We start from the raw sequence: 47,339 nt of genomic DNA, 5'->3' as shown, positions 1-47,339 counted from the left end.
AAGTCATGATGAACACACCGGCCGCACTGGCCGCATAACCAACCTGTCACCTATCCGTGCAGCAGACCCCGGTTTCGACAAGCTCAACCGACGGGTGAGCTCAACCGACGGTAGAACTCAAACGACGGTAGAGCCGTTCACCCTTTCAGGCCGCTTCCGGTCACGCCTTCCACGATGCGTCGCTGGAAGATCAGGTACAGGATGATCAGCGGCAGGGCCGCGAGAATCGCGCCGGCCTGGATGTCCGCATACCGCTGCCCGAAGCTGCCCTGCACTGTGGCGAGTCCCACCGGGATCGTCATCAGGTTGGGGTTCGAGAGCACGAACAGCGGCAGCAGCAGATTGTTCCACACGCCGACGAACGTGAGGATGGTCACGGCGGCGATCACCGGCCGCGACAGCGGCATGATCACCGACCAGTAGATCTTCCACCGGTTCGCCCCGTCGATGCGCGCGGCCTCTTCGAGTTCGCGCGGGATGCCGTCGAAGAACTGCTTGAAGATGAACACCGCGATCACGGCTGGCACCTGCGGGAAGATCACCGACCAGTACGTGTTCAGCAGGCTGAGTGCGTTCAGCTCCTGGAAGATCGGCACGATGAGCACCTGGCTGGGGATCATGATGCCGAGGATGATCAGCAGCAGCACCAGGTTCGATCCGCGGAACTTGAGGCGCGAGAGCGCGAACGCCGCCATCGAGGCGAAGAAGACGGTGAGCACTGCCGTGATCACCGAGGTGATGGCGCTGGCGATGTACCAGTTCCAGATGTCGCCGGACTGGAAGTACGACGCATACGACGCCAGGGTCGGATTCCACGCGCTCAGGATCGCCGAGGCGCCCAGAGCCGCCGTTCCGTTGTCGGTGAGCGAGGTCTTCAACGCGAACAGGCTGGGGATCAGCCAGATGATCGCGAAGACGATGAGCACGATCAGGGCGACGATGTTGAACGTGCGCCCGCTCACCCGCGACGACGCGGTCTGACGTGCGGGAGCCGCACCCGAAACGGGCGACTTGAGACGTGGGCGAGGGGTCGAGATCGCCATGTCAGGCCTCCTTCTTGGCCGCGGAACGGTCGGTGAGCTGACGGATGATCGCGATCACGATGATCACGATGAACAACAGCACGCTCGCCGCGGATGCCGCTCCGAGCCGGTTGTCGGTGAAGGCGGTACCGGTGATGAGCTGCAGTGACACCTGTGTCGAGATGCCGGGTCCGCCGCCGGTCATCAGGTACACCTGGTCGAAGATCTTCAGGCTGGCGATGATCTGCAGCAGCACGACCAGTGTTGTGGTGCGACCGAGCATCGGGATGGTGATGTAGCGGATCTGCGACCACGCGGACGCCCCGTCGACCGCCGCCGCCTCGTACAGTTCGCGGGGGATCTCCTGGAGACCCGCCAGGTAGAGCACGAAGTTGAACCCGAGCGTCCACCAGACCGTGGCGATCGCCACCCCGATCATCGCCGTGTTCGGGCTCGAGAGCACGCCGGAGCCCGGTGTGATGCCGAACCAGGTCTCCACCAGCGCCCACAGGCCGGTGGTCGGCGTGAAGACGAACACCCAGATCAGGGAGATCGTCGCCGAGGGAAGGATGAACGGCAGGAAGAAGGCCAGCCGGAAGAACCACTGACCGCGGTTGAACCGGTTGGTCAGCACGGCGAAGACGAAGGCGAGGATGACCAGCGGCGGCGTCGTGTAGAGCGTGAACTGCAGCGTGTGCAGCAGCGAACTCCAGAAGTCCGGCCGGGTCAGCATCTCCGCGTAGTTGGCGAAGCCGGCGAACGATCCGAGCCCGGTGCGCACCATCGAGGTGTTGAAGAAGCTCATGACGAGCATGTAGACGGTGGGCCCGAGCAGGAATGCCAGGTAGAAGATGCCGAACGGGGCGAGGAAGAGCCAGGCGCTGCGGCCATCCTTGCGCTGCAGCGGTGAACGATAGGTCAGGCCGGTGTCCCGTGCGGCACGGGGCCGGGGGCGGGCGGCGGTTGCGGTGGTCACGACTGTGGTACCTCCGAGTGAAAGAGCCGAGTGAGAAGGGTGGGTTCTAGAGCGGGCTGGGGGTGTTCAGGTAGACCCGTAGCTGGGACTTGATGGCTTGCAGGGCCTCCTGGGGCGACAGCGTGAGCTGCTGCACGAGACCGAGCTGCGCGCCGACGATTCCCTCGAACGTCGAACCGGAGCCGCCGTACCACGCCGGATCGTCGTACACGGCGTGTTCTGCGGCGGAGGCGTAGTCGTTCTGCGGGCTGAGCGCCTTGTAGGCCGCACTGGTGGCCACCGGCAGGTAGGCGGGAATGTGGCCGCCCTTCGCCCAGGTCATGCTCTGATCGAGCATGGACCTGATGAACAGCATGGCCTGGTGCCGCTGCTCGGGCGTGCGGTTCTTGCGCGGAAGCACGAACGTGTGCGAGTCGGCCTGACTGGCGGCCTTGTCGTACAGCGTGGGTACCGGAACGATGCCGAACTTCAGTCCTTTCACCGACTGGGCGGTCGTGATCTCCCACTCGCCTTCGAGGTAGAGCCCCGCTTTGCCGGTGAACATGTACGACTCCGCCGTCGCATAGTCGAGGCCCTGGTTGACCCAGCCCTTCTTCACCCAGGACTGCAGGCGGCTCGTGACGTCGTTGAAGACATCCTCGTTCACGGTGAGCTTCGACCCGTTGTCGGAGAGGAACGGGGTGGCGGCAGAGTGCTGGTTGTAGAACGTCCAGAACACACGCCATGGGGTCGCGGTCTCCCCGGCCACATTGGCGATCGTCATCGCCGGGCCCTTGGTGATCTTGCTGATCGCCGCAAGCGCCGTCTCGAACTCATTCATGTTGTCGAGCTTCTTCAGCGTGCCGTTCGAGTCCAGCAGACCGGCCTTCCGGCAGACGTCGTCGTTGTAGAACATGACGAGCGGATGCGTGTCCAGCGGCACCGCGATGTTGTGCCCGTCGGTGCGCTGCTCGTTCCATGGCCGCGTGCTGAAGTCAGAGGCGGCGAGGCCCACGGATGCCAGATCATCGTCGGTGATCGGCTCCAGCAGACCTCCGTCCCAGAGCGGCTTGGCGCGCGTGAGATGTGAGATCGCCACGTCCGGCGGTTTGTTGCCGACCGTGGCGAGCGTGACCTTCGTGTAGTACGGGTTGCCCCACGCGAACGTCGTCGCCTGAAGCGAATCCGGTCCGTACCTGTCGCGGTAGCCGGCCTCCATGGTCTGCATGCGAGTGCCGTCGCCGCCGCCGAAGAGGTTCCAGTACACGAGCGTCGAGGTCGGGAGCCTGGTTCCGAACAGGCCGGCGGCGACGGTCGTGCCGATGTTGCTGGAGCATCCTGCAAGGAGCGGTACCGTGGCGGCGCCGAGCCCGGCCGCGAGAAATGCCCGACGACTCAGGCCTGTGCTGCTTCGTGCCATCTCGTTGACGACCTCCTTGTCGTGCGCCGCGTCGGCGGCGGTTGCGGGTGAACCAGAGCGCGAGCACTCATTTCAACGTGGTAACGGTAGCATCCGAATCCCGCAGCGCAAGCCCCGGATTCTGGCGCGTTCATCACGGCTGAGCGAGCTCCGGTGCGAATTCGGCCCTCAGACCCCCGAATCCACCCCTCATCACCTCGGTTCCACCCCTCGCAACGTCGGTTCCACCCCTCATGACGTCGAGCCCACCCCTCGTATGCGGTACACCGTCACACCATTCACGGCACTGTCGTCCGGACGGGCTTCGTCACATCAGTTCAACGATGTAATGTGGGCGCTGGTCTGCGAGCCGCTGACCCGCCCGCTCACGCTGACAACGCGCAAGCGACAGACGACGCGCACCCGGATGCACGCACAACGACAAAGGAGTTCCATGTCCCGCGCCACCATCACCGTCGACCGCGACTTCACAGTCGGGCCCGTTCCGAGGCGGATCTTCGGCAACTTCGTCGAGCACATGGGCCGATGCGTCTTCACCGGCATCTACGAGCCGGGGCACCCCGAGGCGGACGAGAACGGCTACCGCCTCGACGTGCTCGAGCTGGTCAAGGAGCTCGGCGTCACCGTCGTGCGTTACCCTGGCGGCAACTTCGTCTCGGGCTACAACTGGGAAGACGGCGTCGGCCCCGCTGACCGCCGCCCACGTCGTCTGGACGGCGCGTGGCACACGGTGGAGACCAACGCATTCGGCCTCCACGAGTTCGCCGACTGGGCGAAGAGGGCGAACGTGGAGATCATGGAGGCCGTCAACCTCGGCACCCGCGGTGTGGATGCGGCCCGTGAGCTGGTCGAGTATGCAAACCACCCTGGTGGCACCTATCTGAGCGACCTGCGCAGGGAGAACGGGGCATCCGAGCCGTTCGGAATCAAGCTGTGGTGTCTGGGCAACGAGATGGACGGCCCGTGGCAGATCGGCCACAAGACGGCCGACGAATACGGGCGGCTCGCCCAGGAGGCCGGCAAGGCCATGCGGCTGGTCGACCCGTCGATCGAACTCGTCGCCAGCGGCAGCTCCAACCGGGGCATGCCCACGTTCGGCTCCTGGGAGCAGACCGTTCTCGGCCACACCTATGACGTTGTCGACTACATCTCACTGCACGCCTACTACGAGGAGAAGGAGGGCGATGCGGCCAGTTTCCTGGCCTCCGGCGTCGACATGGACCTCTTCATCGAAGGCGTCATCGCCACCGCCGACGCGGTCAAGGCCAAGGGCAAGCACTCGAAGAAGATCAACCTGTCGTTCGACGAATGGAACGTCTGGTACCTCACCGCTCGCGAGGGCGACGACCAGCCGGCGACCATCGAGGCGCGCGGTGGATGGCACGAGCATCCGCGCATCATCGAAGACGAGTACAACGTGACGGATGCGGTCGTGGTGGGCACCCTGCTGAACTCGCTGCTTCGTCACGGCGACCGGGTGTCGATCGCCAATCAGGCACAGCTGGTGAACGTGATCGCGCCGATCCGCAGCGAGGAGAACGGCCCGGCCTGGCGTCAGTCGATCTTCTGGCCGTTCGCCAGGATGTCGGAGCTGGCGAAGGGCGAGATCCTGCGGTTGTCCACCACGAGCGATCGTTTCGAGACGGCGAAGTACGGCGACGCCGCCGTCGTGGACGCGAGCGCGACGTGGGACGAGGAGAACGGCAGGGCCGCGTTCTTCCTGGCCAACCGCGGACTCGACGAGGCGGCGGAGGTCACCGTGGCGCTGCGCGGGTTCGAGGCAGGCCGCATCACCCGCGCCGAGGTGCTGACGGTGCCGGAGGGCGCCGACCGTTTCACGACGAACAACGAGCACGACCAGGACCGGGTCGGCCTCAAGCCGCTGACCCACGTAACCGCCGAAGGCGGAACCCTACGCGCCACGCTCCCCGCACTCTCGTGGGCCGTCGTCGAGGTGGAGGTCGCGAAGGCGTAGCGCTCCAGAACCCGCCCGCCCGATGGTGGGGCCGCCGATCGCGAGACTAGGCGTATGGGCCGAGACCTGGTGCTGTGCACCTAGTCTCGGCCCATACGCCTAGTCTCATCCGGGGGTAGGTGGGGGTGTGGGGTGGCCGGCATGGGCCCGGCAGAACCACCTCAGCGGCTGGGCGCTCGGGGCATCCCGGCCAGCACCGCGTAGGCGAGGGGAACGACCGAGACGCACATCAGCACGACGCCGAGCGGCACGAGGAACTGCAGCAAGAGGATTCCGCCCACCAGGAACGCGGCGAACACCACGGCGCCGATAGCCCTGCGGATGAGACGCTCGATGCGGCTCAGGCGACGGTCGATCGCGGGAGTCGCCACCGAGACAGTTCCGGCGTCGATGCGGGTGATCAACTGATCGATGCGCTGCGGAAGCCGCAGCACTATCCCGGCGGCGGCGAGCGCCTCCCGTCCGACCGAGCGCACGAGGTTGCCGCTCTCCTCGCGCATCAGCCTGGTCGCGAACGGCTCGATGGCGTTCCAGATGTTGAATTCGGGATCCAACGAACTGCAGACGCCCGAGGTGAGCGACATTGCGCGGATGACGAGCAGGAAGTTCCCCGGCAGCTGGAACGGAAGAGAGCGCACCACCGCGCCGAACTCCTGGCCGAAATCACGGAACTCGCGTTGATCCACCTTGCGCAACTGCGCGAACCCCATGCCGCCGAACCGGTCGAACAGCCGGGCCATCGCCCGCTCCAGCTCCGCGGTGTCGGCTGTCGGCAACAGGATGCCGACCTCCTGGATGCTCGCGATCAGACCTCGGCCATCGCGCGAAGCGACCGCGATGAGCAGCCGCCTCAGACCATCGCGCAGCTCGTCGGTGACCTCGCCCATCATGCCGAAATCGACGAACGTGAGCCGCCAGTCAGGCCCGGTGCCGGCGTGCGCCACGGGCGTTACGAAGACGTTGCCCGGATGCGGATCAGCGTGGAAGTAGCCGTGACCGAAGAGCTGCTCGAACATGACCTCGGCGAATACCGCAGCCACCTCCGATGGGTCGATGCCTGCCGCACGCAGACCGTCGACGTCGTTGATCTTGATGGCCGAGACATCCGAGAGCGTGAGCACGCGGCGCGTCGTTCGTTCCCACACCACGTCGGGCACGTTCACCCGCGGGTCGTCGGCGAACATCGCGGCGAACCGTTCGGCGCCGACCGCCTCGTGCAGATAGTCGATCTCCTCGAGGCTCGTCTTCGCGAATTCTGCGACCAGTGCACGAGGGTCGACGTGCTCGGAAACGATGCGCAAGCGGCCGAGCCATCCAGCGACCCGGCGAAGCGCGGCGAGGTCCACATCGACAATGGTCTGGATGCCTGGTCGCTGCACCTTCACGACCACGCGATCGATGCCCGTCTCGACGGCGTCCCACTCCACGAGGCGAGCGGGATGCGCCTGCCCGAGCGAGGCCGCCGCCACCGCCTCGGCACCGAACCACGAGTATGCCGCCTCGAGCGGAACTCCCAGCTCGACCTCCGCCAGCCCACGGATCGCGTCGAAGGATGCCGGCGGCACCTCGTCTTGAAGCCCGGCCAGTTCCGCGGTGATCTCCGGTGGAAGCACGTCGAGCCGCGACGAAAGGAACTGGCCCACCTTGATCATAAGCCCGCCCAACTCGACGGCGAGCAGGTGGAACCGTCGGGCGACTTCGGTCATCCGGGCCGACCTACGCCGTTCGGCGACCCCCTCGAGCCCGATGCGCACGAGGAACACCTCGTACCACCAGGTCTGCACGAGGTAGCGCAGCGCGAACCGCAGAATGCGACGGTAGCGGGAGCGAGCGGCACCGTTCTCGGTGGACGGAGCCGCTCGCGATCCGGATGCCGGCGGCATCCGTCTCAGCCCTGGGCGAGGATCGAGTAGAGCTTGCGCCGTGCCTCGTCGAGCGCGGCGACCGCTTCTTCCACCTGCTCGGACGTTCCCGTGCGCCGCACCTGTGCGGCCGCATGCGCCAGATCCACGACGGCCTTCGGCAGCGGGCCGACGCCGAGCAGATCGTGCGTACCGAACGTGTCCCAGGGCGCTGCCTTTCCCGCGGAGGACTCCGTCTCCGCCCGCCCGGTCTCGGTCAAGGCGTACGTCTTGCGACCGTCGACTACCTCCTGGGCGAGGAGCCCCTCGTCGACCAGGAGCTGCAGGGTCGGGTACACCGAGCCGGCGCTCGGCTTCCACGCGCCGCCGCTGCGCTTCTCGATCTCGGCGATGATCTGATAGCCGTGCATCGGCTTCTCGGCGAGAAGTGCGAGCACGGCGAGACGCACGTCCCCCCGAGCTGCTCGCGGACCTCCTCGCTGTCCTACGACAAGCGAGCGCAACTGGTCGATCGCGTCAAAGAGATGTTGCCCTGACCCGGGTCCGCCCATTCCGCCCGCACCGAAAACACCGTTCGTAGCCGAACCGCCCATCATGACCTCCCGAGGTGCAACCCACTTCACGACATATATCGCGATATATCGCCCAGGGTATCCCCACATTCCGAGCGCGTCTGCGCAACACCTAAAGAACCTTCGACAGAAAGGCCTTGGTGCGCTCGTGCTGGGGGTTCGCGAGCACCTGCCGGGGATCGCCGGACTCGACGATGACACCGCCGTCCATGAAGACGAGCGAGTCGCCCACTTCGCGCGCGAAACCCATCTCGTGCGTCACGACGACCATCGTCATGCCGCTCTCCGCGAGTCCCCGCATGACATCGAGCACCTCGCCCACGAGCTCAGGGTCGAGGGCACTGGTGGGCTCGTCGAAGAGCATCAGCTTCGGTTCCATGGCCAGGGCCCGGGCGATCGCGACCCGCTGCTGCTGGCCGCCGGAGAGTTGCGCCGGGTAGTGGCCGGCATGGTCGGCGAGGCCCACCCGGGTGAGCAGTTCGCGGCCCCGGGCAACGGCATCCTGCTTGCGGACGCCCTTCACCCGCATCGGCGCCTCCGTCACGTTCTCCAGCGCCGTCATGTGCGGGAACAGGTTGAAGTGCTGGAAGACCATGCCGATGTCGCGTCGCTGCAGCGCCGCCTCGCCGGGCTTGAGCTCGTAGAGCTTGTCGCCCTTCTGCCGGTATCCGACGAGTCCACCGTCGACGTAGAGGCGGCCGGCATCGATGCGCTCCAGGTGGTTGATGCAGCGCAGGAACGTTGACTTGCCCGAGCCGCTCGGCCCGATGACGCACATCACCTCGCCGCGCCGCACGTTCAGCGTGATCGACTTCAGCACCTCGTTGCTGCCGAAGCTCTTGGAGACCGCTATCGCGTCCACCATCGGAACGGATGCCTGTGCCTGCGCGCTGGAGGCCTCCGCGTCGGCGCGTGTGGTCGCCTCGCTCGCCGCGTCGCTCATCCCTTTCCTCCGATGTCGATGCCGACGCCTGCGACTGCTCCGGATGCGTTCGCTCCGGCATCCGCGATGCCGATCGTCGGTCTGCCGCGACCGGTGCCACGAGCGAAGCGCTTCTCGAGGAAGTACTGCCCGATCATCAGGATCGAGGTGAAGAACAGGTACCAGAGCGACGCCACGATGAGCAGCGGGATCGGCGTGAACGTCTCGGCCGAGATGTCGCGCGATCGCCCGAACAGGTCGAGCGTGAACGGCACGGCGGCGACCAGGGTGGTGGTCTTCAGCATCGAGATCACCTCGTTGCCGGTCGGCGGGATGATGACGCGCATCGACTGCGGGATGACGACGCGCCGCATGGTCATCCCCCACGACATGCCGAGCGCCTTCGCCGCCTCCTCCTGGCCGGGGTCGACGGACAGCAGACCGGCACGCACGATCTCGGCCATGTAGGCCGCCTCGTTGAGCGAAAGCCCTACAACCGAGATGAAGAACAGCGGCGGCACCCACGTGATCGGGATGGTCGCCCAGGTGTGCACGAACGGGATGCCGACCACGAACGTGTTGTAGATGAGCGTGATGAGGCCCCAGAACACCAGCTGCACGTAGACCGGGGTGCCGCGGAAGATCCACAGGTAGAGCCACGCGACGGCCTTCAGCACCGGATTCGGCGAGAGCCGCATGACGGCGAGGACGAGCCCGAGGATGATGCCGATGATCATCGAGTAGACGGTGAGCTCGAGGGTGATGAGTGCCGCCTGGCTGATGCGGACGTCGAACAGGTACTTGCCGACTTCCGCCCACCCGAACGCCTTGCGCTGCGCGGCATCGAGTATGAACAGCACGAGCAGCACGACGAGGATGACGGCGATCGCGATGCGCCACGGATGCCGCAGCTTGACCGCCCTGATCGCCTCCGGCTGCCCTGCGGGCTCGGCGATGCCCGCCGTCATCGGAGTGCGCGGCGAGGCGGACGGGGTTCCGTCCGCCTCGCCACCGCGATGCGAATCGCTCATCGGCCTACGACGACGCCTTCGACGCCGCGTTGACCTCGATCGTCTTCACAGCGCCGTCGTCGACGCCCCACTTGTTCAGGATCTTGTCGTAGGTGCCGTCGTCGACCAGCGATTGCAGCGTCTTCTGGATCACCTTCGTGAGCGGCGCGCCCTTGTCGACGGCGATGCCGTACGGTGCGATGTCGAACGTCTTGCCGGCCTTCTCGATCTTGCCCGACTGCTTGCTGATCGCGTACTCCGTGATCGGGGAGTCGGCGCTCATGGCGTCCACCTGTCCGAGGACCAAGGCGTTGGTCGCCTGATCCTGTCCGTCATACTTGAGCACCTGGATGGCAGGCTTGCCGGCATCCGTGCACGCCTTCGACTTGGCAGGGACCTCGTCGGTGTCCTCGTAGGTGCCGGCCTCGACGGCGACTTTGAGCCCGCACGCGTTGTCGGGGTCGACGGTCTTGCCCTTCAGCGACGCCCACAGGATGCCCGCGTTGTAGTAGTTGACGAAGTCCACCTGCTTCTCGCGCTCGGTGGTGTCGGTGAAGGAGGAGACGCCGATGTCGTAGCGGCCGCCGGTGATGCTCGGGATGATGTTGTCGAACTTGGCGATCGTGTAGTTCATCTTGACGCCGAGCTTGGCGCCGATCGCGTTCGCAAGGTCGATGTCCCAACCGATCGGCTTGCCGTTCGCGTCCTTGTACTCGTTCGGCGCGTACGTCGCGTCGACGCCGACCGTGATCTGGCCGGCCTTCGCGATCGTGGACGGCAGCGTCTTGGCGAGCGCGTCGTCCTTCTTCACGCCGTACGGGTTGGATGCAGCCGATCCGGTGGACCCCGAGCCGGAGCCGCCGGAACCGGTGTTGTTCACGCATCCGGTGAGCAGGAGCGCCGTGGCCACGGCGACCACCGGGAGCGCATATCGAATTCGCATGTGGATGTACCTTTCCTCGTCCTTGAGGCGCGACGTGTGCTGTGTGAACGTCGACGGGACCGCCCGAGGAGACGACTGACTGACGAGAGTCTACGTAAGTTCGGTCGCCTGATCGGAAGTCGATCAGGTCGTGACGCCTCGCAAACAATACTGTGCCGCCTGTCGGCGGACGTTTTCACCTGTCCGGTGGACCGGACGGGTCGGCATGACGCATCGCTGACCTCGCGCCGGCGTGCGCGATGGCGGTCAGGTGAAGAGGCGAACGGGGCGCTGCGGCCCATTCGGCACGACGCTCGCGTCGACCCGCTCCCCCGTCTCGAGCGACTGCCGGATGCGGCGCTTCTCGTGCACGCTCGAGGTGATGAGCGGCAGTCCGCGCCGGATGGAGGTCTTGATGCGCTCCACCAGAAGCGGCGAGTCGATGCGATAACCGTCGAAGTCGGACTCGTGCGCATACACGCCGACCGGCAAGGTCAGCGCCTGGAAGAACCCGAACAGCGGACGCAGCTGGTGCTCGACGATGAGCGAGTGCCGCTCGCTCCCGCCGGTCGCCGCCAGCAGCACCGGTGTGTCGACGAGGGCGTACTGGTCGACGAAGTCGAAGAAGTGCTTGAAAAGGCCGGTGAACGATGCCCGGTACACCGGGGAGGCGACCACCAGCAGATCAGCGGACTCGACCCGACGCAGCTCGTCCTCGACCGAACGCGGCAGTTGCACGCGCTCGAGCACGCCCGCGAACTGCGGGCCGACGTTCGTGATGCGAATGACGTGCGCCGTCACGGGCAGTTCTTCGCCGAGCTGTCGGAGGACCTCGTCGATGAGCACGTCGGTCTTCGACGGGTTGTGCAGGCTGCCGGAGACGGCGACGACTCGAAGCTGCTCGGTCATGCGCTCTCTCCTCTCGTCGGGAAGACGTCCATGCCCCGGCCGGGCATCCACGGCGTCCGGGCTCTCGGCACTGGATGTCCTATCGACGATAGGCGGCTGCGGCGCGACCCGCAGAAGGCCGCGTCACACGACGACACGCACGAGATGATCGCTACGGCCCCGCGACGAGCTCCTGCAGCTGCTCCCGTCGCTTCGCCTGTTGCACAGGGTCGGGAACCGGCAAGGATGCGAGCAGCCGCTTCGTGTAGGCATCCTGCGGCGCCGACAGCACCTGTTCGCCCGTTCCCTCTTCCACCAGACGACCGTGATGCATCACCGCGATGCGGTCGGCGACGATGTCGACCACTGCGAGGTCGTGGCTGATGAACAGGCACGCGAAGCCGAACTCCCTCTGCAGATCGGCGAACACCTCGAGCACCTTCTGCTGCACCGACACGTCGAGCGCACTGGTCGGCTCGTCCGCTATCAGGGACCGGCCGCACGATCGTTATTCGATGGAAACGCACGGAGCAGGAAAGGCGCACGGCAGTGCGTGTTTGTGCAACGATCCAGCGCGAGGTTCGGGATTCCCGCGTCATCTGCGAACATTGGCCACGATGAATCAGCAGACTTCTTCAGCCTCGCTCTCCTCCACTCTTTCGGTGCGCGAACTCGTGATGCCGTCCGGCGACCTCGGTGTCGTGAACCCGTTGCCGCCCATCGCGGATTCCGGAGACCTTCACAAGGTCGTCGGCGCCGATGACGTCGACGACGAGCTGAGGTTCGGCCTCGGCTACGGCAAGGTCGAGACGGTGCTGCCGTACCTGATGCAGGACGGCTACTCACGAGAGCTGCGCGAGGCGGCGCATCCTGTGGCGGTGCTGGAGAACTCGATGATGCGGGCCGAGTTCCTGCTCGACCTCGGCGGCCGCCTCTGGTCGCTCGTGGACAAGCGGACCGGACGCGAGCTGCTGCACCGCAACCCGGTTTTCCGGCCGGCGAACCTGGCGCTTCGCAACGCGTGGTTCGCCGGCGGTGTGGAATGGAATCTCGGCACGACCGGGCATTGGCCCTTGACCTGCGCTGCGGTACACGCGGTGCGCGTGCGCCGCGGCGATGGCACCGAGGCGCTGCGCATGTACGAGTACGAGCGGATGCGCGGGCTCGTGGTCAGCATCGACGCGTCGCTGGCGGAGGATGCTCCCCTGCTCGTCGTGTCGGTGAGCATCCGCAATCCGCGCGACACCGAGGTGCCGGTGTATTGGTGGTCGAACATCGCGGTGCCCGAGGGCGAGGACGTGCGCGTGCTAGCGCCGGCCGGCTCCGCCTATCGGTTCGGCTACGAGGGAACCCTCTCGACCGTGCCGTTCCCGGACGCCTACGCGGACGGCGTCGACCGCAGCTACACGGCGCGCTCGCGCGACGCCGCCGACTACTTCTTCGAGCTGGACCGAGCGCCGATGCCATGGATCGCCGCGCTCGACGCAGACGGCAAGGGGCTCTTTCAGGCGTCGACCGCGCGCCTTCGCGGCCGCAAGCTCTTCCTGTGGGGCACGGCGCAGGGCAGCAGGCACTGGCAGCGCTGGCTCACCGAGGGCGATCATCCGTATCTGGAGATCCAGGCAGGGCTCGCTCGCACCCAGCTCGAGCATCTGCCCATGCCCGCGGGTGAGACGTGGCGCTGGAGCGAGGTGTACGGGCTCGCGGAGGCGGACGGCGCAGCCGCACACGGCCCGTGGCAGGAGGCGGTCGCCGCGGCCGGTGAGGCCATCACACGTTGCGGGGCGGCAGAGGTGCTGGCGCGCGAAGAGGGCCGTGACGCGCGCGACGACGAGCTGGTTGAAGTGCTGCAGCGGGCATCCGGTTGGGGTGCACTGGAGGATGCCAGGCGCGAGCACGCGGGCGAGCCGGCGTTGTCGACCGCCGATACGCCGTTCCCGGCCGGCGATCTCGGCCCCGAGCAGTCCTGGTGGGTCGACGCGCTCGAGCATTACGCCGTCGCTGAGGCCGCTGAGCCCACTGAGCCGACCGACAATGCTGAGGCCACCGGGGCCGAGCATTCGCCGGACGCGAATCCCGTGGCGGAGGCGCCCTCTGCTGCGGAGGCCGACCTCGCCGTCGGGCCGCTCTCGTACCATGCCGACCCCGCGTGGGAGCCGATCGTGGCGACCGGGTCGGGCTGGACGGCGCTGCTGCACGAAGGCGTGCTGGCTGCCGCGCAGGGGCGGTGGGGCGCTGCGGTCGAGGCGTGGCGGGCATCCGTGGCGCTGACCGACAACGGCTGGGCGTGGCGCAGTCTCGCTGTCGCGGCGACGAGGGACGGTGACGTGGCCGCTGCGACGGTTGCGTACACGAAGGCACGCGCACTGCTCCCCCGCCTGCTCCCGCTGAGCATCGAAGCGCTGCGCCAGCTGCTCGACAACGGTCACGCCCCCGAAGCTCTGGCGCTCATCGAGTCACTCGACGCCTCGCAACGGGCCGACGGACGCATCCGTTACGCCGAGGCCGCGGCCTCCCTCGCCCTGGGCGACCTCGCTCGCTGCGGACGCCTCCTCGATGAAGGCATCGAGATCGCCGACCTCAAAGAGGGTGAGACCTCGCTCGACGGACTGTGGGCCCACTATCAGGCGGCCCGCGTTGCGGAACGCGACAGTGTCGAGGTGACGGATGCCGTGCGCGAGCGCGCCATGCGCGAATTCCCGCCGCCCGAGTCGTACGACTTCCGCATGCACGTTCCAGAGTGAGTCCGCGATACCATCACCGCATGCTTCGTCGCTTGATGCCCGTGCTGCTGATTGCGCTCGTCGCGGTCGCCGGGCTCGATGCGGCACAGACGGCATCCGGGGGCGTGCTGGTCGCGGTCGGGACGATGGCCGTTCTGATGCTGGCCGCGATCGGCGTACTGGCTCGTGGCGCCTCTGGACAGCGCCCGATTCGCCTCGCCGCCGCGCGAGCGGCATGGCTCGGTGCCACGGCGGCCGCGACACCGACGCACACGGATGCCCGCGCCCTCATGCGTGCGCGACCACCGTCGGCGACGTCGTAGCGGCGCCCGGCGGCTGAGCTCCTCGGCTGGTGTCGGCGTCCGCTTCCGCGTTCACCGACCGATCACACGAGACCTCGAGGACTCACGTTCATGGACCCCTATGCCTTTCCGCCCTTCGCCGCGGTGCTCGACGGTGCCGCCGCACTCATCTCCGGCTTGACGAGCTCGTTCGCGGCGCTCCTGCCGACCGGCGTGGCCGCGCTGGCGGCGATCGCGCTCGTCACGATCGCGGTGCGCGCCGCATTGCTGCCCATCGGCCTCGCCAATGCTCGTGCGCAAGTCGCGCGGGGCCGCCTCGCGCCGCGGCTTCGGGAACTGCAGCGCCGGCATCGCCAAGACGCCGCTACTCTCGCCCGCAAGACGCAGGAACTGTACGCAGCCGAAGGCGTGTCACCGTTCGCCGGCGTGCTGCCGACGATGCTGCAGATCCCCGTCATCTCCGTCGTGTACGGCGTCTTCACCAGAGCGACCGTGGCAGGCCACGCCAATGCGCTGCTCGCGCACACGGTTCTCGGGACGCCGCTCGGTGCATCCTTCGCTCAGCTGGTCGTAGCGGGCGCCTTCACGCAACTGGCCCTGCCGCTGGCGTTGTTGGCGGCAATCGCGACCGTCACCGCGGCATCACGGCAGCTCGCCGCGCTTTCCGCTCACCGGATCGACCCGGAAGCGCCAGAGCCCGCACGTCTTGCGCGAGCGCTCAGCTGGCTTCCGCTGCTCAGCGTCGTGTTCGCGGCGATCGCGCCGGCAGCGGCATCCGTTTACCTTGTGGTGTCGATGTCATGGACGAGCGTCGAACGCACGATCGCCGTGCGCCGCTACCTCGCGACCTGACGGCACGAGCTCGCCGGTGTCAGCTGCTGGCTTTCGCGTTGGACTCGTACGACGTGTTGATCGACTCGAAGAAGTTCACGAGCTCGAGGGTGTCGTTGGCCGCAGCCATCCACTTCGCCGGGTTCGTCACGTTGTACTCCGTGCCGAACCCGAGCTCCTCGAGCCGACGGTCGGCGAGGTACTTCACGTACTGGTTGATGTAGTTCGCGTTCAACCCGAGAATGCCACCGGGCAGCAGGTCGTTGTTGTACTGCTCCTCCATCTGAACGGCATCCAGGATCATCTGCTTGATTTCAGCGGCGAACTCGGGCGTCTGCAGGTCGGGGTTCTCCTCCAGCACGGTGAGGATCAGGTTCATGCCGAACTTCAGGTGCAGCGACTCGTCGCGCACGATCCAGTCGATGAGCGACCCGAAGTTGCGCAGCAGATTCCGCTGCCGGAACGAGAGCGCCACCATGAACCCCGAGTAGAACCAGATGCCCTCCAGGATGATGTTGTACGCCACCAGGTTGCGGATGAAGTCCTGCTTGCCCTCGGTTGTGGTGATGTCGAGCTTCTGCTCCAGCATGCGCCGGATGTACCTGACCTCGAATTCCTCCTTGCGCGCCATCGACGGAACCTCGACGTGCGAGCCGTAGGCCTCTTCGCGATCGATCGGGAACGTCTCGAGCACGTACTCGAACGACATCGAGTGGTTGGCCTCCTCCCACATCTGCTTCGCGAGATACATGTGCGCTTCCGCGGCGTTGAGGTACGGGTAGACGCCGAACGCGAGCGCCTTGTTCACGAGCAGCTCGTTCGGGTTGAAGTAGCTGACCAGGAACGTCACCGCGTGACGCTCCTCATCTGTCATCTTCTTGAAGTCGGCGATGTCTTCGCCCAGCTGCACCTCGTTCGGGAACCAGGTGTTGGCAACGGCCTGGTCGTACAAGTCCATCGCCCACTGGTACTTCACCGGCTTCAGCAGCAAGCCCTCTTCGATGCCGGTACCCAGGATTCCCATTTCTTCTCTCGATTCGTTCTTCGGGTGGTGTGTTCGGGTCGAATACCCGCTGGTTGAGCTCGTCGAAACCGAGCCGCCGCACGTGCTGGTTTCGACAGGCTCAACAGGCGGATGAAGCGTCAGCCGACCGAAGCTGTCACTGACAGGAGTCGCACTGGAAAGCATCCATCGGATCTTCCGGCACGAAGTATTCGCCTACGAACTGCTGCTCCGTGCCCACGTTGGTGCGCACGTCGATGCGCTGGTCGTCCATCACTTGTCACCTCCAGCGACGCCGCCGAAGCCGAACCCGCGACGAGCGGGAGCCGGTGCGGATGCCTGACTGCCGGCATCCGCGGCGCTCGCGCCGGCGCCGACGCCCGCGGGCACCGCACCGAAGCCCTTGCGCGCGCCGCCGATCTCCTCGGCCTTGTTCACCCGAACGGTCGTCTGTTCGGCCTGGTGCCGCGGCTTCATGTGCAGGTAGTACGTGGTCTTCACGCCGCGCTCCCACGCCGCCGCATAAATGTCGACCATGTCGCCGATGTCGCGCGTCTCGAGATAGATGTTGCGGCTGATCGACTGATCGATCCACTTCTGGGCGCGCGCGGCGACCTCGAGGAACGAGTACGGCGACAATTGGAAGCTCGTCTTGTACACGCGCTTGATCTCGTCGGGGATGTCGGCGATGCCCTGGATGTCGCCCTGGCTGCGCAGCACCTGCTCGCGAACCTTCTCCCAGAGGCCGTGCTGCTGAAGCGCGCCAACGAGGTTGCGGTTCACTTCGAGGAACTTGCCATTGGACGTGGAGCGGCTGAAGATCTGCGAGAACTGCGGGTCGAAGCCGGGTGTGGTTCCAGCGACGAGTCCGATGGATGCCGTCGGAGCGACGGCCAGCAGCGTCGCGTTGCGCATACCGCCCTTGACGCGCTGGCGCAGCGAGTCCCAGTCCATACGAGTCTTGCGGTTCACCTTGATCTCGACGCCGCGGTCCCGCTCCGTGATCGCGATCGTGTCGAACGGCACCATCCCCTGCGACCAGCGGGAGCCCTGGAAGTTCGGGTACGCGCCGCGCTCGATGGCCAGGTCGACCGACTCCTCGATCGCGTAGTAGGAGATGCGCTCAGCGATCTCGTCGATGAGGTCGTACGCCTCCTCCGACTCGTAGCTGAGTCCGAGGCGCTCGACGACATCCGTGAAACCCATGATGCCCAGGCCCACAGCACGGTTGTTGATGTTGGCGTTGTCGGCCTCGGGCACCGACGACATCGTGATGTCGATCAGGTTGTCCAACTGGCGGATCGCGAGCCGCGCACTGCGCTCGATCGTCGCCCAGTTGAACGTGCCGTCGTCTTGCAGGTGACGGGACAGGTTGATCGAGGCCAGGTTGCAGACCGCGATGTTGTCGATGTCCTGCGGCAGGCAGATCTCAGTGCAGAGGTTCGAGAGGTGGATCGTGCCCGTGTTGTTGTTCAGGGCACGGTTGTTGATGGTGTCCTTCCAGGTCAGCCACGGGTGGCTGGTGGTCTGCAGGCTCATCAGCATGTCCTTGAACACGGAGCGGGCCGTCGTGCGCTTGAACATGCGCAGGCGCCCGGCATCGGCCTCTTCGACGTAGTGCGCGTAGCGCTCGGAGAACGCTTTGCCGTAGAGCTCGTTCAAGTCGGCGACCTCGAGCGGATCGAAGTAGTACCACGGCTCGTCGTACTGCACGCGTTTCATGAACTCGTCGCTGATCCACACTGCTGTGTTCGCGGTGCGGGTGCGGCGATACGGGTCGCCCGAGTTCTGGCGCAGGTCGAGGAATTCCGGGAAGTCGAGGTGCCAGTTCTCCATGTAGAAGCACAGAGCGCCGAACTTCTTGCCACCGCGGCTGACGGCGCGCAGAACCGAGTCGATCGTGTGCATGAACGGGATCGGCCCGGTCGAGGTGGTGTTGTTGGAGCGGATCGGCGAGCCTTGCGAGCGGAGCTTGGTCACCGACAGACCGATGCCCCCGGTGCCCTTGGTGATCCACATGACGTCGCGCACGCTCTTCGCGATGTGCTCGATGTCGTCGTGCATCTCCATGACGAAGCAGTTGGAGAGCTGCGGGAACTTGGTGCCGGCATTGACGAGTGTGGAGCCTGCCGCGAGATAGTCGAGGCGTGACATCGTCTCGTAGAACTCGATCGCGATGCCGGTCGGATCCGCCTCGTTGAGCGACAGACCCATGGCGATGCGCATCCAGAAGTACTGCGGAACCTCCAGCGGATCGCCGCCCCGCGCCTTGATGCCGTAGCGGTTGTTGAGCGTGACGACGCCGATGTACTTGAGCAGGCCATCGTTCGCCGGCTCGAGCACCGAGGCGAGGCGGTCGAGATCGAAGAGGCCCGGGAAGCGCGGGTCGAGCAGTTCTTCGCGCACACCCCGCTCGACGTACGCCCGGAAGCCCTCGCGGTGGAGTCGCTTGAGCTCGTCGTCGTTCTCGTAATCGCCGAGCACGCGCTTGTAGATCGTCTTCAGCAGCAGACGGGCTGCGACGGTGTCGAAAGCAGGGTCGTCCTTGACGTTCTGCAGCGCCACCTGGATCACCGCCTCGTCGAGCTGCTGTGTGGTGATGCCGTCGAACAGGGTCAGTTCCAGTTCGCTCGCGATCTGGGTGACCCAGGTGATGTTCTCGTCGAGGCCTTCCGACGCCTTCTCGATCGCCAGATTGATCTTGTTCGCGTCGTACGGCTCCCGTTCGCCGTTGCGCTTCACGACCGTGATTGTCACTTCGCCTCTTCCTCCACTACTGCTCGTGGCATCCGCCCCTCGGACAGAAGCCGTCGACCCCGCACCTTCCAGCGGAGTCGCCGAAGCAGCCCGACCATTCGGTGTGCCACCGCACGCCTCGGTCCGACGCCCCATCTCCCCGTGTTCCACCCCGGGCTCGTACCCGGATCCCCGCGCCGTGCGGTGTCTTCACTCATCGTCCGGCAGACCGCCGACATGAAGATTCGTGTGCTTGTGGCGACGCGATTCTTCAAGCGGTCCGCCGACCTCGGGAGACCCGACTGCACCGGCGTGTGACCACTATATAGCGGGGTGCTCGGGAGTGCTCAACCCTAGATGTTGTGGGCGTGTCGTCCACAGAATGTGGATAAGTTCGCCGACTTATCCCCAGTTTCCACAGGCGATCGAGGTCATCGAGTCGGAGCTGCCCACACGGGAAAGCCGCTTGAGTCTGTTGAGCGGCGCGGCCCCGAACACCAGCCGCAGCGGGCATGGCGAAGGCCAGGTCACCCCATAGAATTGACCGCTAGTGAGCGCATATTCAGACCTGTTGAAGACGCCCGGTGTCGGCCGGATCATCGCCGCGCAGCTCACCGCGAGATTCCCCAGCGGGATGCTCTCGCTGGCGTTCCTCACTCACATCGAGCGCGTGCATCACACGTACGGCGCGGCCGGCCTCGTGCTGGCCGCCGCGAGCATCGGTCAGGCGGTGGCCGGCCCTCTCACCAGCCGCCTGATGGGACGCGTGGGAATGCGCCCCGTGCTCATCGTCACGACCGCGGTGTGCGCTGCGACGATCACGCTCATCGCGCTCGCGGTCATGCCGATCCCGGTCACGATGGCGGTCGCGCTCGTCGGCGGGCTCGCCATACCGCCTGTGCAACCCGCCGTGCGCACGATTTATCCGAAGCTCGTCAACTCGCGCCTGCTGACGCCGCTCTTCTCTCTGGATGCCTCGGCGCAGGAGATCATCTGGATCGCCGGTCCCGTCGTCATCACCTTCATCGCCACGCAGATCTCGACCACCATCGGCCTGCTGGTGTGCGCGGCGGTGATGCTGGCCGGTGGCGCCTGGTTCGTGGCCTCCCCCGAGCTCGGAAGGGTGCGCATCCCGCGCAGCAGACGTCGATTCGGTGCCGTGCTGCGACGCCCGACTGTGATGCTCGCCACCATTGTCGGATTCCTGCTCGTGGGCTCCTGCGCGGCGATCGAGGCGGGGGTGATCGCCCACTTCGGCGACAAGGGCCCCGAAGCCGGGATCGTGCTCGCGATCTGGTCGCTCGGCTCACTCGCCGGCGGGTTCTCGCTCGGCGCCGTGCCGATCGGCCCGTGGGCGCTGGCCAGGCGGATGCTCATCGTGTTCGTCGGCATCGTGCTCGCCAGTCTCTGGATCACGAACATCTGGTGGCTCGCCGCATTGCTCGTCCTCGCCGGCGCCGGAATCGCTCCGGCCCTGGCCGTGATCTTCGCCATCGTCTCCTCGAGCGTGAAGTTCTCCGACACGGCGGAGGCATATGGCTGGGTCGGCACCGGGCAGCTGATCGGTGCAGCGCTCGGAAGCGCCGTCGCCGGCTTCCTGATCGACCGCTACTCGGCGATCGGGGCCTTCTGGGTCGCCGCCGTGCTTGCCGCACTCGGCGTGCTCGTGCCGCTGATCGGCAAGCGATGGCATCCGGATCTGCGCGGCAAGGATGCCAGCCCCATTCCCGACACAGAGCCTGTGCCGTTGCCGCCGAGCTGATCCCCTCGCTCCACGGAAATCGGCATCCGGCCGTGGCAGTGATCGACAAGCGCCGCGGAATCCTTCTGTGGCGGTGGCCGGTATCTGTTGCGAGACGGACGAGCCGACCTTCGGCGCGTCATCATCCCTTCGTGAACTCCTGCACACCGATGAGCCGTGCACACCGATCGGCCGCGCGCACGGCCGAGCGCTGTTAGCGTGAACCGCGTGAACGACGAGGCCTTCATCGAGTACGTCGGCGATCGTCTGGGATCGCTGCCAGGCGTGAAGGCGGTGACGCTCGGCGGCTCCCGCGCAGAGGGCACGAATCGCCCGGACAGCGACTGGGATTTCTCGATCTACTACCGAGGCACGTTCGACCCTCGGTCGCTTCGCGATCTCGGCTGGCCCGGAGCCGTCGGCGAGCTCGGCGGCTGGAGTTCGGCGCCGCACACGGTCTTCAACGGCGGCGCATGGCTGGAGATCGATGGCCGCGCGAGCGACGTTCACTACCGAGACCTCGACGTCGTCGACCGCGTCATCGCATCCGCTGCTGATGGTCGATTCGAGACCGAACCGCTCTGGTTCCACCTGGCGGGACTGCCGTCGTATCTCGTTCTGGCCGAACTCGCGACGAAGCGGGTGCTCACCGGCGAGCTACCGGATGTCACGTCGTACCCGCCGAAGCTGCGCGAACAGGCCCCGGATGTCTGGTGGGCGCAGGCCGTCGCGGAGTTCGACTACGCCCGCCGCTACCACGCGGCGACCGGCCGGCTCACTCAGTGCGTGGGGCTGCTGGCACGAGGCGCGACCTGCACCGCGCATGCCGTTCTCGCTGCGAGAGGAATCTGGGTCACCAACGAGAAGCAGCTCTTCGCACGCGCGGAGCTCGGCGCCATCGATCGCATCATCGCCACGGCGACCTCGGCTCCGGCGACGCTGACACAGGTCGTTGACGAGGTGCACTCGGCCTGCGCCGAGGCGCTCCACGCCGCCCGCCTTACGCGCTAGGTTCTCGTCGGTGCTCGCACGATGCGCCGGAAACCGAACGATGCGCCGGACGAACGACGATGAATCATCCGACCGATCGTGCGTTTTCCGGCCGATCGGACGTGGCGGCTGCGTGACCGGCCGCTCGTGCGCAAGGAGCGTCTTGGCCTTCACCCGGACCTGACACGATCGATGATCCTGGCGATCTGCCGCGACACCAGAGCAGGCTGCTCGACGGCGATCCCGTGCCCACTGCCGGTGTTGCTCACGTGCGTTGCGCCGAGCGATTCGGCGAGTCGTTCCTGTGCCGCGAGCCAGGCGTGCCACGTCGACATGCCGGGCGTGACACCCAGGTCCCATGCATGATCGGATGACAGCACTACGGCCGGAGTCGGCGGCATGGCCGGAGCCGCATCCAGCTCGGCGACGCTCGAGTCGTAGTCGGGCTCCTCGGCGGTCGCCACCGTGTGGGCGGCCGCGATGACCGCCATCCAGTTGATCCACTGCGTCGAGCTGAGGCAGTCCTTCAAGAACACGGAGGACGAATCGACGAGCACGATGCCTTTCGTCTGCGCCGGATGCTCGCGAGCATAGAGCTGCGCGATCATGCCGCCCCAGGAGGCCCCGACGAGCACGTACGGCCCGTCGATCCGGGCCGCCGAGAGCACCGCGGCGAGGTCGGCGACGCCGTCCTGCGCCGTCGTCGGCTGGGCGACGGGGGTCGACGGCACCGGCGCATCCGAGATGAGAATCGTGCCAGGGCGGTCGTAGGCGCATACCCGGGTCATGCGGGAGAGGACGCCGAAGACCGACCTCGTGCTGAGCGTAGGAGCCGCTCGAGGGCGCGTCGGATCGGTCACGCTCATCCACTCGTCACCTGCCCCGCCGGTGCCTGAGACGAGAACGACTGTCGGGGAACCGGATCCCTGGCAATCGAGAGCCAGCTTTCGGCCGCCACCGATCGAGACGAGGCGCACGACACCCGCTCCGGAATCATCGCCGGAGCCGTCTGCGGACGGGGCCGGGCGGCCGGGCGCGGACGCGGAGCACCCGGCCAGCAACGCGATGGCCACAGCGACGACGACGTAGCGCGTTCGCATGGCCTTGGACCTCGGCGCACAGCCCATGACAAGCCTTTCACCGACGCGAGTGCGACGTGGACAAGTCTGACACCGTGAAGCTCGCGGGGATGTCGTCCGCTCACGCGATTTCCGGCGCATCGCCGGAGAGAAGCTGCGGCGGCCAGCCGGCAAGCCGGCTTGCCGGGCCTGCTGGGCCTGCCTGGCCGGCCTGCCTGCCTGGCCGGCCTGCCTGCCCGCTGGGCCGGCCTGCCTGCCCGCTGGGCCGGCCTGCTGCAACCTGCCCGCTGCGGCCGGCCTGCTGTAGTCGCCCTGCTCTAGTCGGCCTGCTGTAGTCGGCCTGAGTGCCGGCGCCTCAGCGGGCGCGGTCAGCGCGCAACGGCGCGAGCGCGTGGTCCAAGGCGAGGAGTTCGTCGAGCTGGGCTGCGAGCATCCGTTCCTGGTGCTCGTTCGGCTCGAAGGCACCGTCGTCGGCGATCTGCTTCGCCGCCCACGGGATCTCGACGTTCGCAGACGTCGGCACAAGGCCGACCGCCACCTCCGGCACCCGTAGTGCGGTCACGCCGCGCGTTCCGCCGGAGATGCCGCCGTAACTGACCGTTCCGAGCGGTTTGCGCCACCACTCCCGCGACAGATGGTCGAGGGCGTTCTTCAGGGCGGGCGCGTAACTGTAGTTGTACTCGGGCTGCACGAAGACGAACGCGTCGGCGGCATCCACCCTCTCGCTCCAGTCGATCGTCGACTGCTGCGTGTACTGGCGAAGTCGCGGATGGTTCGGCTCGGTCATGAGCGGAAGCGCGATCTCTTTGAGGTCGGCCCAGTCCACCTCGAATCGGCCGTCGCGCTCGACGGTGTCGCGTACCCATTCCGCGATCGGCAGCCCGATGCGGCCGTTGCGCACGCTGCCCACGACGATCATCAGCCTCGTCATCCCGCCTCCATCACTCTTCGCGCCGACCCCAACAGCACCTTCGAAGCGCGTCACCACCTGTCGTGCACGCTCGCGTGGAAGTACTCGTCATAGATCTCGCGCACGGCACTGTCGAACTCGGCGCCCAATGGGGCGACGGATCCGGCGGCGGCGTTGGAGCGCGCCTGATCCACGTTACGCGCGCCGGGGATGACGGAGCTCACCCCCGGCTGCTGCGCCACCCACGCGAGCGCCGCCTTCGCCGTGGTGAGCTTGTCTGCGCACTCGATGCCGATGCGGTCGCGAACGGATGCCACGACCTCCGCGAACCGCTGCGCCGCCTCTACTCCGGTGTCGTAGTCCACACCCGAGAACGTCTCTCCGACGTCGAACGCCTCGCCGTGCCGGTTGAATGCCCGATGATCGTGCGGGGCGAAAGTCGTCTCTTTCGTGTAGCGCCCGCTGAGCAGGCCGCTCGCCAGCGGAACCCGCGCGATGATGCCGACGCCGGCATCCAGCGCCGCGGGCAGCACGCGCTCGAGCGGCTTCAGCCTGAACGCGTTAACGATGATCTGCACCGTCGCCACGTTCGGCCGTGCAATGGCGGTGAGCGCCTCGTCGCAGCGCTCGACGCTCACGCCATAGTTCGCGATCGCGCCCTCGTCGACGAGCATGTCGAGCGCATCGAAGACCTCGTCGCTGGAGTACACGGGCGTCGGCGGGCAGTGCAGTTGCACGAGGTCGAGCGTTTCGGTGCGCAGGTTGGCGCGCGATCGGTCGATCCACCCCCTGAAATTCTTCAGAGTGTAGTTCTCCGGCTCCTGGTCGACCCGGCGACCCATCTTGGTCGCGACGGTGACGCCGGCGTCGGGATGCGCGGCGCGGAAGCGGCCGATGATGCTCTCACTGCGACCGTCTCCGTACACGTCGGCCGTGTCGAAGAACGTGACTCCGGCCTCGACGGATGCCTCCAGCACGGCGAGCGCCTCCGCCTCGCTCACGCTCCCCCAGTCGGCACCCAGCTGCCATGTTCCCAGTCCGATGACGGATACCGTGCGTCCGGTGCGGCCGAGGGTGCGGGTCTCCATGATGCGCTCCTGCATGGGGGCCACGATAACGGTGTGCGCGCTAGAGCTTGGAGCGACGGTCCGGTGGACCGTCGCCGCGACGCCAGCGCCGCGCCGGCTATGCCGGCGCGGTTGTGGTGCAGCCCTAAGCGTCTGCGATGTCAACCGGCGCCGTCGCCCCCCGCTCCAGCGCGCGAGCGTAACCTGGGAAACGTGAGCGAGTCTGCTGTGCGCGTGCTGTCGGAGGAACTGCTGGAGCGCATCCGATCCCGAGCCGCGGGATACGACCGCGACAACACCTTCTTCACGGAAGATCTCGCCGAGCTCGCCGACGCAGGCTACCTGCGCGCACTGGTGCCCGAGGAGTTCGGCGGGCTGGGACTTTCGCTGCGCGAGGCTGCGCGCGAGCAGGTGCGGCTGGCATCCGCTGCGCCTGCGACGGCGCTCGCCGTCAACATGCACCTGGTGTGGACGGGCGTTGCGAAGGTGCTTCGCGACCGTGGCGACGACTCTCTCGAGTTCGTGCAGCGTGAGGCCGGCGCAGGCGAGGTGTTCGGGTTCGGCATCAGTGAGGGCGGCAACGACCTGGTGCTCTTCGGTTCGCGAACGGATGCCCGCCCCGACGGGAAAGGCGGCTACACGTTCCACGGCACCAAGATCTTCACCTCCCTCTCCCCCGCCTGGACGCGGCTGGGCACCATGGGTCTGGATTCCACGAGCGAGGACGCCCCGAAGATCGTGTTCGGCTTCATCGACCGCTCGAAGGGCGGCTTCGAGATCGCCGACGACTGGAACACGATCGGCATGCGGGCTTCGCAATCGAACTCGACCCGGCTGGACGGCGCGCACGCTCCCGCCGACCGCATCGCGCGGAGGTTGGATCCCGGCCCGAACGCCGACCTGCTCACGTTCGGCATCTTCGCGAACTTCGAGCTGCTGCTGGCCGCCGTGTACACGGGCATCGGGGCGCGGGCGCTTCAGCTTGCGGTCGAAGCCGTGAAGAGGCGCACCTCGATGAAGAACGACGGGCGGCCGTACGCGCAGGATCCCGACATCCGTTGGCGCATCGCTGACGCGGCGATCGCACAAGATGCGCTGTACCCGCAGCTGGATGCCGTCACAAGCGACGTCGACGCTCTCGTCGACCACGGCGGGCAATGGTTCGCAAAGCTGGTCGGCATGAAGGTGCGCGCCACCGAGACGGCTCGCGACGTGGTCGACAAGGCGATCCGGGTCTCCGGCGGGGGCAGCTACTTCGCCGCGAGCGAGCTCGGCCGGCTGTACCGCGATGTGCTCGCCGGCATGTTCCATCCGTCCGACGACGAGTCGGCTCACTCGACTGTGGCGACCGCCTGGCTTGGTCCGATCGAGGCCTGATCGTGGCGGGCCGTTCCTCGTCACGGCGGCCGGAGCACGGCCGGCTTCGGGATGCCCGCATCCGCCGGGCCCGGTTCGTCGCCCACCTGCGCCTGGACTGGTGGTGGATCGCGATCCTGCTGATCTGCGGATCGTTCCAGATCTACCGCGGAGCCCCGATCGACGGCGCGTTCTTCCTCGCAGCGGGCGCCGCCCTGCTGGCGGATGCCGCCGGCTGGCTGCGCAGACTGGACCGCTATCCGCTCCCCCGCCTGCATCTGGCCGTGCAGATCGCGCTCGGGGTGCTCGCGGTCTCCGTCATCACCCTCGCGCCGCAGTGGGGAGTCGCCGACCTCGTGGTGGTGTGCGTCATCGGGGCGACGACCGTCATCGTGGGCTGGCGCGGCGACGACATCTACCCGGTGGACACCGAGGCCGAGCGGTCCGTCGAGCAGGCGGAAGCGCTGCGCCGCGCCGCCATCCGGTCCGCCGTGCTGTGGGCGTGTGCCGGCGTCTTCCTCTGTCTGTGGGAGCTGCTGCACTTCTTTCTCGCGATGCCGTCTCCGCAGGCCGAGTGGGATCATCCGGTGCTGTCCGACCTCATCGATCCGATCGTGGCGAACCCGATCGGCCGCGCGGTGTGCGCGACGCTGTGGATCCTCGGCGGGGCGGCGCTGCTGCGCAGGGGGAGGCATCCGTGAGTCGCATCATCTCGATCACCGGTTACATCGCGGTCGGCATCTTCGCCATCGTGCTCGTCTGGTATGCGTGGCGGGTTCCCGAACGGCTCGCCTCGTTCGGCACTCTGCTCGACCGGGTGATGACGTCGCGGGCCCTGCGCATCACGCTCATCCTGTTCTGGTGGTGGATCGGCTGGCACTTCTTCGCGGCGGCGCCGTTGCCCGCGTCGTCGTGAAGCGCTGAGCCGAGCCCGACGTCAGTGTTCGCACCGCGCACTCGACCGACTCGATCGATTCGGCAGAGCACGCTGACGCGCCCTGCTCCCGCCTGAATCGTCAGTCGCGGCCACGGAGGCGTTCGAGCTCGCGACGTTCGCGCTTCGTGGGGCGCCCGGCTCCCCGTTCACGCACGACCGCCGACGGCTGCTCCACGCGGGGCGGGAGCGCCGGCGTGCGGTCCAGATACGCCGCCTGCGCTATGGGTGCCCCGACGCGCTTGACGAGAATGCCCTGCACCTGAACGATGTGCTCGCGGTCCGTCGTCACGCGCACCTCGTCGCCGACCCGCACGACCTGAGCCGGTTTGGCCCGTTCGCCGTTGACCTTCACGTGACCGGCCTTGCAGGCGACGGTCGCCAGCGACCGCGTCTTGTAGAAGCGAACAGCCCAGACCCAGACGTCGGCGCGGGTGGATCCCGTCGCCATCGGTTCGCTGCTGGTGCCACCGGCCATCGCCCCATCGTAGGCATGGGCGCGGCACAGCCCGGCGCTGGAGTGCTCTTAACCGGTTGCGCTACGCTCACGGCGTGCCGGCGCAACCTACGAGCCAGGGCACAAGTGACGCAGGAGAACATCGATGACCGACCCGCACCAGCATCAGACACCCCCGGCCTGGTATCCGGACCCCGACCCGAACAACCCGGGCGGTCAGCGCTGGTGGGACGGCGCACGATGGACCGAGCACTCCCGTCCGGCGGTGCCTGCCCCGCAGCCGCTGTACGACGCTGGGCAGGATGCCCGCCCGCCCGTTGCCCCGCATCCGACGCCCGCGCAGCCCGGCTACGGTCAGCCGGCACAGCCCGCGCCTGCGCTCCGGGAACCGGCACGGCCCTCCTACCCGCCATCGGCTGCGCAACCCGGCTACGCGCCGGCTCCGGCCCCTGCCTACGGCCCCGGCGGTTATGCCGGCGGTGCCGCGCCGGCGTTCCCACCCGTGAAGCCCGGAACATCCGCGCTGACCTGGCCGGTCTGGCTGGTCGTCGGGCTCCCGCTGCTCACGACGATCGCCTACATGTTCGTCGACTTCACGTCGTACTTCCGGGCCGTCATCGCGCTCAGCGCATCGGGTGCAAACCCCGGTGGCGCCGAGATCTCGCACCTCACGTCCACGATGAGCGGCTTCATCGTCGGAGCCCTCTTAGTCGACGTGCTCGGGTTCGTCGTCTATGGCTTGGGTGTGATGTTCGCCTATTTCGATTGGCGCGAACTGGGCCGCCGCGGGTTTGTTCGCCCGTTCCATTGGGCGTGGGCGTTCCTCACCCTCGTCACCTTCGGAATCCCGTTCGTGTATGTGATCGGGCGCACGGTCGTGTCGCACCGGCGCGGAGGCAAAGATGCGCTGTGGCCGGTCTGGGCGTTGGTCGCGGTGATCGTGATCGGTATCGTGCTCATCGTCATCAAAGTCGTCATGATTGTCGGCGTCATCTCCTCGACGATCGGAACCTCTGCACCAGGCGTGTCGTGAGCGCACGATAGAGTGAGATCCGGGCACGACGAGAGGGAGCGTTCCGTGGAGTACTTGGTCTTCGCTGCAGGCGCAGTGATCTTCGGGCTGTTCTGCTTGTGGGCCCTCTACGACTCGGCGAAAGATGCTCACACGCGCGCGACGCATCCAGAGCGCGGCGCGATCGTCAACACTGAGCACCACGCCATCGAGGGCAGCCACTAGCGCTGTTGCGTCAGCGCCTCCGTGGCGGGCCGCCGCGGAGGTACGAAGCTCCGGCGCGCGTCTCAGCCGTCGCTGTGCGCCAGCGTCGCCCCCGCGGCGCGCAGTTCTTCCAGTGCTCGAGCGCTCGACTCGGGTGAGACCCCGGCCACGAGGTCGACGAGGACACGCACGTTCCGCCCGTCCGACAGTGCATCCAGTGCGGAAGCGCGCACGCAGTAGTCGGTGGCGATGCCGACGAGGTCAAGCTCGTGCACGTCGGCGGAGTCGAGGATGGCGCTGAGCCCGGCCCCGTCATCCGACGTGCCCTCGTAGATGGAGTAGGCGGGAACGCCCTGACCCTTGCGGATGTGCACGTCGACGCCGCGGACATCCAGTGCCGGGTGGTAGTCCGCGCCGGCCGTGCCGGCTACGCAGTGCACCGGCCAGGTGGCGACGAAGTCCGGTTCGGCATCGGCCGGGGCGAAGTGGCCCCCGTTGTCATCGCCCGCGTTGTGCCAGTCACGCGAGGCCACCACGAGGCCGTACCGCTCGCCGCTCTGGGAGAGCAACCGGGTGATGCCTGCCGCCACAGCGGCTCCTCCCGACACGCCCAGCGCGCCGCCTTCGGTGAAGTCGTTCTGTACGTCGATGATCAGAAGTCCGCGCGACACGCCTTCATTGTGCCCGAGCATGTTCGATTGTGCCCGAGCATGTTCGACGAATCATCCCAGCCAGGTCGGAGCATTCGGGGGTTAGCCTGACGCTCAGGGCGTCCCCGAGGATTCCGTCCCCAAGGATTCCACCGTCCGCAAGGATTCCACGAGGAGATTCGTGATGAAGAGACTTCTGAAGTGGCTGCCCGCCGTGGTGGCGCCGGTCGTCGTGGCGGGTGCCGTGGCTGCGCCCGCGTTCGCGAGCGGCTTGAGCGAAGCACGCGCGTCGACACCGTCGGCGACGCAGGTGCTCGCACTGATCGCGAAGGCGAAGGATGCCCACTACTCGGGCAGCATCGAGCAGACCAGCGACCTCGGGCTGCCCGAGCTTCCGTCGGGGGCGATGGGCGCCGCCGGCACCGGATCTTCGGATGCCCAGGCATCGAGCATCCTGGAACTGCTGACCGCTTCGCATAAGGCGCAGGTCTACGTGGACGGCCAGAGCAAGCAGCGCATTCAGGTGCTGGACAGCCTCGCCGAGCGCGACGTGGTGCGCAGCGGCACCGACCTGTGGACCTGGGACTCGAAGACCGACAAGGCCGTACACGTGAAGCTGCCGTCGAAGACGGCGTCGCAAGACGGAGCATCCGGAACGCCGACCGCCACTCCGCAGAGCCTCGCCGACAAGCTCGTGCAGGACGCGAGCAAGACCTCGACGCTGACCGTGTCGAAGTCTTCCGTCGCCTCTCACGACGTGTGGCGGCTGACGATCACGCCGAAGACATCCGACACGCTCGTGGGCAAGGCCGTTCTGTCGGTCGACGCGAAGACCGGAGTTCCGCTGGCAGTAGAGATCGATGCGAGCGGCCAGAAGACTCCCGCCGTGTCCGTGGCGTTCACGCGGGTGGACTTCGGCACGCCGGCTGCATCGAACTTCACGTTCACACCGCCCAAGGGCGCGAAGGTGACGCAGAAGTCGCTGCCGTCGCACGGTTCGCACGCCGAGCGCCCCGACAACCGCATGCCCGGCTCGTTCGAGGGCCCGACGGTGATCGGCTCCGGGTGGGCGTCGATCGTGGCGGTGCCCGCCGGCTCGCTCGGCGCCGGCATGTCCGGCCTGACGGCAGGACAGTCGCACCTGCTGAACGAGCTCACCCAGTCCGTCGACGGCGGCCGTGGTCTGCAGACGTCGCTGTTCTCCGTGCTGATCACCTCGGACGGACGTCTGTACGCGGGGGCGGTTCCGCTCAGCGCGCTCGAGTCGGCGGCCAAGTGACGCCGATCGGTGCGGCTACCGGAACGACGGCCGCGCCGGTCAGCAACGAACCCGGCGGTTCCGGGCAAGACGGCGCGCGGCAAGGCGGTGCCGACCTGGCGATCGCCAGCACCGGGCTGACGAAGCGATTCGGGCACCAACTGGCCGTCGACGGCCTCGAGCTCAGGGTTCCGCGGGGGTCCGTCTACGGCTTCCTCGGCCCGAACGGTTCGGGCAAGACGACCACCATACGAATGCTGCTCGGGCTGACGTCGCCGAACGCGGGCGAGGTTGAGCTGCTCGGAGAACGGATGCCACGGGCATCCGCCACCGTGCTCCCCCGAGTCGGCGCTCTGGTCGAGGGGCCCGCGTTCTACCCGTTCCTCACCGGACGCGCAAACCTCAGCCGGCTGGACGCCGCCGACCCGCGGTCCGTTTCGAACACGAGGCGCGCGAGAGTTGCCGAGGCGCTGAATCGGGTGGGACTCACGCACGCCGCTGACAAGAAGGCGCACGCCTACTCGCTCGGCATGAAGCAGCGTCTCGGCCTGGCGGGGGCGCTGCTGCGGGAGCGGGAGCTGCTCGTGCTCGACGAGCCCAGCAACGGGCTGGACCCCCAGGGCACACGCGAGGTGCGCTCGCTCATCCGTCGCCTCGCCGACGATGGAGCCACGGTCTTCGTCTCCAGCCACCTGCTGAGCGAGGTGGAGCAGTTGTGCAGCCATGTGGCCGTGATGCGCGCGGGCCGGCTGGTGGCATCCGGGTCGCTGGAGGAACTGCGGGCCACCGGTGGCCGGGAGGCCGTGGTGCGGACCCCGGATGCCCGTGGCGCGGCATCCGTTCTTCTAGGCATCGGGCTCGATCCGTCCATGGCCGGTGAGGTGGTGACGGCAGCGCTCGATGCGGGCACCGCGGCCGAGGACCTCGTCGCGGCCCTGGTCGCCGCCGGCGTTCGGGTTCGCGGGTTCGAAGTGACCTCGCCCTCTCTCGAGGACCGCTTCGTGGCGTTGACCGGGGAGGGCTTCGATGTCGCAGGGTGAGGCGACCGGGCCCGGTGCACCGGCCGCGACGACGGCGAACGCGGAGCCCGTCGCGGGCGTCGCACACCTGCGCCCGTTCGCGCTCCTCGGGTCCGAGCTCGGCACGCTGTTCCGTCGCCGCCGCACGATCGCCATGCTCGTGGCGCTCGCCGCCGTTCCCGTGCTGATCGCCATCGTGGTGCGCGTCACCGGTGCGGGATCCGGCGGGCGCGGCCCGGCTTTCCTGGGATCCATCACCGACAACGGGCTCTTCGTGGGGTTCACTGCGCTCGTGGTGTGCATTCCGCTCTTCCTGCCGCTCACGCTCGGCGTCGTGGCCGGCGACACGATCGCCGGCGAGGCGGGGCTCGGTACACTCCGGTACCTGCTCGTCGCGCCGGCCGGCCGCATCCGTCTGCTGGTGGTGAAGTACGCGGGAGTGATCGCGTTCTCCCTGGCAGCCACTGTGGTGATCGTGCTGGCCGGCATCGGGATCGGCGCTCTGCTCTTCCCGGTCGGCCCGGTCACGCTGCTCTCCGGCGACACCGTTGACGCGGGCGGATTCTTCGGTCGCACCGCTCTGATGGCCGGGTACGTCACCATCTCGCTGCTCGGGCTGGGCGCCATCGGCCTGTTCATCTCCACGCTCACGACCGTTCCGGTGGGTGCCATGGCGGCCACCGTCGTGCTGGCCGGGGTGTCGCAGATACTGGATCAGCTCCCGCAACTCGACTGGCTGCATCCATGGCTGTTCACCCACTACTGGCTCGGATTCGGCGACCTGCTGCGCGATCCCGTCGTGTGGGATTCGTATGGGCAGAATGCGGTGCTGCAACTGGGCTACATCGTGGTGTTCGGATGTCTGGCGTACGGCAGGTTCGCGACGAAAGACATCCTGAGCTGACCGAAAGACATCCTGAGCTGACCGGCGGACCGGTGCGAGCGGCTGTTCGAGCGGTTTCAGGTGCTCGACATCGATGCCATCGCCTACCGACGAGCAGCGGTGTTGCGGGAACCACACGGCATCCGCACGCCCGATACCCCTCGCGTCGGCGCGGCCGGGCTCGGCGGCTGCCGCGAATTGTGAACCAGCGACTCCCGTCTCACCGAGCACGCCGACGGGTTCGCGGTCAACGATCTGGCGTGAGGCGGCCCGGATGTCGGCGACGCGGGGCACAATGTTCAGGTGCCCGAACTGCCGGAAGTGCATGCCCTGGCCGCCGACCTCGGGAGCCGGCTGAACGGGCATGTCATCGACCGGCTCGACGTCACATCGTTCGCGGCGCTGAAGACGTTCGACCCGCCGGTGTCGGCGCTGCAGGGGATGCTCGTGGCCGGCGTCGGCAGGCACGGCAAGTTCCTCGACGCCACGGTGGTGTCGGGGGGCGGGGGTGCGGAGTCGACCGATGAACTGCACCTGATCATCCATCTCGCCCGGGCGGGCTGGATTCGTTGGCGGGATGCCGCACCGGTTCCCGCCGCACGCCCGCGCGGACGGAGCGCCGGCCCTCTGGCGGCACGTCTCGTGCTCGACGACGGCTCGGGGATCGACATCACCGAGGCGGGCACGAAGAAGAGCCTGGCGATCTACCTGGTGCGGAGCCCCAGCGACGTGCCGGGCATCGCGCGGCTGGGACCCGACCCGCTGGCGCCTGAGTTCACCGAGGAGGTCTTCGCGGGCATCCTCGCCGCCGCCGGACGAGGTCGGATCAAGGGTGTGCTGCGCGATCAGGCGAAGATCGCTGGCATCGGCAACGCGTACTCCGACGAGATCCTGCACGTGGCGAAGATGTCGCCGTTCAAGCCTGCGAACATGCCTGCCACCGACGTGCACACCCTCTACGAGGCGACGCGGTCCACGCTCCGCGACGCGTTGGAGCGTGCGGACGGGCTGAAGGCGTCCGACCTCAAAGCGGAGAAGAAGTCGAACCTGCGTGTGCACGCCAGAACAGGCGAGCCCTGCCCGGTGTGCGGTGACACCATCAGGCAGGTCATCTACGCGGACTCGACGTTCCAGTACTGCCCGACCTGCCAGACCGGCGGCAAGCCGCTGGCGGACCGGGTGCTGTCGCGGCTGCTGAAGTAGGGTTCCGACCGGCTCAACCCGCGGTCGTCGGTGTGAGCCGGAAGACGCGCAGAACCCGGCCGCTCGCGCGCTCGTAACCGCGATACCCCGGCCACTGGTGCTGGATGTACGCCCAGACGTCCTCCCGCTCGTCGTCGGCGATGAGCTGCGCCCGCACCGCGATCGGCCTGCCGTGCACCACCACCGTCGCGTCGGGATGCGCAAGCAGGTTCGCGGTCCATGCCGGATGCGTGTCGCGAGCGAAATTGCTGCCGGTCACGAGCATCCGCCCGCCCGGCTCCGGGCAGTACATCAACGTCGTCTCCCGCTGAAGGCCACTCTTCGCCCCTGTCGTGCGCAGCACCAGTGACGGCACGAGCAGCCCGCTCAACTGCAGCCTTCCGTGGGTGATGAAGGCCATGCCCCGCTCCAGCGGAGGCATGACAGCCGGCCCGACCGCGCGGAAGAACCCGGTTCGGGAGAACCAGGCGACGGATGCCCGCACGCCGCGAAGCGGTGGAGAGCTGCGCGGCACGGGCATGCGTCGATTCTGGCGCAGACGACGCCTCGCTCGGCCCGGATATCTCGACCCAGATATCACAGCAGGCGCCGCCGAACGCCGTCTCAGGGGTCGGGGCACGCACGGCGCACGCAACAGCCTGGTTGACTTGATCACATGACCGATCTGCGACGCGTGACCGTTCTGGCCGGCGGGGTGGGTGGCGCCCGCTTCACCCGCGGACTCCTTGCACACCTGACCGACGCCTACCCCGACGGGGAAGGCGGCTCGCGCGTTGCTGTCACCGTTGTGGTCAACACGGGCGACGACATGACGCTGAACGGCCTGCGCGTCTGCCCCGACCTCGACACCGTGATGTACACCCTCGGCGGCGGCATCAGCGAGGAACAGGGCTGGGGGCGCGACGACGAGACCCGGCGGGTCTCCGGCGAGATCGCCGCATACGGCAAGGGGTGGGACTGGTTCACGCTCGGCGACCTCGACCTCGGAACGCACATCGTGCGCACCGAGCTGCTCCGTGAGGGCGCAACGCTCAGCGAGGCGACCGAGTACCTGTGCAGGCGCTGGCGGCCGAAGGCGCGGCTGCTGCCGATGAGCGACACGCCCGTGGAGACGCACGTGCGGCTGGGCGAGCGGGTCGACGGGCATCCGTCGGGCTCGCTCATCCACTTCGAGGAGTGGTGGGTGCGCTACCGCGCCGGCGTGCCGGCCACCGAATTCGTGCAGGTGGGGCTCGAGTCCGCGACCGCCGCGCCCGGCGTGATCGAGGCGATCCGCGACGCCGACGTCGTCATCGTGCCGCCGTCCAATCCTGTGGTGTCGGTCGGGACGATCCTCGATGTGCCAGGGGTTCGGGCGGCCGTGCGCGAGACGTCGGCGCGCGTCGTCGGCGTCTCGCCGATCATCGGCGGTGCCGCTGTGCGTGGCATGGCGGATGCCTGCCTCGCCGTGATCGGCGTCGAGACGTCCGCCGAGGCGGTCGGCCTGCACTACGGCGCACGCCGTTCGGAGACGGGCGGCCTGCTCGACGGCTGGCTGGTCGACGAGGTGGACGCCGATGCGGTGCCCGCTCTGGAATCCGCCGGGATCGCCGCCCGTGCCGTTCCCCTGTGGATGCGCGACGTGCCGGCCACGTCGCAGCTGGCCGCGGACGTGCTCGCGCTGGCTGCCGTCTGACACACGGCCTCGGCCGCCGCATCGCCCCCGCGCGCGGGGCGGTGTCTCTACGATCGCCTCATGGCAGACCACAACGACTACAACCAGCCGATCGTCGACGAGTTCCGAGCGAACGGTGGCACCGTCACGCACTTCGGGCGCGGGCTCGTGCTGCTGCACCACACCGGAGCGAAGAGCGGTGTCGAACGCGTCACCCCCGTCGCCGCCCTGAAAACGGCACCGGATGCCTGGCTCATCGCGGCATCGAAGGCCGGTGCTCCCGAGAATCCGGCCTGGTATCACAACCTGCTCACCCACCCCGACTTGACGATCGAGACTCCGGACGACGGCGAGGTGCAGGTGCACGCCGCTGCACTGCGCGGCGAGGAACGCGACGCCGCGTGGCAGGAGTTCACGCGCCACAACCCCGGATTCCTCGACTACGAGAAGAAGACCAGCCGAGTCATCCCTGTTGTGCGGCTCACCCGGAGCTGAGCTCGGCGCACCGCGCACCAGGGTACGCGCCGCGATGACGCGAAGCCGAAGTGGCTCGACATGACATCCGGCGTGGAACATGCCAACTTGGCATGTTCTCGGGCGGAGAGCGCGATCTGTCCTGTTGACGACTTCGACCGGGGCCGGAACAGGACCGGGGCCGGAACAGGACCGGGACCGGGACCGGGGCCGGGACCGGGGCCGGGGCCGGGGCCGTGCGAGTATGCTCGCCACGAATCAGCTGTATGGCCTGGCTTTGGGTCGCATCTCTCTTTTCCCTTGTTCCTGTCAGCCCGATCGGCTCCCGCGATCGGGCACGCACCAGAGGATGCCCGTGGCCGCGCAGCAGTTGACCGTCACCGATGTCTCTTCCCGCGGGCGGGCATCCGCTGGTTCGTCTCGGGCGACCTCGTCGATGCCGCAGGAGAACGGAAGCGCCGCAGTGCGTCCATCCCTCGAGCGCATGACGGACGCGCTGGCAAGCGCGCGCCGAGCGGCGGAGGCGGGCATGCCGCCGGCGAGAGACGACGCTCAGACGCTGCTGTTCGCGCGCGACGCCGACCTCGACGCGCTGCTCGGCATCGCCGGTCGCCTCCGCGACGCGGGGCTCGAGCGTGCCGGACGCCCTCGTGTCATCACGTACTCCCGCAAGGTGTTCATCCCCCTGACGCATCTGTGCCAGGACCGCTGCCACTACTGCATCTTCGTGCAGACACCCGGCAAGCTGGCCAAGGCGGGCATCTCGCCGTTCCTCTCCGAAGACGAGGTGCTGGAGATCGCCAGGCAGGGCGCGGCGATGGGCTGCAAGGAGGCTCTCTTCACGCTCGGCGACCGGCCGGAGAACCGCTGGGCTGTCGCACGGGAGTGGCTCACCGAGCACGGCTACGCGTCGACGCTGGAGTACATGCGGGCCGTGGCGATCCGAGTGCTCGAGGAGACCGGACTGCTCCCCCACCTCAACCCCGGCGTGATGAGCTGGGCCGAGCTGCAGCGGCTGAAGCCGGTGGCCCCCTCGATGGGCATGATGCTGGAGACCACGTCGGTGCGGCTCTGGGCCGACAAGGGGCAAGCGCACTTCGGCTCGCCCGACAAGGACCCGGCGGTTCGGATGCGCGTCATCGACGATGCAGGACGTTCGCGGATCCCCTTTACCACCGGCGTGCTCCTCGGCATCGGCGAGACGGTCCGCGACCGCGTCGACGCCATGTTCGCGCTCCGGGACTCGCACGCCAGGTGGGGGCATGTGCAGGAGGTGATCGTGCAGAACTTCAGAGCGAAAGACGCGACCGCCATGATGCACCGCCCCGACCTCGCGGCCAACGAGTACGCGGCCGCTGTCGCGGTCACCCGCCTCGTGCTCGGAGCGGATGCCCGCGTGCAGGCACCCCCGAACCTCACCGATCACGACGAACTGGCGCTGTTGATCCGCGCCGGCATCGACGACTGGGGAGGCGTCAGCCCGCTCACTCCCGACCACGTCAATCCGGAGCGGCCGTGGCCCCAGATCGATGAGCTGGCGCGGCTCACCGGGCTCGCCGGATACACGCTGCACGAACGGTTGACGGCGCACCCGCACTTCGTGCACGAGGGCGAGCCGTGGATCGATCCGGCCGTGCTTCCGCACCTGCGTGCCCTTGCGGACGAGAGCGGGCTCGCAGACGAGAGCGCGCCCCTCGCGGGGCGCCACTGGAGCATCCATTCCGAGACCGCGCAGGCGATTGCGCCAGGCCTCGGCGTCCGCGCCAGTAAGCCTGGCGCAGACGCCGCAAGGTGGCGCGAACATGCGGTGACCGGATCCGCGGTGAACGGGATCGCCGCGCTGCTCGAGGCGGCGCGGCGCGATCCCGCGGCGCTCGACGACGCGGACTATGTCGCTCTTCTGGCCGCGGACGGCGACGACCTCGAAGCGCTCGTCGACGTCGCCGATGACGTGCGACGCGAGCGTGCGGGCGACGAGATCACCTTTGTCGTCAATCGCAACATCGATGCATCCCTCTTCCGCACGGCGCGGGCCACGACCGCGCACGCTCGCAGACAGGGGGACGCGCCCTCGGCGGCGGGAACGCGCGCCGAGGGGCTCACGCCGGACCTCGTCACGGCGCTGGCGGACGAGGCGGCGACCCTCGGAGCCACCGAGGTCTGCGTGCAGGGGCGCATCGGCGAACAGCTGCCCGCGTCAGCGTACCCGGACCTCGTCCGCGCCATACACGCGCACCAGCCGCAGTTGCACGTGCACGCCTACCGCCCGATCGAGCTGTTGGACGGAGCTCGGCGCTCCCATATGCCTCTGGCGGAATATCTCCGGATGCTCCGCGACGCGGGCGTGGGCACCGTGCCTGGCACGGGTGCCCGCATTCTCGACGACCGCATCCGGGGCATCCTCTCCGGCGGCACGGAGCTGCCGGTCGCCGAGTGGATCTCGACCATCGAGGCGTCGCACCAGGCCGGACTGCGCTCGACCGCGACCATGGTCTACGGGCACATCGAGACGGCATCCGATCAGGTGGCGCACCTGCGGATGCTCGCCGAGCTGCAGAAGCGCACCGGCGGCTTCACCGAGTTCATCGCGATGCCGTTCGTGCCCCAGGACTCGCCCGTCACCGTGCCCGGGGCACGACCTGGACCGACCCTGCGCGAGTCGCGCGCCGTGCACGCCGTGGCCAGGCTCTTGCTGGCAGGAACTATCGATCACCTGCAGGCCGCCTGGACGAAGCTCGGTCTGCGGGCCACGCGCCTCGTGCTGCAGGGCGGTGCCGACGACCTGGGCGGCGTGCTGATCGACGGCGAGGTCGCACCCTGGTCCGGTCCGGAGCAGGGACGCGTGCTGAACGTCGCCGACATGCGCCGCATCGCCGACGAGGTCGCGCGACCGCTGGTACAACGCACGACGACGTACGAGCGGATCGCGGGATGATGCGCGAGACGGCCTGGCGCCGGGGAGCGCAACCGGTGCCTGCCGGCGCGGGTTCAACGAGCCCGAGCGGCGATGCCGTCGAGGTCGACGTCGCGATCGTCGGCGCCGGTTTCGCGGGGCTGGGCATGGGCATCCGGCTGAAGCGTCGCGCTGCCGACCAGCACGCGAAGGAGTCGTTCGTGATCCTCGAACGGGCCGACGATGTCGGCGGCACGTGGCGCGACAACGTGTACCCGGGCGTGGCGTGCGACATACCCTCGCATTTGTACTCGTATTCGTTCCGCACCAAACCGGACTGGTCGCACGTGTACCCGAGCGGTGCCGAGCTGCAGGAATACCTGCGCGAGTGCGCGCGAGAGGAAGGGCTCCTCCCCCACCTGCGGTTCGGCGAGCCCGTCACGGATGCCCGCTGGCTCGCCGACGAGGAACGCTGGCTCGTCACCACACCGGCCACCCGTTACCGGGCGCGCGTGCTGGTGAGCGCGGTGGGGCGGCTGAGCGAACCGCGCATCCCAGCGATCGAGGGCCTGCAGAGTTTCGACGGCCCCGTGATGCACACGGCGTCCTGGGACGACCACCTGCCGCTGGCGGATGCCCGTGTCGGCCTGGTCGGCACCGGGGCGTCGGCGGTGCAGCTTCTGCCCGAGCTCGCCCGTCGTGCCCGTCACGTCACGGTGTTCCAGCGCAGCGCGCCATACGTGGTTCCGCGCGGCGATCGCCCGTACACCACTGTCGAACTCGACGAACTGGCAGACGCCGACGCCCGTGCGGGTCTGCGCGAGCGCATCTTCTGGGATGCCGAGCGCGCGTTTCCGCAACGGCTCGGCGTTCCGGAGGCGATCGGCGAGCTGCGGGAACGTGCTCGCACCCATCGTGAGGCGCAGGTCGCCGACCCGGAGCTGCGCGCCGCGCTGACGCCCGACTACGAGATCGGCTGCAAACGCGTGCTGCTCTCCGACGACTTCTACCCGGCGTTGCAGCGGCCGAACGTGACGTTCGAGGCGTCCGCCCTGAAGCGCATGGACGGCTCCACGGCGATCGCCGAATCGGGAGACAGCCACGAGGCCGACGTGCTCGTGTTCGCCACGGGCTTCCACGCGACACGACCGCCGTTCGCCGACCTCGTGACCGGGCGCAGCGGCATCCGTCTCGCGGACAGCTGGGCGAACGGCATGCGCGCCTATGCATCCACTGTGGTGCACGGCTTTCCGAACCTGTTCGTGCTCGACGGACCGAACGCGAGCCTCGGCCACAACTCGGCGGTCTACATGATCGAGGCGCAGCTGGACTACGTGCTCGGTGCGCTCGATCACCTGAAGGAATCGGGCATTCCGCTCGAGATCCCGCGCGAGGCAGAGGATGCCTACGTCGCCGGGATCGACGCCGCCGCCCGCGACACCGTATGGCTGAGCGGTTGCACGAGCTGGTACGTCGACGAGCGCAGCGGGCGCCTCGCGCTGCTGTGGCCGGGCTACGCGCACACGTTCCGCGAGCGCAACGGCACCTTCGACCCGGCCGTGTTCCGGGTGCCGGTCCCGAGTTGAACCCCGGTGCGTGGAACGCTCGCTAACGTCGAGACATCCGTCCGATCCGCCCGAGCCCCGGGCTCGTGAGAACACCAGGAGAGCCGTGCCGACCACTCTGGAAACGCCCGTTCGCATCGGCGTGCAGCTGCAGCCGCAGCATGCCGAGTATCAGACCCTGCGCGACACCCTGCTGCGGCTCGAAGACCTCGGCGTGGACATCGCCTTCAACTGGGATCACTTCTACCCGCTCTCCGGCGAACGGGACGGCCTGCACTTCGAGGGCTGGACCATGCTGGCAGCATGGGCCGAGCAGACCGAGCGCATCGAGTTCGGCCCGCTCGTCACGTGCAACAGCTATCGCAACCCGGATCTGCTGGCCGACATGGCCCGCACCGTCGACCACATCAGCGCGAAGCCCTCCCCAGACGGAACCCCGGGAGCCGGCCGGCTCATCTTCGGCATCGGCTCCGGCTGGTTCCAGCGGGACTACGACGAGTACGGGTACGAGTTCGGCACCGCCGGCACACGGCTCGACGCCCTCGCCGAGGCGATGCCGCGCATCAGGCGGCGCTGGCAGACACTGAACCCTGCGCCGACCCGCGACATCCCGGTGCTCATCGGTGGTGGCGGCGAGCGCAAGACACTCCGAATCGTCGCCGAGCACGCGGATGTCTGGCACAGCTTCTCCGATCCCGACACCCTGCGCCACAAGCTCGGCGTTCTCGACGGCTGGTGCGAGACCGTGGGGCGCGACCTCGGCGAGATCACGATCTCGGTGGAGTCGGATCGCGCCGCCGACCGATCCCGGTTCGACGAGTTCCATGCTCTCGGCGCGCGCCTCTACACGCTCTCGATCAGCGCTCCGCACTACGACTGGGACGGCGTGCACAGGCTGCTGAAGTGGCGCGATGCCGTGAACGGCTGACGAGGCCGACGAGTCGCCGCTCAATCGAAGAGGGCTCGCGTGGCGCTGCCGAGGCGGGCGCGTGCCTCGCTCAGCGCAGAGACGTCGTCGATGTCGAGCCGCAGCGTGGACTCCGGCGGAATCACGAGCTCCTGGAAACCGGCCTCGACGTGCCGGGCGCGGGAGCCACTGCCGAAGCGTGCGGAGAGGCTCGCGCCCGGCGCCGCCGTGACCGCCGTGGTGCCCGTTCCGTCGTGATCGGCCACGAACGCATACGGATGCCCGCCCCTGGCCGCATCCACAGCTAGACGCAATGCAACGTCGAGGTCTTCCGGCAGAAGTGCCGGAAGGTCACCGACCAGGACGGCGACGAACATCTCCGGCCAGCGCTCGGCGGCGGCCGCGGCTCCGGCCGCGACCGCTGCGTTCAGGCCCGTGCCCGCATCGGGAACGACAGAATCCACCAGCTCGCCGAGCCTGTCGGCGATCGCCGGTTCGCCGGAGACCAGCAGCACCCGACCCACTGATGGCGCGCATCGCACGGCGCACAGAGTGTCGGTCAGGAACGCGAGCGACAGCTGGCGTCGGTCGATCCCTGCGGCGTCGGCGAATCGGGACTTGGCGCCGTCGCCGCCCTTGAACGGAATCACGACCGTCCAAAGCGGCTCCTCGCCGCCAGGCATCAGCGCGAGACCGGCGGCGAGGCCGCGCCGATAGCCCTCTGCGAGGGCCTCATCCGTGCCCAGCCGGAACATGTCGCCCGGGCCGGTGCGGGTCAGCGATCGCCCGGTCGTGAACAGGTCGGCGGATCGTTGAGGGTCTTTCGACTCGCTCCGCTCCCCCGAGTGGCTCTGCACGACGAAATGCCCCGCGCCTCTGACGACCGCGACCGGGCATCCGCTCGCCTTGCCCTTCACGAGGTCGCCGAGTGCAGCCAGCTCATCGCCGACGGCCGACTGCGTCACGGCGAGTGGCTTGCCCGAGGCATCCGTCTGGCCACGAAGATCGTCGATGACCTGCACACCGGCCGCGCCGATCGCGACATCGGTCTGCCCGACCCGCCAGGTGCGACCCAGGGTGTCGCTGACGATCACCCCGAGGTGCACTCCGAAGCGCTCGCTCAGTGCGCGGCGGAGGGATCGTGCCGACGCATCGGGATCGTCGGGCAGCAGCAGCACCACACCGTCGGGCGCGTTGCTCGCGTCCACTCCCGCCGCGGCGCCCACGACGCCCTGACGGTTCTCGACGATGCGGGTGATTCCGCCGTCGTACGCACGAGTCGCGACGACGCGCACCGTCTCGGCGCTGATCGCATCCTCTCGGTCCGCGGCCGCGATGACGCGGCCCTCGGCCTTGGAGACGACCTTGCTCGTCACCACGAGGATGTCGCCGGGCCGGAGTGCGTGTTCCGGATGCCCGTGGGCATCCGCTTCGAGAGCGTCACCCACCAGCGCGGCGAGGTCATCGCCCGGCACGACTTCCCGGATGCCGGGAACGGCCCACGCGCGGAGCTCGGCCGCAGACGGGTCGCGGCTCATCGGTGGAGCTTGGGCAGCACGTCGCGCCCGAAGACCTCGATCCACTCCCGCTGGTTGCGCCCGACGTTGTGCAGGTACACCCGGTCGAAACCGAGGTCGACGTACTTCTGGATCGCAGCACGGTGCACGTCGGGATCGCTGGAGATGATCATGCGCCCCTCGAAGTCCTCCGGGCGAACGAGCTTCGCGATCTGCTCGAACTCGAACGGCGAGCGGATGTCGGCCTTCGGGAACTTCATGCCTCCATTGGGCCACTCGTGCACGGCGTTCGCCAGGGCCTCACGGTCGGTGGGGGCCCAGCTGAGATGCAGTTGCAGCAGGCGCGGGGCGTTCTCGGGGTTCTTGCCCGCATCGCGCTGACCCTCATCGAACTTCGCGAACAGCCCGCTGATCTTCTCCAGCGGCGCGCCGACCGTGATGAGGCCGTCCACGCTCTGGCCGGCGCGCTTGGCGGTCACGGGGCCCGCCGTCGCGATGAGAATCTCCGGCGCCTTCTCCGGCATGGTCCACAGCCGTGTCGACTCGAGCTTGAAGAACTGACCGGAGTGCTTGGCATCCTTGCCTGCCAGCGACGCCGAGAACAGCTTCTTGATGATGTCGATCGCCTCGAACATGCGGTTGATGCGCTCCGGCGCCTCCGGCCAGTAGCCGCCGACGATGTGCTCGTTGAGGGCCTCGCCCGATCCGAGCCCCAGCCAGTGCCGACCCGGGTACATCGCGGCGAGGGTGGCGGATGCCTGCGCCACGATCGCGGGATGGAACCGGAAACTCGGCGTGGTCACACCCGGTCCGAGGTCGCCCCTGGTGCGTTCGCCGATCGCCGTGAGAACGTTCCAGACGAAGGCTGCCTGACCTTGCGTCGGCACCCATGGCTGAAAGTGATCCGCGGCCATCACCCCCGAGAACCCGTGCTGCTCGGCGTGCGCGCTCAGTTCGACGACCTCCATCGGGGCGAACTGCTCGAGCATCGCGGCGTATCCGACTTGGAGTTCTCGCGTGGCCATGCGCTCTATTCTGCCGATAGCACCCCGGGCATGTGCGAGTTCGGAATTGCCAGGCTTCTGCCGGTTTCGTCACTGCTGTCGCCACTACGTTGGGTTCTAGCGATTGGCGTTCTGCCTTTGGCATAGGACGAGCCCTTGTAGTGAGGATGGGGCCGACTATCGAACAGGCAAAGAAGATCGCCGCAATGTCTACATCCGTTGCAGTTCCCGAGGCACGTCTCGGCGCCGTTCGCACGACCACCAGAATGAGCGGTCCCCGCACCGATCTGACCGCTTCGTACACTGCCGTATCGCGCGCGGTGAAGTCGGAGGGGCTTCTGCGCCGGGCACGCGGTTTCTATCTTCTCGTCGCCATCGGCCTTCTGCTGGCGACCGCGGCAGACGTGACGGGCATGGTGCTCCTCGGTCACAGCTGGTTCCAGCTCATCCTGGCCGGCGTTCTCGGGTTGATCTTCACGCAGTTCGCCTTCCTCTCGCACGAGGCCGCGCATCGCCAGATCCTGAACTCCGGGCCGGCCAACGACCGGCTCGGCCGCTACATCGGCACCTTCGTGGTCGGCATGAGCTACGCCTGGTGGATGAACAAGCACACCCGTCATCACGCGAACCCCAATCAGGTGGGCAAAGACCCCGACATCGCCGTCGACACGATCTCGTTCCTCGAAGAAGACGCCGCGAAGCGCACCGGCCTCATGGCGATGCTGACCCGCCGTCAGGGATACCTGTTCTTCCCGCTGCTCACGCTGGAGGGCGTGAACCTGCACCTGACATCCGTTCGTCACCTCTTCGGGCGCGGGCAGGTGAAGCGCCGCAAGACCGAGATCGCCTTGCTGGCGGCGCGGTTCGGTCTGTACTTCGGGCTGCTGTTCGTGTTCTTCCCGCCGGGAATGGCCGCCGCCTTCCTCGGCGTGCAGCTCGCCGTATTCGGCGTCTACATGGGCGCGTCGTTCGCCCCGAACCACAAGGGGATGCCCATCATCCCGGCCGACATCAAGCTGGACTTCTTCTCCAAGCAGGTGCTCACCTCGCGCAACATCCGGGGCGGCTGGTGGGCGACCATGCTGTTCGGCGGGCTCAACTATCAGGTGGAGCACCACCTCTTCCCGAGCATGGCCCGCCCCCACCTCGCCCAGGCACGTCTGATCGTGCGCGAGCATTGCGCGGCGGCCGATGTGTCTTACACCGAGACTTCGATGGCGAAGTCGTACGCGATCGTGGTCGCCTACTTGAACCGCGTCGGGCTGCAAGCGCGAGATCCGTTCGCATGTCCGGTCGTCGCCCAGTACCGTGGGATATGACACGGCGCAAGCCACCACAACACCCAAGAACGTCGACGGCGAAACCGCCGCCGCACGGGGGGCCAGCAAACTCGCGGTCCTCGAACACGAATAAAAGGAATACGACGCATGGCCACCGGCACCGTCAAATGGTTCAACTCTGACAAGGGCTACGGCTTCATCGCCCCCGACGACGGCTCTGCCGACGTCTTCGCCCACCACTCCGCCATTCAGGGAAGCGGCTACCGCAACCTCGAAGAGAACCAGAAGGTGGAGTACGACGTGGAGCAGGGTGCCAAGGGCCCCCAGGCCACGAACATCCGCGCGCTGTAGAGGCACGCAACACCACACGGAAAGGCGCGGGCCGGAGGGGATGGTCCCCCTCCGGCCCGCGCCTTTCCGTGTGCGCGGGGCCGCAGCGATAACGTCAACGCATGGACATCGGATTCCACATCGCCGACTTCACCTGGGACGTACCGCCGGACCGGTTGGGAACCACCCTCGCCCGCGCCGCGCAGGAGGCGGAGGCCTCCGGCATCAAGCGCATCACCGTGATGGATCATTTCTGGCAGATCCCGAATATCGGTACTGCTGAGAAGCCGATGCTCGAGGCATACACGGCGCTCGCATTCCTCGCCGCCCACACCTCCAGCGTTCTGCTGCACACGCTCGTGGCGGGCGTCATCTATCGCGAGCCGGCCATCCTCGCCAAGCAGGTCACCACACTCGACGTGCTCTCCGGCGGCCGTGCCGGCCTTGGCATCGGCGCAGGCTGGAACGAGGAGGAGTCGCGCGGGCTCGGCATCCCGTTCCCGCCGACGAAGGAGCGGTTCGAACGGCTGGAGGAGGCCCTCCAGATCTGCCTGCAGATGTGGAGCGATGACGAGGCCCCGTACGAGGGCGAGCACTACCGACTCGGTCGCACCCTGAACTCACCGCAGCCGTTGAGCAGGCCGCGGCCGTACCTGATGATCGGCGGCGTCGGCGAGAAGAAGACGCTGCGGTTCGTGGCCAGGTACGCGGATGCCTGCAATCTCTTCGGCACCCCCGATGCCGCCCACAAGCTCGATGTGCTGCGCCACTGGTGCGACGTGGAGAACCGCGACTACGACACGGTCGAGAAGACGACGACCACGGCCTTCCTGCCCGGCGCGGATCTGGACGAGTTCGTCGGGCGGCTCGACGCACTCCGTGAGCTCGGCTTCACGACCGCGTACGTCTCGACTCGCGTTCCGGATCCGCTGCACGCCGTCGAGTTCTTGGCCCAAGTGGCAGAAAGGGTCGCATAGCCATGCCGCTGACAGGGGAATGGGAGCCTGGAACATCCGACTGGGCTCGTAAGCAGGTCGAGGAATTCGAGGCATCCGACGGGGCGAAGGCGAACACGCTGCGCGGTGTGCCGATCGTCATCGTGACCTCGGTGGGGGCGAAGTCCGGAAAGCTGCGGAAGAACCCCGTGATGTGCGTCGAGCACGACGGAGAGTACGCGGTGGTGGCCTCGAAGGGCGGCGCCGACAAGCATCCGACCTGGTATTACAACCTGGTGCAGAACCCGAACGTCGAGCTTCAGAACGGCTCGGAGCGACACGACTACGTCGCGCATGTCGCAGAGGGCGCCGAGCGTGATGTGGTGGCAGCGCGCAGTCACCGTCTGGCCGGACTACGCGAACTACCAGAACAAGACCGACCGGCAGATCCCGGTGTTCGTGCTGACGCCTGTTGAGCCCTCCCCGCTGGTTGAGCCCCCTCCCCGCCGGTAGAGCCCCCTCCCCGCCGGTAGAGCCCCCTCCCCGCCGGTAGAGCCCCCTCCCCGCCGGTAGAGCCCCCTCCCCGCCGGTAGAGCCCCCTCCCCGCCGGTAGAGCCCCCTCCCCGCCGGTAGAGCCCCCTCCCGCTGGTTGAGCCCCCTCCCGCTGGTTGAGCCCCCTCCCGCCGGTTGAGCCTGTCGAAACCAGACGACCGTGCGCCCGGGTTTCGACAGGCTCAACCCGCGGGACTCAGACGACCCGCCGGACCCGGACAGGCACGACCCGCGGGACCCAGACGGGCTCAACCTGGGGTTGACCCCGGATTCCGGACACTGACCAGGCGGGTTCCGCGTGTTCGCGGGCTCGTCGGGGAGG

General features: G+C 67.7%; 42 protein-coding genes and 2 pseudogenes. 24 read left to right on the top strand and 20 right to left on the bottom strand.

Annotation, left to right across the window (positions count from 1 at the left end; genetic code table 11):
• Positions 1–137: 137 nt before the first annotated feature.
• From ACYVDK_RS13145 to ACYVDK_RS13135, 3 genes are read right to left on the bottom strand one after another with little or no spacing between them, the layout of a single operon-like run.
• The gene (locus tag ACYVDK_RS13145; RefSeq protein ID WP_460522437.1) at positions 138–1,043 is read right to left on the bottom strand and encodes a carbohydrate ABC transporter permease; all 906 of its coding nucleotides are present in this window, start codon (positions 1,041–1,043) and stop codon (positions 138–140) included.
• Position 1,044: 1 nt separating this feature from the next.
• On the bottom strand, positions 1,045–1,998 hold the full coding sequence (locus ACYVDK_RS13140) for a carbohydrate ABC transporter permease (RefSeq protein ID WP_460522435.1): 954 nt from the start codon (positions 1,996–1,998) through the stop codon (positions 1,045–1,047).
• A gap of 46 nt (positions 1,999–2,044) precedes the next feature.
• Entirely contained in the window at positions 2,045–3,397 is a 1,353-nt protein-coding gene (locus tag ACYVDK_RS13135; protein WP_460522433.1) for a type 2 periplasmic-binding domain-containing protein, read from the bottom strand.
• Positions 3,398–3,830: 433 nt separating this feature from the next.
• Between ACYVDK_RS13135 and arfA the strand changes: the two genes are divergently transcribed.
• Positions 3,831–5,372, top strand: coding sequence for an alpha-N-arabinofuranosidase (arfA, locus tag ACYVDK_RS13130; RefSeq protein WP_460522431.1), 1,542 nt, complete (start codon positions 3,831–3,833; stop codon positions 5,370–5,372).
• 161 nt (positions 5,373–5,533) lie between these two features.
• Here the strand turns inward: arfA and ACYVDK_RS13125 are convergent, their stop codons facing one another.
• The 7 genes and pseudogenes from ACYVDK_RS13125 to ACYVDK_RS13095 form a co-directional block, all read right to left on the bottom strand.
• Positions 5,534–7,255: an ABC1 kinase family protein gene (locus ACYVDK_RS13125; protein ID WP_460522429.1), complete on the bottom strand. Its 1,722-nt coding sequence runs from the start codon at positions 7,253–7,255 to the stop codon at positions 5,534–5,536.
• A gap of 5 nt (positions 7,256–7,260) precedes the next feature.
• Positions 7,261–7,683, bottom strand: coding sequence for a PadR family transcriptional regulator (locus ACYVDK_RS13120; RefSeq protein ID WP_460522427.1), 423 nt, complete (start codon positions 7,681–7,683; stop codon positions 7,261–7,263).
• 235 nt (positions 7,684–7,918) lie between these two features.
• On the bottom strand, positions 7,919–8,671 hold the full coding sequence (locus ACYVDK_RS13115) for an amino acid ABC transporter ATP-binding protein (RefSeq protein WP_460522444.1): 753 nt from the start codon (positions 8,669–8,671) through the stop codon (positions 7,919–7,921).
• Positions 8,672–8,745: 74 nt separating this feature from the next.
• A complete protein-coding gene (locus tag ACYVDK_RS13110) occupies positions 8,746–9,759 on the bottom strand; it encodes an amino acid ABC transporter permease (protein ID WP_460522426.1) in 1,014 nt (337 codons plus the stop codon).
• A 4-nt stretch (positions 9,760–9,763) separates the two neighbouring features.
• Complete coding sequence (locus ACYVDK_RS13105; RefSeq protein WP_460522424.1) at positions 9,764–10,681, bottom strand: ABC transporter substrate-binding protein; 918 nt, start codon at positions 10,679–10,681, stop codon at positions 9,764–9,766.
• A gap of 246 nt (positions 10,682–10,927) precedes the next feature.
• Positions 10,928–11,569 (bottom strand): FMN reductase, encoded by a 642-nt coding sequence (gene msuE, locus ACYVDK_RS13100; RefSeq protein ID WP_460522421.1) that lies wholly within the window; start codon positions 11,567–11,569, stop codon positions 10,928–10,930.
• Positions 11,570–11,720: 151 nt separating this feature from the next.
• A pseudogene (locus ACYVDK_RS13095) lies at positions 11,721–12,038 on the bottom strand (glutathione ABC transporter ATP-binding protein); the annotation flags it as partial.
• A gap of 127 nt (positions 12,039–12,165) precedes the next feature.
• Between ACYVDK_RS13095 and ACYVDK_RS13090 the strand changes: the two are divergent.
• The 3 genes from ACYVDK_RS13090 to yidC all read left to right on the top strand — a co-directional run bounded on the left by ACYVDK_RS13090 (position 12,166) and on the right by yidC (position 15,425).
• On the top strand, positions 12,166–14,292 hold the full coding sequence (locus ACYVDK_RS13090) for a DUF5107 domain-containing protein (protein ID WP_460522419.1): 2,127 nt from the start codon (positions 12,166–12,168) through the stop codon (positions 14,290–14,292).
• Between the two features lie 20 nt (positions 14,293–14,312).
• Positions 14,313–14,594, top strand: coding sequence for a hypothetical protein (locus ACYVDK_RS13085; RefSeq protein WP_460522417.1), 282 nt, complete (start codon positions 14,313–14,315; stop codon positions 14,592–14,594).
• Between the two features lie 90 nt (positions 14,595–14,684).
• Positions 14,685–15,425: a membrane protein insertase YidC gene (gene yidC, locus ACYVDK_RS13080; RefSeq protein WP_460522415.1), complete on the top strand. Its 741-nt coding sequence runs from the start codon at positions 14,685–14,687 to the stop codon at positions 15,423–15,425.
• A gap of 19 nt (positions 15,426–15,444) precedes the next feature.
• Here the strand turns inward: yidC and ACYVDK_RS13075 are convergent, their stop codons facing one another.
• Both ACYVDK_RS13075 and ACYVDK_RS13070 read right to left on the bottom strand, forming a co-directional pair.
• On the bottom strand, positions 15,445–16,428 hold the full coding sequence (locus tag ACYVDK_RS13075; protein WP_460522413.1) for a ribonucleotide-diphosphate reductase subunit beta: 984 nt from the start codon (positions 16,426–16,428) through the stop codon (positions 15,445–15,447).
• Between the two features lie 252 nt (positions 16,429–16,680).
• Complete coding sequence (locus tag ACYVDK_RS13070) at positions 16,681–19,164, bottom strand: ribonucleoside-diphosphate reductase subunit alpha (RefSeq protein WP_460522411.1); 2,484 nt, start codon at positions 19,162–19,164, stop codon at positions 16,681–16,683.
• Between the two features lie 529 nt (positions 19,165–19,693).
• Between ACYVDK_RS13070 and ACYVDK_RS13065 the strand changes: the two genes are divergently transcribed.
• Positions 19,694–20,905, top strand: a complete 1,212-nt coding sequence (locus ACYVDK_RS13065; RefSeq protein WP_460522409.1) for an MFS transporter — start codon at positions 19,694–19,696, stop codon at positions 20,903–20,905.
• A 207-nt stretch (positions 20,906–21,112) separates the two neighbouring features.
• Positions 21,113–21,895, top strand: a complete 783-nt coding sequence (locus ACYVDK_RS13060) for a nucleotidyltransferase domain-containing protein (protein ID WP_460522407.1) — start codon at positions 21,113–21,115, stop codon at positions 21,893–21,895.
• A 149-nt stretch (positions 21,896–22,044) separates the two neighbouring features.
• On the opposite strand, the gene ACYVDK_RS13055 is transcribed toward ACYVDK_RS13060, so the two are convergent.
• The 3 genes from ACYVDK_RS13055 to ACYVDK_RS13045 form a co-directional block, all read right to left on the bottom strand.
• On the bottom strand, positions 22,045–22,974 hold the full coding sequence (locus ACYVDK_RS13055) for an alpha/beta fold hydrolase (RefSeq protein WP_460522405.1): 930 nt from the start codon (positions 22,972–22,974) through the stop codon (positions 22,045–22,047).
• Positions 22,975–23,308: 334 nt separating this feature from the next.
• Positions 23,309–23,884: an NADPH-dependent FMN reductase gene (locus tag ACYVDK_RS13050; RefSeq protein ID WP_460522403.1), complete on the bottom strand. Its 576-nt coding sequence runs from the start codon at positions 23,882–23,884 to the stop codon at positions 23,309–23,311.
• 50 nt (positions 23,885–23,934) lie between these two features.
• Positions 23,935–24,951, bottom strand: coding sequence for an aldo/keto reductase (locus ACYVDK_RS13045; protein ID WP_460522441.1), 1,017 nt, complete (start codon positions 24,949–24,951; stop codon positions 23,935–23,937).
• Positions 24,952–25,143: 192 nt separating this feature from the next.
• On the opposite strand from ACYVDK_RS13045, the gene ACYVDK_RS13040 reads away from it, so the two are divergent.
• The 3 genes from ACYVDK_RS13040 to ACYVDK_RS13030 are packed head-to-tail and all read left to right on the top strand — an operon-like array spanning position 25,144 to position 27,202.
• A complete protein-coding gene (locus ACYVDK_RS13040) occupies positions 25,144–26,307 on the top strand; it encodes an acyl-CoA dehydrogenase family protein (protein WP_460522401.1) in 1,164 nt (387 codons plus the stop codon).
• 2 nt (positions 26,308–26,309) lie between these two features.
• Entirely contained in the window at positions 26,310–26,987 is a 678-nt protein-coding gene (locus tag ACYVDK_RS13035) for a hypothetical protein (protein WP_460522399.1), read from the top strand.
• Positions 26,984–27,202, top strand: a complete 219-nt coding sequence (locus ACYVDK_RS13030; protein WP_460522397.1) for a DUF6186 family protein — start codon at positions 26,984–26,986, stop codon at positions 27,200–27,202. Before ACYVDK_RS13035 ends, ACYVDK_RS13030 begins: the two co-directional genes overlap by 4 nt.
• Positions 27,203–27,302: 100 nt before the next feature.
• Here ACYVDK_RS13030 and ACYVDK_RS13025 read toward each other — a convergent pair whose 3' ends face one another.
• Entirely contained in the window at positions 27,303–27,698 is a 396-nt protein-coding gene (locus ACYVDK_RS13025; protein WP_460522395.1) for an RNA-binding S4 domain-containing protein, read from the bottom strand.
• 124 nt (positions 27,699–27,822) lie between these two features.
• Here ACYVDK_RS13025 and ACYVDK_RS13020 point away from each other — a divergent pair, with 124 nt between their 5' ends.
• Together ACYVDK_RS13020 and ACYVDK_RS13015 are read left to right on the top strand one after the other, a co-directional pair.
• Positions 27,823–28,710, top strand: coding sequence for a DUF2510 domain-containing protein (locus ACYVDK_RS13020; protein WP_460522393.1), 888 nt, complete (start codon positions 27,823–27,825; stop codon positions 28,708–28,710).
• Positions 28,711–28,755: 45 nt separating this feature from the next.
• Positions 28,756–28,914, top strand: coding sequence for a hypothetical protein (locus tag ACYVDK_RS13015; RefSeq protein WP_460522391.1), 159 nt, complete (start codon positions 28,756–28,758; stop codon positions 28,912–28,914).
• Positions 28,915–28,976: 62 nt separating this feature from the next.
• Here ACYVDK_RS13015 and ACYVDK_RS13010 read toward each other — a convergent pair whose 3' ends face one another.
• Positions 28,977–29,564, bottom strand: a complete 588-nt coding sequence (locus tag ACYVDK_RS13010) for an isochorismatase family protein (RefSeq protein WP_460522389.1) — start codon at positions 29,562–29,564, stop codon at positions 28,977–28,979.
• Between the two features lie 163 nt (positions 29,565–29,727).
• Here ACYVDK_RS13010 and ACYVDK_RS13005 point away from each other — a divergent pair, with 163 nt between their 5' ends.
• From ACYVDK_RS13005 to ACYVDK_RS12990, 4 genes are all read left to right on the top strand, one after another.
• Positions 29,728–30,822 (top strand): LolA family protein, encoded by a 1,095-nt coding sequence (locus ACYVDK_RS13005; RefSeq protein WP_460522387.1) that lies wholly within the window; start codon positions 29,728–29,730, stop codon positions 30,820–30,822.
• A gap of 95 nt (positions 30,823–30,917) precedes the next feature.
• The gene (locus tag ACYVDK_RS13000; protein ID WP_460522439.1) at positions 30,918–31,841 is read left to right on the top strand and encodes an ABC transporter ATP-binding protein; all 924 of its coding nucleotides are present in this window, start codon (positions 30,918–30,920) and stop codon (positions 31,839–31,841) included.
• A complete protein-coding gene (locus ACYVDK_RS12995; protein ID WP_460522386.1) occupies positions 31,828–32,724 on the top strand; it encodes an ABC transporter permease in 897 nt (298 codons plus the stop codon). Before ACYVDK_RS13000 ends, ACYVDK_RS12995 begins: the two co-directional genes overlap by 14 nt.
• A gap of 282 nt (positions 32,725–33,006) precedes the next feature.
• Positions 33,007–33,906 (top strand): Fpg/Nei family DNA glycosylase, encoded by a 900-nt coding sequence (locus ACYVDK_RS12990; protein WP_460522384.1) that lies wholly within the window; start codon positions 33,007–33,009, stop codon positions 33,904–33,906.
• A 13-nt stretch (positions 33,907–33,919) separates the two neighbouring features.
• Here the strand turns inward: ACYVDK_RS12990 and ACYVDK_RS12985 are convergent, their stop codons facing one another.
• Entirely contained in the window at positions 33,920–34,426 is a 507-nt protein-coding gene (locus ACYVDK_RS12985) for a PNPOx family protein (protein WP_460522382.1), read from the bottom strand.
• A 135-nt stretch (positions 34,427–34,561) separates the two neighbouring features.
• Here ACYVDK_RS12985 and cofD point away from each other — a divergent pair, with 135 nt between their 5' ends.
• The 5 genes from cofD to ACYVDK_RS12960 all read left to right on the top strand — a co-directional run bounded on the left by cofD (position 34,562) and on the right by ACYVDK_RS12960 (position 41,420).
• Positions 34,562–35,581 (top strand): CofD/YvcK family protein, encoded by a 1,020-nt coding sequence (gene cofD, locus ACYVDK_RS12980; RefSeq protein ID WP_460522380.1) that lies wholly within the window; start codon positions 34,562–34,564, stop codon positions 35,579–35,581.
• Between the two features lie 60 nt (positions 35,582–35,641).
• A complete protein-coding gene (locus ACYVDK_RS12975) occupies positions 35,642–36,055 on the top strand; it encodes a PNPOx family protein (RefSeq protein ID WP_460522378.1) in 414 nt (137 codons plus the stop codon).
• A gap of 334 nt (positions 36,056–36,389) precedes the next feature.
• Positions 36,390–38,969, top strand: coding sequence for a bifunctional FO biosynthesis protein CofGH (locus ACYVDK_RS12970; protein ID WP_460522376.1), 2,580 nt, complete (start codon positions 36,390–36,392; stop codon positions 38,967–38,969).
• Entirely contained in the window at positions 38,966–40,513 is a 1,548-nt protein-coding gene (locus ACYVDK_RS12965) for a flavin-containing monooxygenase (protein WP_460522374.1), read from the top strand. The genes ACYVDK_RS12970 and ACYVDK_RS12965 overlap by 4 nt, the downstream gene beginning before the upstream one ends.
• Before the next feature lie 85 nt (positions 40,514–40,598).
• Positions 40,599–41,420: an LLM class oxidoreductase gene (locus ACYVDK_RS12960; RefSeq protein WP_460522372.1), complete on the top strand. Its 822-nt coding sequence runs from the start codon at positions 40,599–40,601 to the stop codon at positions 41,418–41,420.
• A 20-nt stretch (positions 41,421–41,440) separates the two neighbouring features.
• Here ACYVDK_RS12960 and cofE read toward each other — a convergent pair whose 3' ends face one another.
• Positions 41,441–42,937 carry a coenzyme F420-0:L-glutamate ligase gene (gene cofE, locus ACYVDK_RS12955; protein ID WP_460522370.1) on the bottom strand — a complete coding sequence of 499 codons (1,497 nt, stop codon included), beginning with the start codon at positions 42,935–42,937 and terminating at the stop codon, positions 41,441–41,443.
• The gene (locus ACYVDK_RS12950; RefSeq protein WP_460522368.1) at positions 42,934–43,941 is read right to left on the bottom strand and encodes an LLM class oxidoreductase; all 1,008 of its coding nucleotides are present in this window, start codon (positions 43,939–43,941) and stop codon (positions 42,934–42,936) included. The genes cofE and ACYVDK_RS12950 overlap by 4 nt, the downstream gene beginning before the upstream one ends.
• Positions 43,942–44,126: 185 nt before the next feature.
• Here ACYVDK_RS12950 and ACYVDK_RS12945 point away from each other — a divergent pair, with 185 nt between their 5' ends.
• The 4 genes and pseudogenes from ACYVDK_RS12945 (at position 44,127) to ACYVDK_RS12930 (ending at position 46,978) form a co-directional block, all read left to right on the top strand.
• Complete coding sequence (locus ACYVDK_RS12945; RefSeq protein WP_460522366.1) at positions 44,127–45,239, top strand: fatty acid desaturase family protein; 1,113 nt, start codon at positions 44,127–44,129, stop codon at positions 45,237–45,239.
• 108 nt (positions 45,240–45,347) lie between these two features.
• Positions 45,348–45,551 (top strand): cold-shock protein, encoded by a 204-nt coding sequence (locus tag ACYVDK_RS12940; RefSeq protein WP_460522364.1) that lies wholly within the window; start codon positions 45,348–45,350, stop codon positions 45,549–45,551.
• Between the two features lie 101 nt (positions 45,552–45,652).
• Positions 45,653–46,507, top strand: a complete 855-nt coding sequence (locus tag ACYVDK_RS12935) for an LLM class F420-dependent oxidoreductase (protein ID WP_460522362.1) — start codon at positions 45,653–45,655, stop codon at positions 46,505–46,507.
• Between the two features lie 2 nt (positions 46,508–46,509).
• Positions 46,510–46,978 (top strand): annotated as a pseudogene (locus ACYVDK_RS12930) (nitroreductase family deazaflavin-dependent oxidoreductase).
• Positions 46,979–47,339: the final 361 nt, after the last annotated feature.

Source organism: Humibacter antri, from assembly GCF_054777235.1.
This window is presented reverse-complemented; position numbering and strand designations above follow the sequence as displayed.

Excerpts from the sequence above, each read along its gene's own strand:
- ACYVDK_RS13145 (WP_460522437.1), bottom strand. The coding sequence starts at position 1,043 with ATGGCGATCTCGACCCCTCGCCCACGTCTCAAGTCGCCCGTTTCGGGT.
- ACYVDK_RS13135 (WP_460522433.1), bottom strand. The coding sequence starts at position 3,397 with ATGGCACGAAGCAGCACAGGCCTGAGTCGTCGGGCATTTCTCGCGGCC.
- arfA (WP_460522431.1), top strand. The coding sequence starts at position 3,831 with ATGTCCCGCGCCACCATCACCGTCGACCGCGACTTCACAGTCGGGCCC.
- ACYVDK_RS13125 (WP_460522429.1), bottom strand. The coding sequence starts at position 7,255 with ATGCCGCCGGCATCCGGATCGCGAGCGGCTCCGTCCACCGAGAACGGT.
- ACYVDK_RS13115 (WP_460522444.1), bottom strand. The coding sequence starts at position 8,671 with ATGGTGGACGCGATAGCGGTCTCCAAGAGCTTCGGCAGCAACGAGGTG.
- ACYVDK_RS13110 (WP_460522426.1), bottom strand. The coding sequence starts at position 9,759 with ATGAGCGATTCGCATCGCGGTGGCGAGGCGGACGGAACCCCGTCCGCC.
- ACYVDK_RS13105 (WP_460522424.1), bottom strand. The coding sequence starts at position 10,681 with ATGCGAATTCGATATGCGCTCCCGGTGGTCGCCGTGGCCACGGCGCTC.
- msuE (WP_460522421.1), bottom strand. The coding sequence starts at position 11,569 with ATGACCGAGCAGCTTCGAGTCGTCGCCGTCTCCGGCAGCCTGCACAAC.
- ACYVDK_RS13090 (WP_460522419.1), top strand. The coding sequence starts at position 12,166 with ATGAATCAGCAGACTTCTTCAGCCTCGCTCTCCTCCACTCTTTCGGTG.
- ACYVDK_RS13085 (WP_460522417.1), top strand. The coding sequence starts at position 14,313 with ATGCTTCGTCGCTTGATGCCCGTGCTGCTGATTGCGCTCGTCGCGGTC.
- yidC (WP_460522415.1), top strand. The coding sequence starts at position 14,685 with ATGGACCCCTATGCCTTTCCGCCCTTCGCCGCGGTGCTCGACGGTGCC.
- ACYVDK_RS13075 (WP_460522413.1), bottom strand. The coding sequence starts at position 16,428 with ATGGGAATCCTGGGTACCGGCATCGAAGAGGGCTTGCTGCTGAAGCCG.
- ACYVDK_RS13055 (WP_460522405.1), bottom strand. The coding sequence starts at position 22,974 with ATGCGAACGCGCTACGTCGTCGTCGCTGTGGCCATCGCGTTGCTGGCC.
- ACYVDK_RS13050 (WP_460522403.1), bottom strand. The coding sequence starts at position 23,884 with ATGACGAGGCTGATGATCGTCGTGGGCAGCGTGCGCAACGGCCGCATC.
- ACYVDK_RS13045 (WP_460522441.1), bottom strand. The coding sequence starts at position 24,951 with ATGGAGACCCGCACCCTCGGCCGCACCGGACGCACGGTATCCGTCATC.
- ACYVDK_RS13025 (WP_460522395.1), bottom strand. The coding sequence starts at position 27,698 with ATGGCCGGTGGCACCAGCAGCGAACCGATGGCGACGGGATCCACCCGC.
- ACYVDK_RS13020 (WP_460522393.1), top strand. The coding sequence starts at position 27,823 with ATGACCGACCCGCACCAGCATCAGACACCCCCGGCCTGGTATCCGGAC.
- ACYVDK_RS13005 (WP_460522387.1), top strand. The coding sequence starts at position 29,728 with ATGAAGAGACTTCTGAAGTGGCTGCCCGCCGTGGTGGCGCCGGTCGTC.
- ACYVDK_RS12995 (WP_460522386.1), top strand. The coding sequence starts at position 31,828 with ATGTCGCAGGGTGAGGCGACCGGGCCCGGTGCACCGGCCGCGACGACG.
- ACYVDK_RS12985 (WP_460522382.1), bottom strand. The coding sequence starts at position 34,426 with ATGCCCGTGCCGCGCAGCTCTCCACCGCTTCGCGGCGTGCGGGCATCC.
- cofD (WP_460522380.1), top strand. The coding sequence starts at position 34,562 with ATGACCGATCTGCGACGCGTGACCGTTCTGGCCGGCGGGGTGGGTGGC.
- ACYVDK_RS12975 (WP_460522378.1), top strand. The coding sequence starts at position 35,642 with ATGGCAGACCACAACGACTACAACCAGCCGATCGTCGACGAGTTCCGA.
- ACYVDK_RS12965 (WP_460522374.1), top strand. The coding sequence starts at position 38,966 with ATGATGCGCGAGACGGCCTGGCGCCGGGGAGCGCAACCGGTGCCTGCC.
- cofE (WP_460522370.1), bottom strand. The coding sequence starts at position 42,937 with ATGAGCCGCGACCCGTCTGCGGCCGAGCTCCGCGCGTGGGCCGTTCCC.
- ACYVDK_RS12950 (WP_460522368.1), bottom strand. The coding sequence starts at position 43,941 with ATGGCCACGCGAGAACTCCAAGTCGGATACGCCGCGATGCTCGAGCAG.
- ACYVDK_RS12945 (WP_460522366.1), top strand. The coding sequence starts at position 44,127 with ATGTCTACATCCGTTGCAGTTCCCGAGGCACGTCTCGGCGCCGTTCGC.
- ACYVDK_RS12940 (WP_460522364.1), top strand. The coding sequence starts at position 45,348 with ATGGCCACCGGCACCGTCAAATGGTTCAACTCTGACAAGGGCTACGGC.
- ACYVDK_RS12935 (WP_460522362.1), top strand. The coding sequence starts at position 45,653 with ATGGACATCGGATTCCACATCGCCGACTTCACCTGGGACGTACCGCCG.